General features: G+C 71.0%; 51 protein-coding genes and 2 tRNA genes (1 of these 53 only partly in view). 29 read left to right on the forward strand and 24 right to left on the reverse strand.

Annotated features, from left to right (window positions below; all coding sequences use genetic code 11):
• The first annotated feature begins 342 nt into the window (after nt 1-342).
• Complete coding sequence (locus ACWD3C_RS23480; protein WP_451146910.1) at nt 343-1,173, forward strand: class I SAM-dependent methyltransferase; 831 nt, start codon at nt 343-345, stop codon at nt 1,171-1,173.
• Here ACWD3C_RS23480 and ACWD3C_RS23485 read toward each other — a convergent pair.
• On the reverse strand, nt 1,084-1,506 hold the full coding sequence (locus ACWD3C_RS23485; protein WP_451146912.1) for an ATP-binding protein: 423 nt from the start codon (nt 1,504-1,506) through the stop codon (nt 1,084-1,086). The two genes, ACWD3C_RS23480 and ACWD3C_RS23485, sit on opposite strands and share 90 nt — an antisense overlap.
• A 267-nt stretch (nt 1,507-1,773) precedes the next feature.
• Here ACWD3C_RS23485 and ACWD3C_RS23490 point away from each other — a divergent pair, with 267 nt between their 5' ends.
• The 3 genes from ACWD3C_RS23490 (at nt 1,774) to ACWD3C_RS23500 (ending at nt 4,759) form a co-directional block, all read left to right on the forward strand.
• Nucleotides 1,774-1,977 carry a DUF397 domain-containing protein gene (locus ACWD3C_RS23490; protein ID WP_451146914.1) on the forward strand — a complete coding sequence of 68 codons (204 nt, stop codon included), beginning with the start codon at nt 1,774-1,776 and terminating at the stop codon, nt 1,975-1,977.
• Nucleotides 1,978-2,183: 206 nt separating this feature from the next.
• A complete protein-coding gene (locus ACWD3C_RS23495) occupies nt 2,184-3,509 on the forward strand; it encodes a S1 family peptidase (protein ID WP_451146916.1) in 1,326 nt (441 codons plus the stop codon).
• 281 nt (nt 3,510-3,790) lie between these two features.
• Nucleotides 3,791-4,759: an SGNH/GDSL hydrolase family protein gene (locus tag ACWD3C_RS23500; protein ID WP_451146918.1), complete on the forward strand. Its 969-nt coding sequence runs from the start codon at nt 3,791-3,793 to the stop codon at nt 4,757-4,759.
• Nucleotides 4,760-4,870: 111 nt separating this feature from the next.
• Here ACWD3C_RS23500 and ACWD3C_RS23505 read toward each other — a convergent pair whose 3' ends face one another.
• The 3 genes from ACWD3C_RS23505 to ACWD3C_RS23515 form a co-directional block, all read right to left on the reverse strand.
• A complete protein-coding gene (locus ACWD3C_RS23505; RefSeq protein WP_451146920.1) occupies nt 4,871-5,914 on the reverse strand; it encodes an ABC transporter ATP-binding protein in 1,044 nt (347 codons plus the stop codon).
• Nucleotides 5,911-7,443 (reverse strand): ABC transporter permease, encoded by a 1,533-nt coding sequence (locus ACWD3C_RS23510; protein ID WP_451147082.1) that lies wholly within the window; start codon nt 7,441-7,443, stop codon nt 5,911-5,913. Before ACWD3C_RS23510 ends, ACWD3C_RS23505 begins: the two co-directional genes overlap by 4 nt.
• Before the next feature lie 234 nt (nt 7,444-7,677).
• Nucleotides 7,678-8,736: an iron ABC transporter substrate-binding protein gene (locus tag ACWD3C_RS23515; protein ID WP_451146922.1), complete on the reverse strand. Its 1,059-nt coding sequence runs from the start codon at nt 8,734-8,736 to the stop codon at nt 7,678-7,680.
• A 181-nt stretch (nt 8,737-8,917) separates the two neighbouring features.
• Between ACWD3C_RS23515 and ACWD3C_RS23520 the strand changes: the two genes are divergently transcribed.
• Entirely contained in the window at nt 8,918-11,698 is a 2,781-nt protein-coding gene (locus ACWD3C_RS23520; RefSeq protein ID WP_451146924.1) for an AMP-binding protein, read from the forward strand.
• Nucleotides 11,699-11,710: 12 nt separating this feature from the next.
• Here ACWD3C_RS23520 and ACWD3C_RS23525 read toward each other — a convergent pair whose 3' ends face one another.
• Nucleotides 11,711-13,123 carry an ATP-binding protein gene (locus ACWD3C_RS23525; protein ID WP_451146926.1) on the reverse strand — a complete coding sequence of 471 codons (1,413 nt, stop codon included), beginning with the start codon at nt 13,121-13,123 and terminating at the stop codon, nt 11,711-11,713.
• On the reverse strand, nt 13,120-13,824 hold the full coding sequence (locus tag ACWD3C_RS23530) for a response regulator transcription factor (protein WP_451146928.1): 705 nt from the start codon (nt 13,822-13,824) through the stop codon (nt 13,120-13,122). Before ACWD3C_RS23530 ends, ACWD3C_RS23525 begins: the two co-directional genes overlap by 4 nt.
• 109 nt (nt 13,825-13,933) lie before the next feature.
• On the opposite strand from ACWD3C_RS23530, the gene ACWD3C_RS23535 reads away from it, so the two are divergent.
• Nucleotides 13,934-14,473, forward strand: coding sequence for a hypothetical protein (locus tag ACWD3C_RS23535; protein ID WP_451146930.1), 540 nt, complete (start codon nt 13,934-13,936; stop codon nt 14,471-14,473).
• Nucleotides 14,474-14,537: 64 nt separating this feature from the next.
• Here the strand turns inward: ACWD3C_RS23535 and ACWD3C_RS23540 are convergent, their stop codons facing one another.
• Nucleotides 14,538-15,407 (reverse strand): spermidine synthase, encoded by an 870-nt coding sequence (locus tag ACWD3C_RS23540; protein ID WP_451146932.1) that lies wholly within the window; start codon nt 15,405-15,407, stop codon nt 14,538-14,540.
• A gap of 123 nt (nt 15,408-15,530) precedes the next feature.
• The gene (locus ACWD3C_RS23545) at nt 15,531-15,971 is read right to left on the reverse strand and encodes a hypothetical protein (RefSeq protein WP_451146934.1); all 441 of its coding nucleotides are present in this window, start codon (nt 15,969-15,971) and stop codon (nt 15,531-15,533) included.
• A 303-nt stretch (nt 15,972-16,274) separates the two neighbouring features.
• On the opposite strand from ACWD3C_RS23545, the gene ACWD3C_RS23550 reads away from it, so the two are divergent.
• Nucleotides 16,275-17,732 carry a hypothetical protein gene (locus ACWD3C_RS23550; RefSeq protein ID WP_451146936.1) on the forward strand — a complete coding sequence of 486 codons (1,458 nt, stop codon included), beginning with the start codon at nt 16,275-16,277 and terminating at the stop codon, nt 17,730-17,732.
• Nucleotides 17,733-17,746: 14 nt separating this feature from the next.
• On the opposite strand, the gene ACWD3C_RS23555 is transcribed toward ACWD3C_RS23550, so the two are convergent.
• The gene (locus ACWD3C_RS23555) at nt 17,747-18,352 is read right to left on the reverse strand and encodes a histidine phosphatase family protein (protein WP_451146938.1); all 606 of its coding nucleotides are present in this window, start codon (nt 18,350-18,352) and stop codon (nt 17,747-17,749) included.
• Nucleotides 18,353-18,585: 233 nt separating this feature from the next.
• Here ACWD3C_RS23555 and ACWD3C_RS23560 point away from each other — a divergent pair, with 233 nt between their 5' ends.
• From ACWD3C_RS23560 to ACWD3C_RS23590, 7 genes are all read left to right on the forward strand, one after another.
• On the forward strand, nt 18,586-19,551 hold the full coding sequence (locus ACWD3C_RS23560; RefSeq protein ID WP_451146940.1) for a phosphatase PAP2 family protein: 966 nt from the start codon (nt 18,586-18,588) through the stop codon (nt 19,549-19,551).
• Entirely contained in the window at nt 19,502-20,806 is a 1,305-nt protein-coding gene (locus ACWD3C_RS23565) for a hypothetical protein (protein ID WP_451147084.1), read from the forward strand. Before ACWD3C_RS23560 ends, ACWD3C_RS23565 begins: the two co-directional genes overlap by 50 nt.
• Nucleotides 20,797-22,407: a hypothetical protein gene (locus ACWD3C_RS23570; RefSeq protein ID WP_451146942.1), complete on the forward strand. Its 1,611-nt coding sequence runs from the start codon at nt 20,797-20,799 to the stop codon at nt 22,405-22,407. Before ACWD3C_RS23565 ends, ACWD3C_RS23570 begins: the two co-directional genes overlap by 10 nt.
• A complete protein-coding gene (locus ACWD3C_RS23575) occupies nt 22,404-23,750 on the forward strand; it encodes an AAA domain-containing protein (RefSeq protein WP_451146944.1) in 1,347 nt (448 codons plus the stop codon). The genes ACWD3C_RS23570 and ACWD3C_RS23575 overlap by 4 nt, the downstream gene beginning before the upstream one ends.
• A 118-nt stretch (nt 23,751-23,868) precedes the next feature.
• Nucleotides 23,869-24,231, forward strand: coding sequence for a hypothetical protein (locus ACWD3C_RS23580; RefSeq protein ID WP_451146946.1), 363 nt, complete (start codon nt 23,869-23,871; stop codon nt 24,229-24,231).
• A 181-nt stretch (nt 24,232-24,412) separates the two neighbouring features.
• Complete coding sequence (locus ACWD3C_RS23585; protein WP_451146948.1) at nt 24,413-25,063, forward strand: bifunctional DNA primase/polymerase; 651 nt, start codon at nt 24,413-24,415, stop codon at nt 25,061-25,063.
• Nucleotides 25,054-25,127, forward strand: a tRNA-Lys gene (locus ACWD3C_RS23590). The genes ACWD3C_RS23585 and ACWD3C_RS23590 overlap by 10 nt, the downstream gene beginning before the upstream one ends.
• A 98-nt stretch (nt 25,128-25,225) precedes the next feature.
• Here the strand turns inward: ACWD3C_RS23590 and ACWD3C_RS23595 are convergent.
• Nucleotides 25,226-26,644: a M6 family metalloprotease domain-containing protein gene (locus ACWD3C_RS23595; protein ID WP_451146950.1), complete on the reverse strand. Its 1,419-nt coding sequence runs from the start codon at nt 26,642-26,644 to the stop codon at nt 25,226-25,228.
• Between the two features lie 509 nt (nt 26,645-27,153).
• On the opposite strand from ACWD3C_RS23595, the gene ACWD3C_RS23600 reads away from it, so the two are divergent.
• Nucleotides 27,154-28,962: a putative bifunctional diguanylate cyclase/phosphodiesterase gene (locus ACWD3C_RS23600; RefSeq protein WP_451146952.1), complete on the forward strand. Its 1,809-nt coding sequence runs from the start codon at nt 27,154-27,156 to the stop codon at nt 28,960-28,962.
• On the opposite strand, the gene ACWD3C_RS23605 is transcribed toward ACWD3C_RS23600, so the two are convergent.
• Entirely contained in the window at nt 28,941-30,029 is a 1,089-nt protein-coding gene (locus ACWD3C_RS23605; RefSeq protein ID WP_451146954.1) for an LLM class flavin-dependent oxidoreductase, read from the reverse strand. The genes ACWD3C_RS23600 and ACWD3C_RS23605 overlap by 22 nt on opposite strands.
• Nucleotides 30,030-30,790: 761 nt before the next feature.
• Here ACWD3C_RS23605 and ACWD3C_RS23610 point away from each other — a divergent pair.
• From ACWD3C_RS23610 to rfbD, 6 genes are all read left to right on the forward strand, one after another.
• The gene (locus ACWD3C_RS23610; protein WP_451146956.1) at nt 30,791-32,152 is read left to right on the forward strand and encodes a DUF2079 domain-containing protein; all 1,362 of its coding nucleotides are present in this window, start codon (nt 30,791-30,793) and stop codon (nt 32,150-32,152) included.
• Nucleotides 32,153-32,448: 296 nt separating this feature from the next.
• Nucleotides 32,449-33,069, forward strand: a complete 621-nt coding sequence (locus ACWD3C_RS23615; RefSeq protein WP_451146958.1) for a tetratricopeptide repeat protein — start codon at nt 32,449-32,451, stop codon at nt 33,067-33,069.
• On the forward strand, nt 33,066-34,340 hold the full coding sequence (locus ACWD3C_RS23620) for a glycosyltransferase (RefSeq protein ID WP_451146960.1): 1,275 nt from the start codon (nt 33,066-33,068) through the stop codon (nt 34,338-34,340). Before ACWD3C_RS23615 ends, ACWD3C_RS23620 begins: the two co-directional genes overlap by 4 nt.
• 56 nt (nt 34,341-34,396) lie before the next feature.
• Nucleotides 34,397-35,464, forward strand: coding sequence for a glucose-1-phosphate thymidylyltransferase (locus ACWD3C_RS23625; protein WP_451147086.1), 1,068 nt, complete (start codon nt 34,397-34,399; stop codon nt 35,462-35,464).
• Nucleotides 35,461-36,453 (forward strand): dTDP-glucose 4,6-dehydratase, encoded by a 993-nt coding sequence (rfbB, locus tag ACWD3C_RS23630; protein WP_451146962.1) that lies wholly within the window; start codon nt 35,461-35,463, stop codon nt 36,451-36,453. Before ACWD3C_RS23625 ends, rfbB begins: the two co-directional genes overlap by 4 nt.
• An 8-nt stretch (nt 36,454-36,461) precedes the next feature.
• Nucleotides 36,462-37,352 (forward strand): dTDP-4-dehydrorhamnose reductase, encoded by an 891-nt coding sequence (rfbD, locus tag ACWD3C_RS23635; protein WP_451146964.1) that lies wholly within the window; start codon nt 36,462-36,464, stop codon nt 37,350-37,352.
• Here rfbD and rfbC read toward each other — a convergent pair.
• From rfbC to ACWD3C_RS23655, 4 genes are all read right to left on the reverse strand, one after another.
• Entirely contained in the window at nt 37,316-37,945 is a 630-nt protein-coding gene (gene rfbC, locus ACWD3C_RS23640) for a dTDP-4-dehydrorhamnose 3,5-epimerase (protein ID WP_451146966.1), read from the reverse strand. The genes rfbD and rfbC overlap by 37 nt on opposite strands.
• A 158-nt stretch (nt 37,946-38,103) precedes the next feature.
• Nucleotides 38,104-38,700, reverse strand: coding sequence for a hypothetical protein (locus tag ACWD3C_RS23645; RefSeq protein WP_451146968.1), 597 nt, complete (start codon nt 38,698-38,700; stop codon nt 38,104-38,106).
• 199 nt (nt 38,701-38,899) lie between these two features.
• Entirely contained in the window at nt 38,900-40,300 is a 1,401-nt protein-coding gene (locus ACWD3C_RS23650; protein WP_451146970.1) for an amidase, read from the reverse strand.
• A gap of 30 nt (nt 40,301-40,330) precedes the next feature.
• Nucleotides 40,331-41,278, reverse strand: a complete 948-nt coding sequence (locus ACWD3C_RS23655) for a D-2-hydroxyacid dehydrogenase (RefSeq protein ID WP_451146972.1) — start codon at nt 41,276-41,278, stop codon at nt 40,331-40,333.
• A 188-nt stretch (nt 41,279-41,466) separates the two neighbouring features.
• Between ACWD3C_RS23655 and ACWD3C_RS23660 the strand changes: the two genes are divergently transcribed.
• The gene (locus ACWD3C_RS23660) at nt 41,467-42,369 is read left to right on the forward strand and encodes a maleate cis-trans isomerase family protein (RefSeq protein ID WP_451146974.1); all 903 of its coding nucleotides are present in this window, start codon (nt 41,467-41,469) and stop codon (nt 42,367-42,369) included.
• Nucleotides 42,366-43,097 (forward strand): maleate cis-trans isomerase family protein, encoded by a 732-nt coding sequence (locus ACWD3C_RS23665; RefSeq protein ID WP_451146976.1) that lies wholly within the window; start codon nt 42,366-42,368, stop codon nt 43,095-43,097. Before ACWD3C_RS23660 ends, ACWD3C_RS23665 begins: the two co-directional genes overlap by 4 nt.
• Nucleotides 43,098-43,363: 266 nt before the next feature.
• Here ACWD3C_RS23665 and ACWD3C_RS23670 read toward each other — a convergent pair whose 3' ends face one another.
• On the reverse strand, nt 43,364-43,864 hold the full coding sequence (locus tag ACWD3C_RS23670; protein WP_451146978.1) for a DUF3830 family protein: 501 nt from the start codon (nt 43,862-43,864) through the stop codon (nt 43,364-43,366).
• 183 nt (nt 43,865-44,047) lie between these two features.
• Between ACWD3C_RS23670 and ehuB the strand changes: the two genes are divergently transcribed.
• The 6 genes from ehuB (at nt 44,048) to ACWD3C_RS23700 (ending at nt 48,311) form a co-directional block, all read left to right on the forward strand.
• The gene (ehuB, locus tag ACWD3C_RS23675) at nt 44,048-44,953 is read left to right on the forward strand and encodes an ectoine/hydroxyectoine ABC transporter substrate-binding protein EhuB (RefSeq protein WP_451146980.1); all 906 of its coding nucleotides are present in this window, start codon (nt 44,048-44,050) and stop codon (nt 44,951-44,953) included.
• Between the two features lie 15 nt (nt 44,954-44,968).
• Nucleotides 44,969-45,721 carry an ectoine/hydroxyectoine ABC transporter permease subunit EhuC gene (gene ehuC / locus ACWD3C_RS23680; RefSeq protein WP_451146982.1) on the forward strand — a complete coding sequence of 251 codons (753 nt, stop codon included), beginning with the start codon at nt 44,969-44,971 and terminating at the stop codon, nt 45,719-45,721.
• On the forward strand, nt 45,718-46,362 hold the full coding sequence (ehuD, locus tag ACWD3C_RS23685) for an ectoine/hydroxyectoine ABC transporter permease subunit EhuD (protein WP_451146984.1): 645 nt from the start codon (nt 45,718-45,720) through the stop codon (nt 46,360-46,362). Before ehuC ends, ehuD begins: the two co-directional genes overlap by 4 nt.
• Nucleotides 46,352-47,179 (forward strand): ectoine/hydroxyectoine ABC transporter ATP-binding protein EhuA, encoded by an 828-nt coding sequence (ehuA, locus tag ACWD3C_RS23690; RefSeq protein WP_451146986.1) that lies wholly within the window; start codon nt 46,352-46,354, stop codon nt 47,177-47,179. Before ehuD ends, ehuA begins: the two co-directional genes overlap by 11 nt.
• A gap of 213 nt (nt 47,180-47,392) precedes the next feature.
• Nucleotides 47,393-48,151 carry an IclR family transcriptional regulator gene (locus tag ACWD3C_RS23695; protein WP_451146988.1) on the forward strand — a complete coding sequence of 253 codons (759 nt, stop codon included), beginning with the start codon at nt 47,393-47,395 and terminating at the stop codon, nt 48,149-48,151.
• Nucleotides 48,152-48,237: 86 nt separating this feature from the next.
• Nucleotides 48,238-48,311, forward strand: a tRNA-Lys gene (locus tag ACWD3C_RS23700).
• Between the two features lie 45 nt (nt 48,312-48,356).
• Here the strand turns inward: ACWD3C_RS23700 and ACWD3C_RS23705 are convergent.
• The 8 genes from ACWD3C_RS23705 to ACWD3C_RS23740 all read right to left on the reverse strand — a co-directional run.
• Nucleotides 48,357-49,673, reverse strand: coding sequence for a M18 family aminopeptidase (locus ACWD3C_RS23705; protein WP_451146990.1), 1,317 nt, complete (start codon nt 49,671-49,673; stop codon nt 48,357-48,359).
• A gap of 145 nt (nt 49,674-49,818) precedes the next feature.
• Nucleotides 49,819-50,472 carry a LuxR C-terminal-related transcriptional regulator gene (locus ACWD3C_RS23710; protein WP_451146992.1) on the reverse strand — a complete coding sequence of 218 codons (654 nt, stop codon included), beginning with the start codon at nt 50,470-50,472 and terminating at the stop codon, nt 49,819-49,821.
• The gene (locus ACWD3C_RS23715) at nt 50,457-51,689 is read right to left on the reverse strand and encodes a sensor histidine kinase (protein ID WP_451146994.1); all 1,233 of its coding nucleotides are present in this window, start codon (nt 51,687-51,689) and stop codon (nt 50,457-50,459) included. The genes ACWD3C_RS23710 and ACWD3C_RS23715 overlap by 16 nt, the downstream gene beginning before the upstream one ends.
• Before the next feature lie 71 nt (nt 51,690-51,760).
• The gene (locus ACWD3C_RS23720; RefSeq protein ID WP_451146996.1) at nt 51,761-53,410 is read right to left on the reverse strand and encodes a long-chain-fatty-acid--CoA ligase; all 1,650 of its coding nucleotides are present in this window, start codon (nt 53,408-53,410) and stop codon (nt 51,761-51,763) included.
• A gap of 56 nt (nt 53,411-53,466) precedes the next feature.
• Nucleotides 53,467-53,925 (reverse strand): hypothetical protein, encoded by a 459-nt coding sequence (locus ACWD3C_RS23725; protein WP_451146998.1) that lies wholly within the window; start codon nt 53,923-53,925, stop codon nt 53,467-53,469.
• Between the two features lie 95 nt (nt 53,926-54,020).
• A complete protein-coding gene (locus ACWD3C_RS23730) occupies nt 54,021-54,626 on the reverse strand; it encodes a lytic polysaccharide monooxygenase auxiliary activity family 9 protein (RefSeq protein ID WP_451147000.1) in 606 nt (201 codons plus the stop codon).
• Between the two features lie 113 nt (nt 54,627-54,739).
• A complete protein-coding gene (locus ACWD3C_RS23735; protein WP_451147002.1) occupies nt 54,740-55,867 on the reverse strand; it encodes an SPFH domain-containing protein in 1,128 nt (375 codons plus the stop codon).
• A 143-nt stretch (nt 55,868-56,010) separates the two neighbouring features.
• Nucleotides 56,011-56,418, reverse strand: the 3' portion of a protein-coding gene (locus ACWD3C_RS23740) for a peptidoglycan-binding protein (protein WP_451147004.1). The gene runs 1,002 nt beyond the window's last position; 408 of the gene's 1,410 nt are visible here — the last part of the coding sequence; its start codon lies off the right edge, out of view — the gene reads right to left on this strand; it ends in the stop codon at nt 56,011-56,013.

A 56,418-nucleotide genomic window follows, 5' to 3' on the forward strand; every position in this document is an offset into this window, starting at 1 on the left:
CACATCACCCTCAGCCCGAGCCGAATCGGCGACATCGCCCGCGCCGCCCTCGCCCTCAACGGAATCTGGAAATGATCACCGCTGAGAAAACGTCAGTGGCTGCGAGCACTTGCCAGGTCAGAAAACGACCTGGGCGCTGCCGTGAGCGCCCTCAAGGCGCCTTCTCCCGGGCGCGTGGGCGGCGGTACACAACTGCCGCGCGTGGAGGGATCCGCACCCACACCCACGCCTCTTCACGAACCGCTCCACCGGTTCCGGAACCCAGGCTGACCTGGCGTTTCCCCCCGTCCGGCCGTAGCGTTCCGCCCATCGCGCCACCGCACCTTCACGAACGGGGACCAGATGGACATGGACGAGGCGGGCCGGGACATTCGCACGGTCGACGACGTGCTGGAGCTCATGGACAGGTTGTTCGCCCCGGAGGCCGACCGGTGGACGGAGGACGGAGCGGACTGGTGGGACGGCTTCTACGCCGACCGTTCCAAACTGGTGCCGTTCTTCGTGGCGAAGCCGGACGAGAACCTGGTGTCGTACGTCGAGCGCGGCCTGATCCCACCGAGCGGCCGGGCTCTGGACCTTGGCTGCGGTCCGGGGCGCAACGCGCTGTATCTGGCCTCGCTGGGCTTCGAGGTGGACGCGGTGGATCTCTCTCCGACGGCGATCGCATGGGCGGAGGAGCGGGCTCGCGAGGCCGGGGCCGGGGCCGGGGCCGGGGTGAACGTCCGGTTCGAGTGCGCGGACGCCTTCAAGGCAACCGGTTTGGACGGCCCGTACGACCTGATCCACGACTCGGGCTGCTTCCACCACCTGCCGCCCCACCGCCGTATCAGCTACCTGTCCCTCCTGGACCAACGCCTCGCCCCCGGCGGCCACTTCGCCCTCACCTGCTTCGCCGTCGGCGCCATGGGTTCCGAGCTCCCCGACGAGGCCTTCTACCGCGACTCCGCCCTCCACGGCGGCCTCGCCTACACCCCCGACTCCCTCCGCCGGATCTTCTCCGACCTGACGGAGATCGAGCTGCGCCGCATGCACGACGAGCCGCCCGAGTCGCCGTACTTCGGCGAACCCTTCCTCTGGACAGCGCTATTCCGCCGCGAGGCCCAGCTCGAACCAGGTGGCCTTGCCCGGACCGGGGCCGTGGGTGCAGATGCCCCAGGCCTCGGCACCGAATGAGATGAGCTGTATGCCGCGGCCGCTCTCGTCGTCGTAGCCGGTCGAGGTGCGGACCGTGGGCAGGCCCGGGGCCTCGTCGTGAATGAGAACCCGTAGGCGTGCCGGGTCGGCCCAGCCCGCGTGGAGGGTGACCGGGGTGGCGCAACCCTTCTCGACGCAGGCGTTGATGGCGTTGGTGACCGCCTCCGAGGTCAACAGAACGGCGGTGTCGGTGAGTTCGGGGCGCTGGGAGGCGGTGAGGAGGGTGCGGACGGTTTCGCGGGCGGCACGGACCCAGACGGGTTGGGGTGGGAAGACGAGGGAGACGTCGGTGGGGGTTGGGGGATCTTCCATAGGGGGCTCCTTCGGGTGGCTGGGCGCCTGCGCGCTGACCAGGTCCGGGCCTCGCCAACTGGGATGAGGGCGGGGGTACCTCCCCTGGGTCAACTCGCTCTTCCTCCACGATGGAGACCAGCTCGACGAGTACGCCAAAATGTTCGAGCGACTGTCAGACCTGGCGCTGTCGCCAGTCGACCCGGAATCGGCGCCCGAGTCGCACGAGTCACGCGACTCACTGACCCTGATCCAGCACGTCATGTACACCCTGTGAAAGGAACCGGCATGCCCCAACTCACATGGCAGAAGTCCTCGTTCAGCGGCGGCGGCGAAGGCAGCTGCGTCGAGCTGGCGGCATCCTCCCCGCACCACATCCACCTCCGCGAGAGCGACCACCCGCACGAGACCGCCGCCACGACACCCCACACACCGGCGAACCTGCTCCACGCGATCAAGACCGGAAGCCTGCGGGAAACAACTCACCAGTAGGCTGCCACGGGCCCCTCCCTCTCCGTTCTTATTTACCTCTGTTTTACATCGCCAATGAACGGCTCGAAAAGCAACGAAACCCCCTCTGGCCGCTCGGAAAAAGCCCATCTACACGTTTCACCAAGGATATTTGACTCTACTGGCGGACCGCCCTGAACGCCGACGCTCTCCTGGAACGCACCTTCTCGGAAGACAAGGACGTGACCATGAGCGCAAGACACAACCGGCCCGGACGTACAGGGCGGCGCACCAAGGTCGGGCTGATCGCCGGCGGCGCGGCGGTCGTGCTGGCGGCCGGGGTGGGCATCGCCGCACCGGGTGGGAGTCCCCCCGACGAGACGCCCACTCAGTCCCTGGAGGAACCCGGGCAGATCGACGCCGAGCGCACCTACCAAGCGGCGGTCGACTATCTGGTCGGCTCGGGGATGGACCGCGAGGCCGCGGAGACTCGGATGCGGAACCAGCAGCGGTACCTGGAGACGGCCGAGGAACTGCGGGCCGAGGCGCCGGACGACATCCAGTCGGCGTACATCAACAGCAATGGTGAGCTGGTGGTGAACGTCCTGACCGACAAGGGCGGCACGCTGGCGCGCGACGCCGGGGCGACGCCGCGTCAGGTCTCTGCCAGCTGGGACGAACTGACGGAGATCCGGCAGCAGTTGCTCGCTTCCGCAGAGGACGAGGCCGGCATGACCGTCGGCATCAATCCGAAGAGCGGCAAGGTCGAGGTCTCGTACTCCTCCCCCAAGAATGCCGTTGCACCGCTCCTGGCCAAGGCCGAGCAGTACGGCGACGCGGTGAAGGTCACCAAGAAGACGGGCACGCCCCAGAGGGCCGTCGATGTCCCTCCCGGACAACAGATCACGATCGGCAATCAGGGATGTACGGCCGGCTGGGGGGTTGATATCGAGGACATCCCGGGTGACCCTCGCACAACCACTACGGACGGCCTCATCACCGCCGGCCACTGTCTCGACGCGGCCACTCCGGTGCAGTTCAAGGGCCAGAACGCCGGTACCGCGTTCGACATCCACGACGGAGCGGACGGCGACTACGGTTTCGTGGAGCTGAACCAGGATCACTCCAGTGTGCCGAACCTCGCGTTCGTGGACGAGCCGGTCATCAACATCCAGAGGACGATGATCGTGGGCACCGTCGTCTGCAAGCTCGGCGTCACCACCGACGAGACGTGCGGCGAGATCGAGGCGGTCAATGAATCCGTCGAGATACCGAACCCGGACGGCAGCACCACCACGTACAACGGCATGGTGCGGGCGAGCATGTGCGTCAAGGGGGGTGACAGCGGCGCCCCCGTCTACACCTTCGCGGGCGATGTCACCCAGCCAGGGGCGGTTGTCGCCCTGGGGACCGTCGCCTCGGGCAACAACATCAACGGTCAGTGCGGGGAGGAGGTCAACCCGCCCGTGGAGAACGAGTCCCACTTCCAGCCGATCGACCCTGTCATTCCGCCGGGTGGGCCGTACGAGTTGAAGCTGGCCGGATCAGGCGGCGGAGGCAGCGGCTCCTCCTGACTCAGAGCGACCCCCAGCGACCCCCAGCGATCCAGAACGATCCGGAACGGTCCAGAGGTATCCGCGACTCCGAAGCGATCCGGAACGGGCGCCTTCCGGCACGAACCCACCCCCGCGTGAGCCATCCCTGTGTGAGCACCCCTGAGCTGATGCGGCAGGCCGCCATCCGTCCTCCAGTGCGGCCTGCCCGCCCCTCCCCTCAAGCGTGCCTCCCCGTGCCGCATGCCGCCCTTCCGGCTGCCAAGCCTCCTCCCCCCCCAGCCGCGAAAGGACGTACCCCCGTGTCAACTCGCAGTGCCAACAGTGTCGGCAGCGGCCATCGAGCCCGCCGCACTCCCCGCAGAAAGACCCTGGCCTGGCTCTCCGGCCTGGCCGTCGTGGCCGCCGCGGCCGTCATACCGTTCACCGCCAACGGCGCCGAAGGCGGAGGCGCCTACGTCGCCCTCGGCGACTCCTACTCGGCCGGCACCGGCGCCGACCCGTACATGTCCAACGACACCACGATTCCCCCGGTGGACACCCTCACGGTGAACGCCCCGCCGGCCTCGGTCAACCACAACAACAACTGCCAGCGCAGTGAGAAGGCGTACTCCGCGCTGCTCGCCAAGGAGGACGGCGGGCCCAACGGCTTTCTCGGCAGCTACACCTTCGCCGCGTGCGCCGGGGCGGTCACCCAGGACGTCCGGGACCGACAGCTGGCGGCGTTGAACGACCAGACGGACCTGGTGACGCTCACCATCGGCGGCAACGACGTCAAGTTCGCCCGGGCGATGGAACTCTGCGTCGTCCTGCCCGACATCACAGGGGGCTGCGCCGTCGCCCTCAACGACTCTCTGTCGATCATGGAGAACGAGCTGCAGCCACGACTGGAGGCGACCTACAACGAGATCCTGGACGCCGCCCCGAACCTGCGCAACCTGGTCGTCATCGGCTACCCCGAGCTGTTCGACCTGGATGGAACGTGCACAGTCCTTGAGGACGTCTTCAACCCCAGTCGGCTCGTGCGCTCCGAGATGAACCGAGCCGCCGCGCAGCTCAACCAGGTGATCAGAGATGCGGTGTCGGCCGTCGGCGGTACGAAGATGAGGTTCCTGAACCCGCAGCCCGCCTACGCGGACCATGAGATCTGCAGTGCGGAGTCCTTCCTGACCGAGCCCGTCGACACCCCCGCGCTCGGCGACTCCTACCACCCCAACGCCAAGGGGCACGCCGAGCTCAAGAAGCTGGTCCTCCGAGTGCTCCGCAGCTGACCCACGGTCAACGGCCTCCGAGTGCACCGAGAGTCTCAGCGACACGCCGCATCCACGGCGTGTCGCTGAGCCGTTCAGCTCAGCCGTCAGCCGCGCCGTTCCGCTGTGCGGCTACGGATGCAGCGACCCCTCCCCCAGTACCCGGACCCCCGTCTCCTCCCCCGGGCCGACCGACAGCTGCCCCGCGACCCGTATGTCGACCGGGCTGTCGTGGCCCGCGACCGTCACGGTGACCATGGCGTCGTGACCGTAGTAGCAGACGTCGGTCACCGTGCCCCGCACCGCGTCCTCTGCGTCCGGGTGGGTGAGTCGGAGCTGTTCCGGACGGAGCAGAACCGTGCCGGTGCGCAGGCCGGAGAGTGGGGCGGAGAGGGCGACCGTGCCCAGTGCCGTACGCGCCGTGCCGTTGCCGTCGGTCTTCCCCGGCAGCAGGACCGCGTCACCGACGAAACTCGCGACCCAGGGGTCGGCGGGGCGACGGTAGAGAGCCTGCGGGGAGTCGCACTGCGCGACCCGGCCGTCCCGTACGACGGCGACCAGGTCCGCGGTGGACAGGGCTTCCTGCTGGTCGTGGGTGACCAGCACCGCCGTGGCCCCGGTGGCGCGCAGCGCGGACCGTACGTCCGCCCGTACTCCCGCGCGCAGTGCGCTGTCGAGGGCGTTGAACGGTTCGTCCAGCAGGACCAGTTGGGGGCGGGGAGCCAGCGCCCGGGCCAGGGCGATACGTTGCTGCTGGCCTCCCGACAGCTCGTGCGGCATACGGTCGCCGTAGCCCGCCAGGCCGACCAGTTCCAGCATCTCCTCCGTACGGCGGCTGCGCTCGGCCCGGTCCACGCCCGTCAGGCCGAAGGTCACGTTGCGGGCCACGCTCAAGTGCGGGAACAGCGCGCCCTCCTGCGGCACGATGCCGACGCGGCGCCGCTCGGGAGGGACATGGGCGCCCGCGCCGGTGAGCACCCGGTCGCCCACACGGACCGTGCCCGCGTCGGCGTGCAGGAAGCCGGCGACGATCCGCAGCAGGGTCGTCTTGCCGCAGCCGGAGGGGCCGAGGACGGCGGCCAGGGAGCCGGACGGCACGGTGAAGTCCAGGCCGCGCAGGACCGGAGCCCCGGGACCGTATGCCTTGGTCAGGCCTTCGACGTGCAGTTCGTTCATGTGCGGTGCCTGCCTAGGAGGTACGAAGGGACGGCGGCCAGCAGGATCAGTGCGGCGGCGTAGGGGGCGGCCGCCGCGAAGGAACCCGCGCCCGTTTCGGTCCAGAGGCGGGTGGCCAGGGTGTCCATGCCGGTGGGGCGCAGGAGGAGGGTGGCGGGGAGTTCCTTCATGCAGACCACGAAGGTGAGGGCTGCCCCGGCCGCCACTCCGGGCGCGGCCAGTGGCACGGTCACCTCGCGCAGGACCTGCCACGGCCGCCGTCCCAGCGAGCGGGCCACGTCCTCCAGGACGGGCGGTGCCTGCAGCACGGCGGCCCGGGTGGCGGCCACCGCGACCGGCAGGAAGAGGACCGCGTACGCGCCTACCAGCAGCGGGAGTTGCTGGTAGAGGGGGTAGGCGTAGCGGACCGCGAAGAAGACCAGGGAGAGGGCGACGGTGATGCCGGGGAGGGCGTGGCCCGCGTATGCCGCCTGTTCCAGGAGCTTCGCGCCGCGGCCGCGGTGCCGGGCCGCGATCACCCCGACCGGGAGGGCCAGGACGGTGGTGAGGGCCGCGCCCGCCGCCGCGACGCCGAGCGTCGCCCAGGCGGTGTCCGCGAGCGCGCCCAGGTCCCAGGTGGCCGAGCTGCCGGCCGTGAGCCAGTAGGCGAGGGTGCCCAGGGGGAAGGCCACGGCCACGGCCACCACCGCCCCGCACCACAGCAGGGCGAGCGGTCGCCACCGGCCCAGTGGGAGCGGGGTGGCGGGGCGGGCGGTGCCCGTTCCGGTGCGGGCGTGTCCGGCGCGGCCGCGCGTACGGGCCTCGGCGGCGACCAGCGTGACCGTCATCACCACCAGGACGACGCTGAGCGCGGCGGCCGGGGTGCGGTCGAAGGAGGCGCGGTACGAGGTGTGGATGGCGCGGGTGAAGGTGTCGTACCGCAGGAGCGAGACCGCGCCGAAGTCGGAGAGCACGTACAGCGCGACGAGGAGGCCGCCGCCCGCGGCCGCCGGACGCAGCTGCGGGAGGGTGACGCGTACGAACGTACGGAGTGGGCCGTGCCCCAGGGAGCGCGCGGTCTCCTCCTGCGCCGGGTCGATGCCCCTGAGCGCCGCCGCGACCGGCAACAGTACGTACGGGAAGCTGACCAGGGTCAGCGCGAGCGCGGCGCCGCCGAAGCCCGCGAGGCCGGGCTCGGCGGACAGCCACGCGAAGGCCGCCACATAACTGGGCACCGCCAGCGGCAGCGTGGCCAGCACCGACCAGGCGCGCGCCCCGGGCAGGGCGGTGCGCACGGTCAGCCAGGCCAGCGAGACCCCGAGCAGCAGACAGGCCCCCACGACGACGACGGTGAGGCCGAGGCTGCGGCCGAGGAGTTGCAGGGTGCGTTCGTCGGCGACGATGTCCCAGGCGTAGGCGGGGCCGCGTTCCAGGGCCCGGACCGCGAGATAGCCGAGCGGGAGCAGGGCGAAGAGGGCGGCCACGCAGGCGGGGACGAGGAGGATGAGGGGTGGTCTACGGCTGCCGGCCGTCGTACCGGCCCTGACCAGCCCGCGCCCGGCCGGGGCAGGTGCTCCGGCCGGGACAGGTGCGTCGGTCGGGACCGGTGCGCCGGCCGGGGCAGATGCGTCGGTCGGGACCGGTGCGCCGGTCGGGACCGGTGCGCCGGTCGGGACCGGTGCGCCGGTCGGGACAGGTGCGCCGGTCGGGACAGGTGCGCCAACCGGGGCAGGCGACGCTCCGGCCCGGCGGGCGGCGGGCTCCGAGGTGTTGTGCACGGCCCGTCAGACCAGCCCGGCGTCCTGCAGCATGGCGAGGGTCTCCTGAAGGGACTCCAGCTTGCCGAGGTCGATGTCGGGGGCTTCGAGGGAGTCCAGCGGCGGCAGGTCCTCGACCTCGCTGGTGACGCCCGCGGCCAGCGGGTACTCCTTGGTCTCGTCCGCGAAGTAGGTCTGCGCCTCCTCGGAGAGGAGGTAGTCCACGGCCTTCTGGGCCGCCGCGCTCTGCCCGCCGTCCTTGAGGATGCCCGCCCCGGCGACGTTGATCAGGGCGCCGGGGTCCCCGCCGGGCAGGTAGTGCAGTGCGGCGTTGACCCCGTCCTCGCCCTTCTCGGCGACCCGCTCGTACCAGTAGTAGTGGTTGACCAGGCCGAGGGAGACCTCGCCGGCCTCGACGGCGTCGAGCGTGGCGAGGTTGTTGGTGTAGATCTGGGCGCCGTTGGCCTTCAGGGCCTGAAGCCACTCGCGGGTGGCGTCGTCGCCCTCCAGGACGCGCATGCCGGTGACAAAGGCCTGGAAGGAGGCGTTGGTGGGCGCGAAGCCGACCTTGTCCTTCCACTCGGGCTTCACCACGTCGTGGACGCTGTCCGGGACCTCGTCCGCGCTGACCTGGTCCGGGTTGTACGCGATGACGCGGACGCGCCCGGACAGGCCGATCCAGTCGCCGTCGGAGCCGCGGTAGGCCTCGTCGACCTTGTCGAGGGTGGCCTGCGGCAGCGCCTGGAGCATGCCCTCCTGGGAGAGGGCGCCGAGCGCGCCGGCGTCCTGGGAGAAGAACAGCCCGGCCTTGGTCCGCTCGCCCTCCTCCAGGATCTGCGCGGCCAGTTCGGCGCTGTCGCCGTAGCGCACCTCGACCTCGGTGCCGATGGCCTCCTCCAGCTTGTCGAGGATCGGGTCGACCAGCTTCTCGTTGCGGCCGGAGTAGATGACGAGGGCGTCGCCGTCGGCTCCCTGGCTGCCGCCGTCGTTGTCGTTGTCGCCACCGCAGGCGGCGAGGGCGGGAAGCAGCAGACCGGCCGCGGCGAGCGCGGTGATCCGCCGGGCCAGGGCCATGGGGCGTCGCATTGTGTTGTGCCTTCCTGCGTGGCTCGCCGGTACGCCGCTGGTCGCGTCGTGGAGCGAGCGGCGGAGCGGTGCCGCGAGGAACCGTTGGAATGTATGAATAGGCTATGAATAAGGTAAAGCTCACCTAACAGTCAAGAGATCAGTGCTAGCAGCGGACGCTGCCACGGAAAGGGCGCGCCCTGTGATAGTTCCTCCCGAGCCGATCACGGCTCCGTCCGCCCTCCCCACCCCGCGGCCCTTCACTCCCGCCCCGCCCACCCAGCTGCCCGCCCAGTCGCCTGTGCCCTCCGAGCCGTCCGTACGGCCGGCCGGCGTGCCCTTCGCCCGCGCCCTCGCCGCGTACGGCGACCGCACCGCGCTGATCACCCCCGACGGTGAGCTCACCTACCGCCGCCTGGCCGAGCGGGTGGCCGACACCGCCGAACGCCTCGGACCCGGGCGCCGGTTGCTGCTGCTGGCCGGGGCCAACCGGACCGACGCCCTCGTCGTCCACCTCGCCGCCCTCTCCGCCGGCCACCCGGTCCTGCTCGTCCCCGGCGACAGCGACAGCACGATCGACGCGCTGGCCGGCGCGTACGACCCGGACGTCGTGGCCCGCCCGGACGCCGACGGGAGCTGGAACCTGGCCGAACGGCGCCCCGGCTCCGCCCACACCCTCCACCCCGACCTCGCCCTGCTGCTGAGCACCTCCGGCTCCACCGGCTCCCCCAAACTGGTCCGTCTCTCCCACGAGAACCTGCAGGCCAACGCCGAGTCGATCGCCACGTACCTCGGCATCTCCGACACCGACCGGGCGGCCACCACCCTCCCCATGCACTACTGCTACGGCCTGTCCGTCCTGCACAGCCATCTGCTGCGCGGCGCCGGGCTGGTCCTCACCGAACGGTCGGTCTCCGAGGCCGCGTTCTGGGAGGAGTTCCGCGCCGCCCACGGCACCTCGATCGCCGGAGTGCCGTACACCTTCGACCTGCTCGACCGGGTCGGCTTCGAGCGGATGAAACTGCCGCACCTGCGCCGCGTCACCCAGGCCGGCGGACGGCTCGCGCCGGAACGCGTCGCGCGGTACGCCGAGTTGGGGCGCCGCTCCGGCTGGGAACTGTTCGTGATGTACGGCCAGACCGAGGCCACCGCCCGCATGGCCTACCTCCCGCCCCACCTCGCCGCCGAGCGCCCGGGGGCCGTCGGGGTGCCGATCCCGGGCGGCTCCTTCCGCCTCCAACCGGTCGACGGACAGAGGCCGGAGGGCGGACGCGAACCGGAGACCGGCGGGCACGGTCAAGACGCCGATGGACAGGGCTCACCGGCCGCCGACGGACGCGGCTCAGCCGACAGACACGGCTCGCCGGCCGACGACGGACACGGCCCGGAGGTCGGCGAGTTGGTCTACTCGGGCCCGAACGTGATGCTCGGTTACGCCGAGGGACCGGCCGACCTGGGCCTCGGCCGGACCGTTGCGGAACTGCACACCGGCGACCTCGCTCGGCGCGCGCCCGACGGGCTGTACGAGATCGTCGGCCGCCGCAGCCGCTTCGCCAAGATCCTCGGGCTGCGGATCGACCCGCAGCGCGTGGAGGAGCTGATGGGTCTGCACGGGGTCAGCGCCTACTGCGCCGGAGACGGGGACCACTTGGCCGTGGTCGCGCTCGGTGACGCCGGTGAGGAACCCCGGCTCCGGCGACTGGTCGCCGAGGAGTGCGGGCTCCCGGCGCGCGCCGTTCGGGTCCGGGTCCTCGCCGAAGCCGGGGCCGAGCTCCCGCGCCTCGCCACGGGCAAGCCCGACTACGAGGCCGTACGCCGACTGACCCGCCCGGCGCCGGAGGAGGCGCCCGGTCCCTCCGACGACCTGTGCCGTCTCTACGCCGAGATCCTCGACCGCACCGACGTCACCGAGGACAGCACCTTCGTGAGCCTGGGCGGCGACTCGCTCCTCTACGTCGAGATGTCGCTGCGCCTGGAGGAGACGCTCGGCGAACTGCCTTCCGACTGGCATACGACGCCGATCCGCGAACTCCGGCTATCCGCAACCAGGTCGGCAAAGGCGAAGGCGGAGGAAGCCTCGGGGCAACCTCCGCGACGGTTCCGGCGGCCCCGGCGCACCGCCCTGGAGACCGGCATAGCCCTGCGAGCCATCGGCATCGTCCTCATCGCCGGCTCGCACATCCCCGTCTTCTCGCTCCAGGGCGCCGCCCACGTCCTCATCGGCGTCGCGGGCTACAACTTCGCCCGCTTCCACCTCACCGACGCCGAACACCATGAGCGCATACGGCACCTGTGGCGCAGCATCGCCCGGATCGCCGTACCGAGCGTGGCGTGGATCGCCTGCGCGGTGGCGCTGAGCGACCATTACGACCCGGCCAACGCCCTGCTGGTCAACAGCCTGCTCGACCAGGGGACCGAACGGTACGAGTGGCACTACTGGTTCGTCGAGGCCCTGGTCTACATCCTGGTCGTCGTCGGCGCGTTGATGACCGTGCCGCTGCTGGACCGGCTGGAGCGGCGGTACGCGTTCGGGGTGCCGCTGGCGCTCATGGCGGTCGGGCTGGTCGGCCGCCACGACCTCCTGGACCTGGCACCCGCCCGCTTCCACCTGGGCCCCACGGTCGTCTTCTGGCTGTTCGCGCTGGGCTGGGCGGCCGCACGGGCGACCACCGTACGGCAACGGCTGCTGCTGACCGCCGTACTCCTGCTCACCCTGCCCGGTCTCTTCCAGGACCAGCCCCAGCGCACGGTTCTCTCCATGTCGGGCCTGGCGCTGCTGATCTGGGTGACGACCCTGCCCAGCCTCGGCCCGCTCAACCGGGTCGCGGGGGTGCTGGCGAGCAGTTCGCTCTACATCTACCTGACGCACTTCCAGGTCTACCCCTACCTCCGGGACACCTCCCCCCTCCTGGCCCTCTTCGCCTCCCTGGCGGTCGGCATCGCGTACGCGTCCGTGGCGAACCGGGTGGTCCGGCGGCTGTGAGCGGCGGGACCTTCAGCCGACGCCCGCAGCGCGCCTGCGCCGTCGCACCGCCCCCCGATGTCCCCGCCGAACCGGCGCCCTCCCGCCCAACTGAATCCATATCCGCACCTCGGTCCCGCCCAGCACCGACGACCCGATCCGCACATCCCCGCCCGTCGACTCCGCGAGCCGCCGCACGATGTCCAGCCCGAGCCCGGTCGAGCCGTCGCTGCCCGACCCGAGCCCTCGCGCCATCGCCGCCTCGGGGTCGGTGATGCCGGGCCCGGCGTCGGACACGAGCACGATCACCGCGTCCTCCCCGTTGTGCACGTCGACCGCGAAGGCCGTGCCCTGAGGGGTGTGCCGGAACACGTTGCCGAGGAGGGCGTCGAGGGCGGCGGCGAGGTCGGCGCGGGCCACGGGTATGCGGACCGGCCGCTCCACGCCCGCGACCCGGACCTTGCGGCCCTCGTCCTCCGCGAGCGCCGACCAGAACGCCATCCGCTCCCGGACGACCTCCGCCGCGTCGCACCCGGCGCCGAGGCCGGCCGCGACGGTCTTCGGCTTGGCCTCCCTGGCCGTACGGATGATCGTGTCGACCTCGCGCTCCAGTTGCTCGACCGCGGCCCGCGTCTGCTCGGCTGCGGGCCCGTCACCGAGCGAGGCGGTGTTCAGCCGCAGTACCGTCAGCGGGGTACGCAGCCGGTGGGACAGATCGGCCGCCAGCTCCCGTTCGTTCGCGAGCAGTTGGACCACCTGGTCGGCCATCGAGTTGAACGCGACCGCCGCAAGGCGCAGTTCCTTGGGCCCTTCCTCGGGCACCCGCGCCCCGAGTCTCCCCTCCCCCAGTTCGCGCGCGCCCTCGACCAGGCGCTGGGCGGGCTGGACCATGCGGACGCCGAGCCGGTCGGCGACCGCGACCGAGCCGACGATCAGGGCGACGCCCACTCCGGCGAGGACCGCCCAGGCCATGGGGACACCGTGGCTGACCTCGGCCTCGGGGACGTAGACCTCGACGACCGCGATCTCGCCCGAGCTCAGCGCGGTGGGCTGGAGGAGTGTGGAGCCGCCGGGCACCTCGGTGGTGGAGGCGCGGCCCAGTTCGCGGACCGCGGCGATGTCCTCGTCGGCGGCGCGCTGCCGCCCGAAGTCGATCGCCCCGACCGCCTCAGCCCCCGTGTCCCCGGCCACCTCGGCGCCCGCGTCCCCGGCCGGTATGTGCACGGCGACCCCGTCGTCCGAACCGGCCGAGGCGACGACCCGCTCCAACTGCTCCCGGTCGGTGGTGATGGAGAGCGCGGGGGCGATGGCGGCGGCCTCGCGCTCGGCGTTCGAGAAGGCCCGGTCGCGGGCCATCTCCTTGATGACGAGGCCGAGCGGGACCGCGAAGGCGACCACGACCATCGCGGTGACCGCCACGCACACCTTGACCAGCGCCCACCTCATGGCAACGGCTCCGCTCCCGGCGGCTCCAGCTTCACGCCGACGCCCCGCAAGGTGTGCAGATAGCGCGGCTTCGCGGCCGTCTCCCCCAACTTCCGCCGCAGCCACGACAGATGCACGTCAATGGTCTGGTCGTCGCCGTACGACTGCTGCCACACCTCGGCGAGCAGCTCCCGGCGCGGTACGACGACACCGGGCCGCCCGGCGAGGAAGGCGAGCAGGTCGAACTCGCGGCGGGTCAGATCCAGTCGTACGCCGTCGAGCTCGGCCTGGCGGCGCAGGGGGTCGATGGACAGGCCCCCGACCCGGATCACCATCGACGGCGGTACGTCACCGGCACTCGCCCGGGACCGCCGTAGCACCGCGGCCATGCGCGCGGAGAGGTGCTCGACCGAGAAAGGCTTGGTCAGATAGTCGTCCGCGCCCGCGTTCAGCAGCCGGACGATCTCCGTCTCGTCGTCCCGCGCCGTGGCGACGATCACGGGCACGTCGGTGATCCCGCGCAGCATCTTCAGGGCCTCGGACCCGTCCAGATCGGGCAGTCCGAGGTCCAGGATCACCACGTCGAAGCGGAAGTGGGCGACCTCGCGCAGCGCCTCCAGCGCGGTGCCGACGCTGCGCACGGTGTGCGAGGCGTCGGTCAGATGCCGGATCAGCGCCGAGCGTACGAACTGGTCGTCCTCGACCACGAGCACACTTGCCATGCGCGGCACCGTACGCCATGCGGCGGGGGCCGGTCGGTGCCTGTGGACAACTCCCGCACACGGGACGACAGGGGACACTGATGGGGCTCGTGGGGCAGTATGGCCCGCGATGCGCAGAGGACTCGTACACGTACTGGCCTGGCTGCTCGCCACGAGCGCGGCGGCCACGCTGTCCTGGTGGGGCGTCCACACGGTGATGGCCGGAACCGCGTACGACCCGCCCCGCGCCCTGCCCATCACGACCGGCGACCCGGCCTTGCGCGGGGCTCAGGCCCTGGCGACGTCCACGGTCCGGCCGGAGCCGTCGGGGAACACGACGAGTCCGGGCGGCAGAGACGAAAGCCGCGAATCCTCACCCACCTCCACTGCCTCCACCCCCGCCGGGCGCAGCCCCACGCCCACCCCGACCCCACCCCCGACCGCCTCCGGCCAGGTCAAGAGCTACGACACCGACGGCGGCCGGGTCGTCTTCTCCCTCGGCGAGGCCTCGGCCACCCTTGTCTCCGCGACGCCGGGCTCGGGCTGGTCGATGCAGGTCTGGAAGACGGAGACGTGGATCCGGGTGGAGTTCAGCTCGGGCGCCGACCGGGTGACCGTCTTCTGCACCTGGCACGACAGCGCGCCGCGCGTCGACATCGGCACCTACTGAAAATCCCTTGAAGATCTCTGAAGACGTCCGAAGACCTCCGAAGCCCCCTGAAGCTGAAGACCTCTTACCGGAACGCCGACGGCGGCGGAGGTGGTGAAGCCACCGCCGACGCGTCCGTCACCGCCACCGCCCCGCCCGTGAAGTCGGCGAGCGCCTTGCCGTGTTCGACCCGGCCGGGGTGCGGGTCGGAGGCGGCGCGGCGGGTCAGTTCGGCGATGGGCAGGGGCCGGTCGGAGCCGACGAGGACCGCGTTGCCGAAGCGTCTGCCCCGCAGCACGGCCGGGTCGGCGACCAGGGCGAGTTCGGGGAAGACGGCCGCCGCGGTGGCGATCTGGCCGCGCAGGTGGGCCAGCGGCGGGCCGTCGGCGAGGTTGGCGGTGTAGAGACCGCCGGGCTTCACCACTCTGCGGACGTCGGTGAGGAACTCCGTGGAGGTCAAGTGCGCCGGAGTGCGCGCCCCGCTGAACACATCCGCGATGACCAGGTCCGCCCAGCCGTCCGGCACCTTGGCGAGTCCTTCGCGGGCGTCGGCCGAGCGCACACGTATTCGGGCGCCGGGGTCCAACGGCAGCTCGCGGCGGACGAGTTGGACGAGGGCCGCGTCCCGTTCGACGACCTGCTGGGTGGAGCGGGGCCGGGTGGCGGCGGTGTACCGGGCGAGGGTGAAGGCGCCACCGCCGAGGTGGACGACGCGCACGGGCTTGCCCGGCGGGGCGACGAGGTCGATGACGTGGCCGAGGCGGCGCTGGTACTCGAAGGAGAGGTACGCCGGGTCGTCGAGGTCGACGTGCGACTGCGGGGCGCCGTCGATCAACAGGGTCCAGGCGCGCGGCCGGTCCCGGTCGGGCAGCAGCTGGGCGAGCCCTCCGTCGACCGTCTCGACAACGGCTTCGAGGGCCGCCTGCCCCCGCCGAACCTTCTTCGACCTGCCCATCCCGCCATTATCGGGGTACGGCGACCAATCGGCTCAGCGGTGCGATACGGCTCCACGACCGGCACCCGGCTTCACCGGCAACCCTGCTCCATTGGCATGCGGCGCTACCGGCAACTGCCCGCCCTACCGGCAGTTGTCCACCACCTCGATCAACCGCGCCGCCTCCCCCAACGCCACCCGCAGCACCGCCGGGTCGGTGGCGAGGTCGGCCTCGCCGGGCGGGAGGAGCCAGTCGGAGCCGTCGGCGGGGGCGAGGCTCAGGCCGCGGCCGTCGGACTGGGTGCAGGTGCTGCCGGGGACGTCCCAGGCGTCGGCGGTGCCGGGCGGGACGAGGAAGCCGAGGGTGTCGTGGCTGTCGTCGTGCAGGACGGGCCCCACGGCGAGCTCGGGTCCGGCGGTGTCGACGGCGCCGCGGCGGAGGATGTCGACCGCCTCCAGGCCCTGCCGGGCGGGGACGGTCACGAGGTCGCAGTCGGACGCCTGCTGCGAAGGCGGGGAGATCAACTCGGGGGTCGGCCAGTGCTTTGCGGTCGTCGTCGGCGTACACGGATCGATGCTCTTCATCCCGGCCTCCACCACGAGAACCCCTCCTCCAGCGAGCGGTGATCGGGAGTTCGGGCGGCTCCCGGTCCGAGTTGTACAACGCGCCGGGGCGTCAACGGCTACGGCGGAACTCCGCCGCAAAGGATGGCAGTTCATGGCAGATCCCGGATGAGATATCCGGTTTGTAGCCAAACCTCGCGTGCCACCCTCGATCGGGCGGGTACGTTCGTGCACCGCCGGACGCGGGGCAGCGAGCCATGCGCCATACGGACAACTCACCCCGAATCCGGCACGGTTCGACGGTTCGCGAGAGAGGGCCCGGCCATGGCGTCGTCAACGGTGACCTCGTCCCAGTCCCCCCGGCCACCCCGGCCGAACCTCGCCTTCCGGCAGTTGCGCGGGCAGCGCTCGCCGGGCGAGTTCGCCGCGGCGGTACGGCGGGCGGCGCGCGAGATCGGCGAGCGGGTCAGCTGTGACGCGCGGTACGTGGGGCGGGTGGAGTCAGGGGAGATCCGCTGCCCCAACTACGCGTACGAGCGGGTGTTCCTGCACATGTTCCCCGGCCGGACGCTGACCGACCTGGGGTTCGCACCTCGCTCGGCGGTACGCGGCCGGGGGGCGCGCGCCGCCGAGGACGCGCCCCAGCCGCGCTTCATGAGCCCGTCGTCCGCCCCGCATGGGACAGAGGGTGAGACGACGGGGGCGCACGAGCCGTATGACACGCCAGATACGCAAGACACGTACCAGGACCACCACGAGGAGAGCGACGTGCAGCGTCGCGCATTCATGACCGGCGGTACCGCCACAGTGGCGACCGTCTCGCTGGGCCCTTTCGCCCTCGGCGGAGCCGCCGCCGCGGCCGGGCGGCCCGTCCACCGGGCGGGGACGTCCGAAGCGGGGGCGCTCGAAGAGGCCGTACGCAAGATCCGGGTGCTGGACGACCGGCACGGGGCCGACGGGCTGTACCGGAGAGCCGCGGCGCCGCTGCGGACCGCGTACGCGCTGCTCGACGCGGGGACGACCCGGCAGACGGCGACGGACCGGCTGTACGCGGGGGCGGGGGAGCTCGCGATCTCCGTGGGCTGGCTGGCACACGACTCGGGGCGGTATGACGACGCTCGCTCGCACTACGCGGAGGCGCTGGCGACGGCAAGGATGTCCGGGGACCCGGCTCTGGAGGCGCATGCCTTCTGCAATACGGCCTTCCTCGCGCGCGACGCGGGGCGGCCCCGTGAGGCGGTGCGGGCGGCGCAGGCCGCGCAGCGGGTCGCCCGGCCGCTGGGCTCGGCGCGGCTGATGTCGCTGCTGGCGCTCAGGGAGGCGGGCGGCTGGGCGGGGCTCGCCGACCGCACGGGGTGCGGACAGGCGCTGGCCCGGGCGCAGGCGCTGTACGGGCGGGGCACTTCCGATGCCGACCCGGAGTGGATGACGTTCTACGGGGAGGCCGAGCTGGAGGGTCTGGAGGCGCAGTGCTGGTCCACGCTGGGCGACTGGCCGCGTGCGGCCCGGCACGCGCGGCGCGCCGCCCGTCTCCAGGACCCGCACTTCACCCGCAACATCGCCCTCTACACCGCCGAGCTCGCCGACGACCTCGCGCGCGGGGGGCGTCCCGACGAGGCCGCCGGGGCCGGCATGGAGGTGCTCGATCTGCTCGACGAGGTCCAGTCGTCCCGGATCCAGACGATGCTGGCGGGCACGGCGAGGGTGCTGCTGCCGCACCGGCGGGCTTCGGGGGTGTCGGCGTTCCTGGACCGGCACGCCGCGCTGCCGCGTACGGCATAAACAACAAAAGACGCCTACGGGGCGAGGTGTCCCGTGTCGTTCCAGGATTCAATGGCCGGTTCCCCGTAGGCCCAGCCCAGCACCGACAGGGACGTCGGGTTGAGGCGGACACGGGCGGCGAAGTCGAGGGGGAGGCCGAGCCAGCGGGCGGCTATGGAGCGCAGGATGTGGCCGTGGGCGAATATGAGGACGTCACGGCCGTCTCGGTCGGCGGAGCGGGCCCAGGTGACGACCTCGTCCGCGCGCGCGGAGAGCTGCTGGAGAGTCTCCCCTTCGGGGACGCCGTCGCGCCACATGAGCCACCCGGGGCGGCAGGCCCGGATCTCGTCGGGGGTCAGGCCCTCGTAGGCTCCGTAGTCGACCTCCATGAGCGTGTCCCACGGGGTGGCCCGGTCGCCGAAGCCGGCGAGTTCGCAGGTCTCACGCGCGCGGGAGAGGGGGCTCGTACGGACCTCGGCTCCGGGGAGGCCGTTCAGGGGCGTGCGGAACAGGCGCTCGCCGAGCAGTTTGGCGCCGCGTCGGCCCTCCTCCAGGAGCGGCACATCGGTCCTGCCGGTGTGCTTTCCGGCAAGGGACCATTGCGTCTGTCCGTGCCGGGCCAGCAGGATGCGCGGTGCCATGAGGGGCCTTTCCGGTGAGAAGGGAGAAATGAGAGGCGGATTCGCCCCATCATCGCGCACGCTGACACGGGGCAACCCGCGGGGCGATCTCTGCGTCTTGGAGAGCGTCTTCTGGAACGGGGACGACCAGGGTGGCTCCGAGCGGGTGCCGCATACGCCGTAGATTTGGGACGTGCCACCGTCAAGCAGTGGCCACGGGCCGCGGAGACTGCAGATGGGGGAGTGACGATCGGATGCCGCCGACCGACGCGCAGGACAGCGAGGTGGCACCACGTGCCCGGCTCCGCTGGTGGACCGAACTACCACTGATCCTGCTCGTGTACGGGGCGTACTCGGCCGGCCGCCTGCTGGTCCGGGGCAACGAGTCCGCCGCCGTCGACCACGGCCTGGCGATCCTCCGCTTCGAGAAGGCGCTGTGGCTCAACGCCGAGCACCCGCTGAACCGGCTCTTCACCCGTGAGCCCTGGCTCGGCATCCCCGCCGACTTCCTGTACGCGTCCCTGCATTACCTGGTCACACCGCTGATCCTGGTCTGGCTGTTCCGTTCCCGTACGGTGCGCTACCGCGCGGCCCGCACCTGGCTGATGACGTCCACGTTCATCGGCCTGATCGGCTTCACCCTCCTGCCGACCTGCCCACCCCGGCTGCTGGCGCCCGAGCACGGCTTCGTGGACACCATGGCGTACTACAGCTCGTACGGCTGGTGGGGCGGCGAGGCGAGCGCGCCTCGGGGGCTGGGCGGCATGACGAACCAGTTCGCGGCGATGCCGAGCCTGCATGTCGGCTGGGCGCTGTGGTGCGGGGTGATCCTCTGGCGGTACAGCGACTCGCGCCCGGCCAAGGTCGCGGGCGTCGCGTATCCGCTGGTCACCACGATCGTCGTGATGGGCACCGCGAACCACTACTTCCTCGACGCGGTCGCGGGCGCCGCCGTGATGGGCGTCGGGCTGCTGCTGACGCCACTGGTGATGCGGGCCTCGACCCGGCTCTGGGCGTGGCCGACGGCGCAGGCCGAGAAGTGGTCCGGGGGACGTTTCGCTCCCGTCGCGGATGTCTCTCGGGGCGCTGAGTCCCCCATTGTCAGTGGTGGGTGCCAGACTTCCGCGGGTGAGCGAATTCCACGCCAGCGCGCGTCCCGACCCGAGCCGGGTGCCGCCCCCGCGGAAGCGGAGGACGGCGCTCCGGCAGCGGCTCGCTGACCTGCGCGGACCCGACGTCCCGCCCAAGGCCCTGGACGCGCGCGCCCTCGCGGCGCTCGCCGCCAACCCCGGCTGCAGACGGCGTGCGCTCCTCGACGGCGCGGGCGTGAACAAGACGGCGCTGGCGAGCGCGCTCGGCTCACCGTCCGCTTTCGGCCAGTCGCAGTTCGCCTTCATGCGGGGCAACGCCTTCGAGGCGCGGGTGAAGGCCGACGGCGGCGCGGAGCTGCTGCGGCTGGTGCACACGATGCTCGACCCGGGCGCCGAGCCGCCGGCCGCCGCCGCGCTGCCCGACCTGTCGGCCGTCGGTCCCGAGGGCCGCGCGGCCCGTACGGCACTGGCGCTGCGCGAGGCCACGGACGCCCGCGCCTGGGCGCTGCTCGACCACCCCATGCTCGCGCTCGACGTCGCCGGTTCACCCGCCTTCCTGGAGCCGGACGCGGTGGTCGTCCACCCGGACGGCACATGGACGGTCGTCGAGATCAAGTCCTTTCCCATGCTGGACGGTGCGGCGGACCCGGCGAAGGTCGGGGCCGCCGCACGGCAGTCCGCGGTGTACGTGCTCGCGCTGGAGGAGGTCGCCGCCCGCCTCGGCGCGGAGCCGGAGGGGCGCGCCGGTGTCGAGGGGGCATGGGGGTCCCCCCGCTTGAGCGAAGCCGAGAGTGGGGGAGCGCGCAGGCCCGAAGGGTCGAGCACGGTCGCCCCCTCGACACCGGCTGAGGCGCCCCGGAGGCGGAGCGCCCAAAGCAGCGGCTCCGCGCCCGAGGTTCGGCACCGGGTGCTGCTGGTGTGCCCCAAGGACTTCACCAACCTCCCGACGGCGTCCGCGGTGGACGTCCGCAAGCAGCGCGCGGTCACCCGCCGCCAGCTGGCCCGCCTCACCCGTATCGAGGAGATCGCGGACACCCTCCCCGAGGACACCTGCTTCGCCCCGGACCTCCCCCCGGACCAGCTCACGGCCGCCGTGGAGCACCTCCCCGCGACCTACGCCCCCGAGTGCCTCGCCGCCTGCGAGCTGGCCTTCCACTGCCGCTCCCACTCCCGCGAAGAGGGCGCGGTCACCTCCCTGGGCCGCTCGGTACGGGCCGAGCTGGGCGGCCTGACCACCGTCGACGACGTCCTGGCCGCAGCCCACGGCAAGGCCGGAGACCCCGACGACCCGGCGGTGGCCGCGCTGCGGAGGGCGGCGGAGCTGCGGTCGGAGGCATTGGGTACGGCGACCGCCGAGCGTCGGGAGGAGGCCGCATGCCGCTGATCTCGACCCTCGCTCGGCTCGAAGCCGTGCGCACCGGGCGGGCCCAGCCCGCTGCCACCGTGCTGCACCGGCATCTCGTCGAACGGCCGCTTGTGTTCGTGCCGCTGGTTACCGCGGGTGAGGCCGGGGCGCCGCTCGGGGCGCTGGTGGGGACGGAGCGGGAGGCGCCCCGGTTGCTCGTGGTGCCGCAGCCGCGGGACCGGGATCTGCGGTTCGCGTTCCTGGCGGAGCTGGCGGACGTCGTACTGCCGTACGTGGACGCGTACGCGGAGGTCGTGGAGGCGGCCGAGCGCAACGAGAACGATCCGGAGACCGGAAAGCGGGTCAAGGTCGAGGTCGAGCTGTGCGCGGACGCCCCGCAGCTGATCGTGCCGAGCCGGACCGGCATCGACTTCGTACGGCTGCTGGGGCGGTCGATGCGGTTCCGGCGTACCGCCGAGCAGGACCCCGAGGCGCCCTATCCGGCGCCGCCCCGGGTGCCCTTGCTCGGGCGGTGGCTGACGCACTTCGGGGAGCGGGCCAGGGTGCCGGGGTCCTCGCTGCTGCCGGCCCTGACCGACCTGCTGGGGCGGCACTGGGCGACCGGGCAGTCCGGCGTGGAGGACCAGCACCTCGGAGCGCTGCTGGCCTGGATCGACCCGCCGGAGGGCGAGTCGGGCGAGGCGGCGGCACGAAGGGCCGAGCTCGCGCGGGACGCTGACGGCCAGTTGCTGTGCCCGCCCGCCGGTCCCGCCACCGACCCGGCGTTCGACAACAAGCTGCTGGCCCCGGCGATCGAGCGGTACGACCGCGCGCGGACCGCGTTCGCCGCGGCCGAGGACGGCATCGAGGCGGACGACCGGCTCGGTGAGCTCACCGCCGCCGAGCGGGAGATCCGCGCCCTCGTCGAAAGCCGCACCCGGCCCACCTGGGACGCGGTCTGGCACGGCCTCGACCTGCTGCGTGCCCTGCCCGAGGGCGCCCACGCGGCCGACCGGTGGACCCGTGACCGCTGGTCGTTCACCGGCCACCGGGACCGGATCACCGCCGGTGAACCCCCGCAGCCGCGCCTCGACGACGCGGTCACCGCCGCGAACAAGCTCGCCGCACGCGAACGCGAACAGGCCCGCCTCGACGCCCAGGAGGCCCTCGACGACCCGCTCGTCATGGCCGGCCGGCGCCTCGCCGGGGAGGCGTTCGCGGGCGAGGTCACCGATGTGGCCATGGCGTACAGCGAGGGCAAGCGGCCCAGCCCACGCCCGCTGGTCACCGTACGCACACGGGACCGGCCGCATCTCGGGGAGCGCGCGAAGGTGTACCGGTCACTGGGCGGGAAGCCGCAGGCCGCCGAGTTCGTGGGATACGAGGACGACGGCGGCGAAAGGGATGACGCTTTCGTCGTGCTGCGGATCGTCGACAAGATGGGGCGCGGCAAGGAACCGGAGCCCGGGTCGGTCCCCGAGAAGGGCGACCTCCTCTGCTTCACCCTCTTCGAGCACGACCAGCGGGGCGGCGCCAAGCTCCCCGACCCGGAGGACACCCCGTGGACCCACGGCGGACCACCGGGCGAGCCCGACGCCGTACCCCTGCCGGACCCGGTGACCGAGGAGGACATGCTGTGACCGCGCCCGCCGTTTCCGTTTTCGACCCCGGCGCCGAGGCGACCCGCGCGACGGACGCGATCCTCCGGGACACGCTCCACGGCACGGACCGCGGAGTGGTCGTCGACTCACCGCCCGGCGCCGGCAAGTCGACCCTCGTCGTCCGCGCCGCGCTCGAACTCGCGTCCGCCGGGCGCCCGTTGATGATCATCGCGCAGACGAACGCGCAGGTCGACGACCTGGTGCTGCGGCTGGCGGAGAAGGACGCCGAGCTGCCGGTCGGGCGGCTCCACAGCAGCGACAGCGATCCGTACGACAAGGCCCTCGACGACCTGCCGAACGTACGGAAGTCCACGAAGGCGGCCGATCTGGCCGGGCTCGACGTGGTCATCTCGACCGCCGCCAAGTGGGCCCACGTCAAGGGCGTCGAGCCGTGGCGGCACGCGATCGTCGACGAGGCGTACCAGATGCGGTCGGACGCGCTGCTGGCGGTGGCGGGGCTGTTCGAGCGGGCGCTGTTCGTGGGCGACCCGGGCCAGCTGGACCCGTTCGCGATCGTGGGCAGCGAGCAGTGGGCGGGGCTGTCGTACGACCCCTCGGCCTCGGCGGTCACGACGCTGCTGGCCCACAACCCCGAGCTGCCGCAGCACCGCCTGCCCGTCTCCTGGCGGCTCCCGGCATCGGCGGCGCCCCTCGTCTCCGACGCCTTCTACCCGTTCACACCGTTCCGCAGCGGCACGGACCACGGCGACCGGCGACTGGGCTTCGCGGTGGCCTCGGACGGTTCGGGTCCCGACCGGGTCATCGACGAGGCGGCGGAGTCCGGCTGGGGGCTGCTGGAGCTGCCGGCCCGGCACACACCGCGCACCGACCCGGAGGCGGTACGGGCGGTCGCGCAGGTCGTACGGCGGCTGCTGGACCGGGGCGGTGCGGCGGTCTCGGAGCGGTCCGACGAGCCGGTGCCGCTGACCGCCGACCGGATCGCCGTCGGCACGGCGCACCGGGACCAGGCAGCCGCGGTGCGCTCCGCGCTGGCCGGGCTCGGAGTCACCGACGTGGTCGTGGACACGGCCAACCGGTTGCAGGGACGGGAGTACGACGTCACGGTCGTCCTGCACCCGCTGTCCGGACGGCCCGACGCGACCGCGTTCCACCTGGAGACCGGGCGCCTGTGCGTACTCGCGTCCCGGCACCGGCACGCGTGCGTCGTGGTGTGCCGGGCGGGGGTGACCGAGCTGCTGGACGACCATCCGTCGACGGAGCCGGTGCAGCTGGGGGTGACGGTGAAGTTCCCGGACGGGTGGGAGGCGAATCACGCGGTGCTGTCGCAGCTGGCGGAGCACCGGGTGGTGTGGCGGCCGTAGGAGCCGGGCGCGGGGGCGAAGGCCCTCTTGCGCGGTCACGAGACAATGGACGGTGGCCCTCCCCGGGAACGCCCGGGGTCGGGCGACGCACCGAACCGTCGTACGAGGAGGAGAAGACATGGCGGAGCACGCGCCGCGTCGGAACGAACCGCGGCTACGCCCCGCGCCCCTGCTCTTCGAGCCCACGGAGGCGGCCGCCGATCCGGAGCACTTCTTCGATCTGGAGTCGATCGACGATCCACGGGCGTTGCTGGCCCGTGCGACGGAGCTGACCCACGCGTTCCGCGCCGCGGCGGACCGTGCCGTCGAGTTCCAGGCCATCGCCGCGGCGCAGCTCGCCGATCCTCGGCGGTTCGACCGGCTGACGGCCGCCGATATCGCCGAGCGGGCCGAGTGGACCGAGGACTACGCGAAGAAGATGATCGAGTTCGGGCGGGACCTGCTGCGGGGGCGGGACGCGAGCGGACCTGACGCCCTCTGAGCCACGGGTGAACCGGCGCCGGGGCTGAGCTGAGGGGTGAGTTCCGCTCACCGGCGCCGGCCGGGTGGTCACGCGTTGCGGCATATGCCAGCGGCGCAAGATACCCCAGGCCTGCCCCTTCTGTCCCCGGTTCGCGCAACCCTCGGAGACAAGGTGCTCACGGCCGGTAGTTCTGGGCGGCATGAGGAATCAAAGCCATCGAGTTCGCCCGTACCCCCGCCAGGACCGGTTCGACGTCTCCGGGGTCACCCCGGAGGGGGCGGCCTGGCTCGCCGGGGCGGGAACATATCCGCGGAGCATGCTGGCGCTGTGGGAGGAGCGGCCGGCCGCGCCGTTGGTGCTGCCGTGCGGGACGGCGTTCGACGTCGTCAACGTGCCCGCGGTGTTCGGGCGGCGGATGCTGGACCGACTGTGGGACGAGGGCCCGGGCTCGGGGCCGGTGGCCACGTACCGGGGGCGGATGCTGCTGTTCGCCTCCCCCGGCACGGCTCAGCGGCTGCCCTCGCTGCTGGGCTGGGAGGAGTGGGGTTCCCCGGGCCGGACCAGCGCCATTCCGCCGCTCCTCTGCCACGGCACCGGTGACGCGGTGACCGTCCCGGCCCTGAGCCCACCGGCGAGCGCCGCGTCGCCCGGCGGTGCGCCCTCCGACCGGCTCGGCTCCCGCTGGCTCGTCGCCCCCGACACCAGTGAGCCGTGGCTCCCCGGGCCCGAGATCCTGCTCTGGGCGGCCGTGCGCGCGGCCCGCGCCGCGGCCTCCGCCGCCGTGCGGATATCGATTTTTCCTCCTCGGGATCAGGATGCTAAGGTCTACGACGTCAGCAGGCGCCGCTAGCTCAGTTGGTTAGAGCAGCTGACTCTTAATCAGCGGGTCCGGGGTTCGAGTCCCTGGCGGCGCACCGACCGAAGAGGCCCCTCGCAGCAGCGAGGGGCCTCTTCGACGTCCACGACCCTGTCCATGACACCTGTCCGCGCCATCTATCCGCGTCCATGACATCTATCCGCCCGTCGTGATCCTCACCGTCCACGCCCCCGACCCCGTACGCCCGTCCACCTGCACCCGTACGTTCTCGCCGGGCACCGTGAAGCTCTCCCCCACGCCGACCGGCGCGTCCGCGAGCGGCGGGTAGACGGAGTCGCTCCAGCAGGCCTCGGTGCGGGGGTGGGCGTCGAGGACCTCGATGGGGCCGGCGCCGGACTCGGTGGCGCTGCGGACGCGGTAGACGAGGACGCCCCGCGCGCAGAGGGAGCCGTCGTTGCCGACCGCGTCCCGTGCCTCGAAGACGAGGGCACTGTCCGGGCCGGTGCGGACGACCGCCAGTTTCGTACCGCGGCCGGAGCCGAAGGAAGCCGGGTCCGGGACCTCGGTGGCATGGCTCCCGGGCGCCCCCGCGGCCCCGGCGGTCGGCCCCACCCCCAGCCCCTCCAGCGTCAGCCGGGTCGTCCCCGGCCCCCGCACACACGCCACCTGCCGCTGCTCCAGCCACCCCAGCTTCCACTTGTGCCAGCCGAACAGGTCCGGGGCCAGGCCGAACTGGCTGCCCATGAGGTCCCAGTCGCCGACGTACGTGTCCCAGTCGCCCTTGCCGTCGACCGGGCGGTGGTAGAGGTCGGGCAGGTCGAAGACGTGGCCGGTCTCGTGGGCGAGGACGAGGCGGTCCGGCGGGTGGTTCTCGAAGACGGTGACGACCCGGCGGATGCCCGTGCCGTCGGCCTTCAGCGGGGTGTCGAGGTTCACCACCTTCGTCGCGTCGGAGTCGACACCGGGCGCGTCCGGGTCGGCGATGAAGTACACGATGTCGTAGCGCGAGAAGTCGACGTGCGGGTCCGCCGTCGCGAGCGCGTCCCTGAGGTAGGCGGCCCGGTGCGCCGGGTTCCAGTCGCGCCTTATGGCGTACGCCGTCGACGACTGGGGCATTTCGAGCCACTGCCGACCGGGGTGGGGGCGTAGCGCGAACTTGCCGTACGAGGCATGTTCGAAGAAGCGGCTGGTGGCCGGGAAGTGATCGGCCGTCAACTCGTCCGGTGTGGTCAGCGGGGTGGAGTCCGGGAAGGAGAGGAAGACCAGGACCGCGTCGAGGGAGCGGTCGGGGCGCGGATAGGCGGTGTTCCAGGTGTCGAGGCCCTCCGAGTGGTGGGCGTCGGTGCGTTGCAGCGTGCATGCCGCCGAGAGGGGGACGGCGGTGGAGGGGGCCGCGATGAGGGAGGTGGCGGCGAGGGCGGTCAGCGAGGTGAGCAGGGCCGCTGTGCTGCGCAGTCGGGGGGCGCTGTCAGGGGTATGCCCTTCCCAGGGACCTTTCCGGGGCGCCTTCCAGGACCCCCTCCGGGACCCCTTCGAAGGCCCTGTGCAGGGGCTCTTCCAGGCGAGCGGGCGCGGCACATCGACCTCCGGATGCGAGCTTCGGGGACACCGCATCCAGACTGTGTTGGTTTGTAGTGCTTCGCCTCGTTTGCCTCCGCCGGAAGAGTGAGAGTGCCCAGGAAGTGCCCAGGACCCGACACCCCGAGCACTCACGGAACGTCACAACTGGTCGGGGCCCGGAAGCAAGCCGTCCAGGGAGGGGCAGAAACGATCTGTCAGAAACGTTGGACATTCGGGGACACTGGAGAGTAGCTGGAAGGCCCTGAGGCCAGCCTCTATGATCGGCACACTTTCCTGCACGGACACGGCTTGAGCGGCCGTCCGCACCCGGATGCCGCTCCGACGAGACATCACGAGATCCGTACGAAGTAACGAGTGCACTGCGGGAGCGAACGGTGAACGGAACGTCCGAAGGGCCGCCGCCCGCGACAGACTTCATCGGGCCGATTATCACGGAGAGTGACGTTGACACATCACCTCGTGCCCTCACACCCCTCTCCACGACCTCTGCGCCCTCCACACCACCCGGGTCTGTCGCACCCCCTCTGCCCCCTCTACCCCTGATGACCCTGGCGTCCGATACGCCCCACACGTTCCCCGCCGCCTTCGCCGCGGCGCCGCTCGCGATGGCCGTCGTCGACCGCGACGGGCTGGTCGTGGCCGCCAACTCGGCGATGGGGTCGCTGATCGGGGCAAATTCAGGCAGTTTGAGTAGTCCGGATGATTCGGGTGATTCGAGCGGGCTGGTCGGGCGGGCGGCCGCCGATCTGGTCGAGCTCGGGTCGGACTCCCGTACCTGGCACGCGTATCGCGAGGTGCTGCGCGGCCGGCAGGCCAAGCTGCGCTGCACGCGCCGCCTCAGGCGCCCCGACGGGCGCTCGCTCTGGGTCCAGGTGATCGTGACCCCGCTGGTGGACGAGCCCGGCGTACTGCTCTCCGTCACCGACATCAGCGCCCGACGCGAACTCCAGGCCCGGCTGCGGCACTTGCAGATGCACGATCCGGTGACCCGGCTGCCCAACCGCACGCTGTTCTTCGAGCGCCTCGCGGCCGCGCTGGAGGCGGAGGCGTACGAGGAGAGCGGGACGGGCCGTATCGGCGTCTGCTATCTGGACCTCGACGGGTTCAAGGCGGTCAACGACACGCTCGGGCACCGGACCGGGGACCGGCTGCTCGCGGCCGTCGCCGAGCGGCTGGGCCGGTGTGCCGAGGAGGCGGGTTACGCCAGAACGAGCGTGCCGCTGGTGGCCAGACTGGGCGGGGACGAGTTCGCGCTCCTCGTGGAGAACTCCACCGGCACCGAGCAACTCGCCGACCTCGCCGACTCCGTGCTCACCTCCCTCCAGGAACCCTTCGACCTCGCCGGTCAACGGCTGTCCGTCTCCGCCTCGATCGGCGTCGTCGAGCGGCACGCGGCGAGCACCACCGCGACCGGGCTGATGCAGGCCGCCGACACGACGCTGTACTGGGCCAAGGCCGACGGAAAGGCACGCTGGACGTTCTTCGATCCCGAGCGCAACGCCCACCGGATGACCCGGCAGGCGCTGTCCTCCACGCTGCGGCCGGCCGTCGAGCAGGGTGAATTCGTCCTGGAGTACCAGCCGTTGGTGGGGATGGACGACGGGGAGCTGCGCGGGGTCGAGGCGCTGGTGCGCTGGAACCATCCGCAGTTCGGCACACTGGCGCCGAATCGGTTCATCGGATTGGCCGAGGAGGACGGATCGATCGTCCAGCTCGGCCGGTGGATTCTCGCCACCGCCTGCCGGCAGGCCCGGCGCTGGCAGACCGACCACCCCGACCGGGCACCGATCTTCGTCAGCGTGAACGTGGCCGTCCGCCAGGTGTGGGACTCCGACCTCGTCGCGGACGTGGCGGAGATCCTCGCGGAGACCGGACTCGCCCCGCATCTGCTGCAGTTGGAGCTCACCGAGTCCGCGGTGATGGGCTCGGCGGGGCGCCCCCTCCAAGCCCTCCAGGCCCTGCGCGACATGGGCGTCCGGATCGCCATCGACGACTTCGGCACCGGGTACTCGAACCTCGCCTACCTCAGCCGGCTGCCGGTGTCGGTGCTCAAGCTGGACGGCGCCTTCGTCCGCGGCTTCGAGTACGAGAACCGCGGCGACGTCCCCGCCTCCCCCAACCCCGCCGACGAGGTCATCGTCGAGGCCCTCATCCAACTCGCCCACCGGCTCGGCCTCACGGTCACCGCCGAGTGCGTGGAGACGACGGCCCAGGCGTCCCGGCTGCGGCGCATCGGGTGCGACACGGGGCAGGGGTGGCTGTACTCGCGTCCGGTGCCGCCGGATCGTATCTCCGACCTGCTGGAGGCGGAGGAGGACTCGGGGTTCGCTCAGATCGTCGGCAAACCGTAGGCGTCCGCGATCAGTTCGTACGAGCGGACGCGCAGCTCCGGGCGGTGGGCGTGGGTCGTGAGCATCAACTCGTCGGCCCCCGTCCGCTTGTGGAGGTCGTCGAGGCCGGCGCGGACCTCGTCCGCCGTGCCGTGGACGATGTTCGCGCCCCAGGAGTCGATGAACTCCCGCTCCATCGAGCTGAACGCGTACGCCTCCGCCTCCTCCGGGGTGGGGAACAGGCCGGGCCGGCCCGTGCGCAGACGGACCATGTTGAGGCCGGTGGCCAGCACCTGCCGGCGGGCCTCCTTCTCGTCGTCCGTCGCGAGGGCGGAGACGCCGATGAGGGCGTACGGGGCGTCGAGGACCTCCGAGGGCCGGAACGACTCCCGGTAGAGGTCGAGCGCCGGGATCGTGTTCTGCGCCGAGAAGTGGTGGGCGAAGGCGAAGGGCAGGCCGAGGGCGCCGGCCAGACGGGCGCTGAAGCCGGAGGAGCCGAGCAGCCAGACCGGGGGGCGGTGCGTCGACTGGACGCCGCCCGGTGAGGTGGCCTGAACGGGGCCCGGGACCGCGTGGACACGGCGGTAGGGGTGGCCGTCGGGGAAGTCGTCGTCCAGGAAGCGGGTCAGCTCCGCGAGTTGCTCGGGGAAGTCGTCGGCGCCCTCGTGGAGCCGCTCGGTACGGCGCAGGGCGGCGGCGGTGGCTCCGTCCGTGCCCGGGGCCCGGCCCAGCCCCAGGTCGATGCGGCCGGGAGCCATGGCTTCGAGGGTGCCGAACTGCTCCGCGATGACCAGGGGTGCGTGGTTGGGGAGCATGACTCCGCCCGAGCCGAGGCGGATGCGGGTGGTGTGGGCGGCGAGGTGGGCCAGGATCACAGCTGGGGAGGACGAGGCCACACCGGGCATGGAGTGGTGTTCGGCCACCCAGTGGCGGTGGAAGCCGCGGGACTCGGCGAGGCGGGACAGCTCGACGCTGGTGCGCAGGGCGTCGGTGGCGGTGCTGCCGGTACCGACCGTGACGAGGTCGAGTACGGACAGAGGGACGGGTGCGGTACCGGGTGCTGTACCTCGGATCTCGTCTGCTGCCACGGTGGGTGCCTCCTGTGTACTGCGACGCGTCGTCCCTTCCGGGACGAACAGGAGACGGTCTCCGGTTATTCCTTCGCTGCTGCGCCACGGGCAGGTGCGGTGGACAACACTCGGCGGCCGGCGACAGTGCACGGCCGTCACCTCACGGGTCGGTGTTCAGTAGGTTGATCGCATGTTCTGCTGCTGACGAGGTGACAGGTGCGGGGCGGGTGCGGCAGGACCCGCGGTTGTGCCGTCGGGGCTGGAGTATGCGTCGCGTGAGGATCTTCTCGCGTTGATCGGCTGGTCCAGCGGCGGAATGAGGAGCCGGCGGCGGCCAACGAGCGTCTGACGGCGCAGCGGCGGAAGCTGGAGAGGCGTCTTGGCCGCAACTCGGCTAGCTCCTCGATGCCGCCGTCCGCCTTCACCGGCAACCTCTGGCTGCCCCGATCGAACAGGCAACCCGGGCAGCCGATCTCACAGCCCGTCACCGGTCAGCCGCATACCTTCTGAATGCTTACCCTCACGGACACGTAGGTGATCAGTCCGCGGGCATGCGGCCATTCGGTGGATTCTGGCCACACGGGAGTTCGGCCGAGGTCGGATACCACGTACCGCTGGCATCTTGATGCCCGCCAGCTCGGATTCCTGAAGGGCTCTCGATGCAAGCACCGCGCACAAAAGACGCAACGGTCCCGACGCAACATACGATTGTCACGAAAGAGGCGGTGGCCGAAGCACCACACAAGGGTCGCTTCGGCGGCACATGGTGGGTCTGGGCCATGGCGGGAGCGCTGTTCGTGATCTACGCGGCGGTTTCGCTGCGTCTCCACCAACGGATGCTCACGAGCAGTTATGACCTGGGCATCTTCGAACAGGTCGTCCGCTCGTACGCGGAAGGACGATTGCCGGTCTCCGAAGTGAAGGGGCAAGACTTTCCCGTCCTGGGGGATCATTTCTCTCCCGTCCTGGCGCTCGTGGCGCCGTTCTACTGGGTGTGGCGGGGCGCGGAAACGCTCCTCGTCGCGCAGGCCGCACTTCTCGCCGTGAGCGTCGTTCCTCTGACACTCTGGGCGCGCCGGACCCTGGGTGACCCGGCCGGCGCGGTAATTGGGGCTTGTTACGGAATTTCCTGGGGAATCGCGAGCGGGGTCGGCTACGACTTCCACGAAGTGGCATTCGCCGTTCCGTTCCTGGCATTCTCGCTCACCGCCCTCGGGAATGACCGGATGACCGCAGCAGCGTGCTGGGCTCTGCCCCTGTTGCTCGTGAAGGAAGACCTCGGGCTCACGGTTCTCGTCATCGGTCTCGTCATCGCCCGGCGAGGCGGCCGCAGGCTCGGGTTGTTCACGGCCGCAGCCGGTCTCGCCGGGACGACGCTGGCGCTGTTCGTGATCCTGCCGGCCTTCAACCCCAGCGGCGCCTTCGCCTATTGGTTCCTGGTCGAGAACCCTTCCGGAGACAGTGCGGGCAGTATGCTGGATCTGCTGCATCGGGGCACGATCGGTCTCATCACCCCCCAGACCAAGGTGTCGACCCTTGTACTCGTGCTGGCTCCCACCTTGTTCCTGGCGATGCGGTCTCCCCTGCTGTGGGTCGCCCTGCCAACTCTGGTGTGGCGCTTCGTGTCGAGCAACAGCCTGCACTGGGGGACCAGCTTCCACTACTCGCTCGTCCTGATGCCGATCGTCTTCGCAGCCTTCATCGACGCCCTGGTACGACGCGGGACGAGCAAGCGCAGCCTCCGCCGCCACCTCGCGGGCTCTGCCGCGATCACTGCCGTGATCCTTCCGAGCTTTGCCTTGTTCCAGCTGGTCCAGCCGGACACCTGGCGGACCGACCCTCGCGTCGCGGTCGCCCATCGCCTGATGGACAAGATCCCCGATGATGCCACGGTCCAGGCGTCCGACCACTTGGTACCCCAGCTCACCAACCGAGCGAGTGTCAGCCTCTACGGCTCGTACGACAGCCGCCCCAACCCGCAGTGGATCATGGTGGACACCTGGGTGCCGGACAGCGCGCGAGGGTGGTCGGGCCAGCCGCTGAGCGCTGAAGCGGAACAGCGGTACTTGGCGCAGGACCGCCGTAATGGGTACGACCTGGTGGCGAAGCACGACGGCTTCGTGCTGCTGCGCCGTGGGTGATCCTGCACCACCGAGGCCGGCCGGACAGCAGATGCACACTTGGCCTCGATTCGTCAGCAGCGATGACCGCCTGACCGGGCTGCCAGTTCACCACCCGGCGATGCGTACATTCGGGTGATCTTTGCGCCCGAAGTGCCTGCCGAATGGCGGCGCCACGAGAGCGGCCTCATAACGTCAGCCGACGTAACGGTGGTTCGCACTCCAGCATCGTGGGCACTGCCTCGATGTCTTCCGGGTCAGCCGCCCGAGATCAGCCACGTCCATCCGTCCCTCACTATTCCACGAGATGTGACAAAGTGAAACGTAGGAGATTGTGGGCAGGGCTCGCCGGAATGGCGGCGGTTGCCATCGCGGTGACCGTCTGGGCATTTCAGTCCGAGACGCATGCGCCCCCGGAATCCAAGGCCGCGTCGGTGCACCAGAAGGCCCAGGAGACGAACGCGCTTCTGCGGACCGCCCTTCAACAGCAACAGCAACAGGACTCCCGTGGCGCTGCCCATACTTACCGGCGCGTGCTGGAACTGGACCCGCACAACAAGTTCGCCTGGTACAACCTGGGGGTCATCGCGCAACAGGACGGCAACACGGCCGATGCCCGTGCAGCCTACGACAGAGCTCTGAAGATCGATCCGTCATTCGTCTCGGCTCTTTACAGCGAGGCGATGCTACTGGAGTCGAGCAAACCCGACCGGGCCGTGGAACTCCTGAGACGTGCCGTTGCCGCCGACCCCGAGGCGACCGCGATCCATATGCAACTCGGGCTCTTCCTCGCGAAGCAGGAACGCGACGACGAGGCCGAGGACGCATTCCGTCGAGCCGTCGCGGCAGAACCCGCGCTCCTTTCGCACGTGCCACAACCGTTCCGGGATTCCGTGAGCCCCCCACCGACATCGAGCCGAACAGGAGACACCAGATGACGTCGACCGCGACACCGAGGTTCTCCGTCTTCACCCCCAGCCACCAGCCCCGTTTTCTCGATGAGTGCCTGACGGCCCTGCAGGCGCAGACCTGTCCGGACTGGGAGTGGATCGTCCTGCTCAACAGCGGCGCCCGGTGGGAGCCGCAACGACCCGACGAGCGGGTCCGTGTGGAGATCGCGGACGACGTGCACGGCGTCGGAGCAGCGAAGCGCAGGGCCTGTGAACTCGCGCGCGGCGAGATCCTCGTGGAACTCGACCACGACGATCTGCTGGCGAAGGCGTGCCTGGCGGAACTCGGCAAGGCGTTCGACCAACGCCCTGAGGCCGTTCTCGTCTACAGCAACACCGCGCAGATCACCGAAGACGGGAAGCGGGACGACAGCCGTTTCAACGAGACGCACGGCTGGCAGTACGAAGAGGTGCGCGTCGACGGACGCAAGCTGCTGCAAGTCATGTCCATGGCTCCGACACCGCACAACGTCTCCTACATCTGGTACGCGCCCAACCACGTGCGGGCGTTCCGCAAGGAGAGCTACGTGAAGGCCGGCGGATACGACGCCGCCCGTACGGTCCTGGACGACCAGGACCTGATGTGCCGCCTGTTCCATGTCGGCGATTTCCACCACATCCCCCGGTGCCTGTACCTGCAGCGGATGCACACCGGGAACACCCAGCGCGACCCGGAGATCAACAAGCGCATCCAGCGTGAGACGGTCGCCCTGTACGACAAGTACATCGAGGCCAACGCCCTCGCCTGGACCATGCGGCGCGGACTGCTCGCGCTGGACTTCGGTGCGGCCAACCGGAAGCTGCCCGGCTACCTGGGCGTGGACCAGCATGCGGGGAAGGGCGTCGACATGGTCGCGCCCCTGCCCGGGAAGCTCGACCTGCCCGACAGCTCCGTCGGCCTGATCCGGGCCGTGGAATTCCTCGGCCAGGTGCCGGCGAAGGTGCCGCTGATCAACGAGCTGTACCGGCTGCTCGCGCCCGGCGGCATACTCCTCACCCTGACGCCCAGCTCCGACGGCCGCGGCGCGTACCAGAACCCGACTCAGGTCGCCTACTACAACGAGAACTCGTTCTGGTACTACACGGACAACCAGTACCGCGCGTTCGTGCCCGACCTCGATGCCCGCTTCCAGTCGTCGCGGCTGGTCACCTACTTCCCGACCGAGTGGCACTCCAAGAAAAACATCTCCTACGTGGTAGCCAATCTCATCGCGATGAAGGACGGCGCCGAGCGGTGCGGCGGACCGCTGCTGGTCTAGGGCCTGTAGGCATCTTGTCCGCCACGCCTGATGATGGATGCGGAGTCAACCCCGTGTTGAAAGCTCTCGTACTCGCCGGAGGTTTCGGGACCCGGCTGCGGCCCATCACCCACACCTCCGCCAAGCAGCTCGTCCCGGTGGCCAACAAGCCGGTGCTCTTCTATGGCCTTGAGTCCATCGCCGCGGCAGGGATCAGGGAGGTGGGCATCGTCGTCGGGGCCTCGGCCGAGGAAATCCAGTCGGCCGTCGGGGACGGCGACGCGTTCGGCCTCGACGTCACCTACATCCGCCAGGAAGCTCCCCTCGGGCTCGCGCATGCGGTTCTCGTCTCCCGGGATTTTCTCCAGGACGAGGACTTCGTGATGTACCTCGGGGACAATTTCATCCTGGGCGGTATCACCAGCCTGGTCGACGGCTTCCGGCGGACCCGGCCGGACGCCGGGATCCTGCTCACCCGGGTCACCGATCCGAGCGCCTTCGGTGTCGCCGAACTCGATACGACCGGCCGGGTCTGCCGCCTTGAGGAGAAGCCGGAACAGCCGCGATCCGATCTGGCGCTGGTCGGCGTCTATCTCTTCACTCCGGCGGTCCACAGGGCCGTACGGGCCATCAAGCCCTCCCCGCGCGGTGAGTTGGAGATCACTCATGCCCTGCAGTGGCTGATCGATGAGCGTTACGAGGTCCGCTCCACCGTCATCGACGGCTACTGGAAGGACACGGGCAACGTCCCGGACATGCTGGAGGTGAACCGCTCCGTGCTCGAAGATCTCGAGCCGGCCGTCCTGGGCAGTGTGGACGAGGCCTCGGAGATCATCGGACGGGTCCGCATCGAGGAAGGGGCCCGGGTGACCGACTCCCGGATCATGGGTCCCGCGATCATCGGCGCGGACACCGTGGTGACCCGTTCCTATGTCGGGCCGTACACCTCCATCGCCGCCGGCTGCCGGCTGCTGGACAGTGAGATCGAGTACTCGATCGTGCTCAGCGGCTCGGCCATTCAGGGCGTACGCCGTGTGGAGGCCTCACTGATCGGCCGCAACGTCGACGTCGTCCCCGCCCCGGCGGTTCCCGCAGCCCACCGATTCGTACTCGGCGACCACAGCAAGGTGCAGATCTCCGCGTGACCCACACTTCCACCCGCATCCTCGTCACCGGCGGCGCCGGTTTCATCGGCTCGCACTACGTCCGCACACTGCTCGGCCCGCACGGCCCCGGCGGTGCGGCGGTCACTGTCCTGGACCAGCTCACCTACGCCGGAAATCCGGCCAACCTCGACCCGGTGCGCGGCCATCCCGGTTTCTTCTTCGTCCGGGGTGACATCTGCGACCCGGAACTCGTCGGCAAACTCGTCTCCGAGCACGACCAGGTGGTGCACTTCGCCGCAGAATCCCATGTCGACCGCTCCATCCAGAGCGCCGACACGTTTGTGCGCACCAACGTCCTGGGCACCCAGACACTGCTCGACGCAGCCGTGCGCCATCAACTGCGCACCTTCGTCCACATCTCCACCGACGAGGTGTACGGCTCGCTCGACGAAGGCTCCTGGCCGGAGACCGATCCCCTGTGCCCCAACTCCCCCTATGCGGCGTCCAAGGCGGGAGCCGACCTGCTCGCTCTGGCCTGTCACCGCACGCACGGCCTGGACGTGCGGGTCACCCGTTGCTCGAACAACTACGGGCCCTACCAGTTCCCGGAGAAGGTCATCCCGCTGTTCATCACCCATCTCCTGGACGGTCTGCCGGTCCCCCTGTACGGCGACGGTCTGAACGTCCGCGACTGGCTGCACATCGACGACCACGTCCGGGGAATCGAACTCGTACGCACCGGCGGTCGCCCAGGAGAGGTCTACAACATCGGCGGTGGCACCGAACTCACCAACCACCACCTCACCGGGCTGCTCCTGGACGCCTTCGGTGCAGGCTGGGACCGGGTGACGTACGTCGAGGACCGCAAGGGCCACGACCGCCGCTACTCCGTGGACTGGACCAAGATCCGGACCGACCTGGGCTACGCACCGCGCGTGGACTTCACGGCAGGTCTGGTCGAGACCATCGACTGGTACCGTGACCACCGCTCCTGGTGGGAGCCGCTCGGGCGCCGGGCGGCGCGATGACCCGCTGGATGGTGACCGGAGCCGGCGGGATGCTGGGACAGGCGGTCGTGGCCCGGCTGCGCGGGCTGGATGCCGTCGCCCTCGACCGAGGCGGTCTCGACATCACCGACCCCGGATCCGTACGAAACGCCATGGCCGCCCATCGCCCGGATGTCGTCATCAACTGCGCGGCCTGGACAGCCGTCGACGAGGCGGAAACATATGAGGCCGAGGCCTTCCGGATCAACGCTCTGGGCCCGGCCCACCTTGCGGACTCCTGCGCCGTCACAGGCGCCCGGCTCATCCATGTCTCCACCGACTACGTGTTCGCCGGAGACGCCGACCACCCCTACCCGGAGAACCACCCCACGGGACCACGCACGGCCTACGGCCGCACCAAGCTGGCGGGCGAGCAGGCCGTGCTGAGGTCCCTTCCGCACAGCGGCTTCGTCGTGCGGACAGCCTGGCTGTACGGGACGGGCGGGGCCAATTTCGTCAGCACCATCGTCCAGCTGGCCGATGCACGTGACGTCCTGGACGTGGTCGACGACCAACGGGGACAGCCCACATGGACCGGCGACCTGGCAGATCTGCTCGTTCGGCTCGGTGACGCCGCGCTCGCCGGAGAGGCAGCCCCCGGTGTGTATCACGGCACCAGCACGGGCAGTACCACCTGGTACGAACTGGCCCGGGAGATCTTTCGGCTGCTGGGCACCGACCCGGCCCGGGTCCGGCCCGTCACCAGCTCCGCCTTCCCGCGGCCCGCACGTCGCCCCGGCTACAGCGTGCTCGGGCACCAGCGCTGGTGCGAAGCCGGTCTGGCTCCGATCCGTGACTGGCGTGAGGCGCTGGCCGAGGCGTTCCCGACGCTGCTCAGCACTGCTCAGCGTCGAGCGGAGATGGCCGATTCGGCCGACTGAACACCACTCAGCCTGCCGTACCAGTTCCGGCATTCCGCGTAGTCGGGCAGCGATCCGCTCTCCGCGGCTTCACGGAGTGTGGGCGCCTGCGCGTCCTTCTCGGACAACAGCGGCTCGATGTCCTTCGGCCAGTCGATGCCCAGCTCCGGGTCGAGTGGATGGACGCCGCGCTCGCGAGCCGGGGTGTACGGCGTACTGCACAGGTACATCACGGTGGCGTCGTCGGTCAGTGCCATGAAGGCGTGGCCGAGTCCCTCACCGAGATACACGGCTCTGGGATGACGTTCGCCGAGCTCCACGGCGTCCCACTGCCCGAAGGTGGGCGCCCCCAGCCGAACGTCCACGATCACGTCGAGAACCGCACCGCGCACACAGGTGACGAACTTCGCCTGTCCCGGGGGCACATCAGCGAAGTGCACTCCGCGGAGCGCGCCACGCACGGACACGGAACAGTTCGCCTGCGCCACGCCGAAAGGATGACGTACAGCTGCGGCGAATGCACCACCGTTGAACCATTCGTGGAAGGTTCCCCTGCGGTCCGAGAAAACCCTCGGTTCCGCTACCCAGGCCCCCTCAATACTCAATGCACGCATGTCATAAACTCCTCAGCCGGTCCATTCGGCGTGAATTCCCTGAGGCCGTGGGTGCGGGCGGAATGCGGACGGTGCCCGCGAGGCCGCAGCCTCGGGGCACCGTCGCTCATTCCCAGTTGAAGCGGACGGCCGGTACGGCACCGCCGCTCGCGCGGGAGTTACGGGGTCACATCGGCGCACACCACGTAGGCGGTGAACTCGGGAGTGGGCGGGAGGGTAACTCCGTCGGGGGCGAGGGCGACCTCCCACCCAATGGGTGTGGCGCCATCAGTGCCGGGGACGGGCCTGCTGGTCTCGACGATGGGGGCGAACGCGTCGAACCCGCCGCCGGTGGCGACATCGCCGGCGTCGCAGAAGGCGGTCACATCAAAGTCGGGCAGAGACTCGGTCGCGAACCTGACGTACGTGCTGCTACCCGGGGCACCCTGCGCGCCCGGGTCACCCTGCGGGCCCTGCTCGCCGATCGGGCCCTGCTCGCCGATCGGGCCCTGCTCGCCGATGGGGCCCTGGGGGCCTCGGAGGCCCGGGTCGCCCTGGGGACCCTGCGGCCCGCGCTCGCCCTTGTCCTTGTCCTTGTCGGCACTCACGGCGCCGTTCGGGCCGGGCAGCGCCACAGCGCTGTCGGAGCCGGACCTGTGGATCGCGTCGGCGACGGCCGTGCTACACGGGACGACATTGAGCGCTACGGCAAGCGCGCCCACCGACACCGCCGTGGCGGTTTTCACGCGTGAACTACGGATCGTTCTACGGCTCACCAGAGAACCTTCCTTCACGAAATTCGAGGGATCAGACCGCAAGCGCGTGCACTCGGAGCACTTCATTCGCGTGCGTGTCACGTCGCCTTGGCTACGGACAAGCCCATCCTTCGCTCTGGATGGCTGAAATATTACGAGCCGGTGCGTGTCACAGGCGAAGATCACCCGAGCGGCCTCAAGGGTCCCGTGTGCGGGGCCCTCATCTCCGGGGCGGCTCGACCCCGGCCACCCCCGCCTCGTACAGCGCATGCGCCGTCCGCAGCACGAGGTCGTCCCGGTGCCGGGCGGCCACGATCTGCAGCCCCACCGGCAGCCCGTCCCCGTCCGTGCCGACGGGAACGGTCGCCGCCGGCTGCTGGGTCATGTTGAAGGGGTACGTGAACGGCGTCCACCCCGTCCAGCGCCGGTGGCCCGAGTCCTTCGGGACCTCGGCGCCCGCCTCGAAGGCGGTGAGCGGGAGGGTCGGGGTGACGAGCAGGTCGTAGGTGTCGTGGAAGCTGCCCATACGGCGGCCCAGCTCCATGCGGACGTCGACCGCGGCCAGGTAGTCGAGGGCGGAGTAGCGGGCGCCCAGATCACAGATCTCCCGCAGCCCGGGGTCCATCATCTCCCGCTGGTGCGGCCCGAAGTGCTCGGTCACCCGGGCCGCCCCGCTGAACCACAGGGTGTGGAAGGCGTCCACCGGCTCGGTGAAGTCGGGGTCGGTCTCCTCGACGTACGCGCCCAGCCCCGCCAGCCGCTCCACCGCCCGCCGTACCGCCGCCGCGACCGCCGGGCGCACCGCCACCTGGCCGCCGAGGGACGGTGAGTAGGCGACACGCAGGCCGTGCACACCGCCGGTCAGGGTGGCCGCGTAGGAGCCGGGGGCGGCGGGGAGTGCCGACCAGTCGCGGGAGTCGCCACCGCCGATCACGTCGAGGAGCAGGGCCGCGTCCGCCGCGTCCCGGGTCATCGGGCCGACGTGGGCGAGGGTGCCGAAGGCGCTGGCCGGATAGAGGGGGACACGGCCGTACGTCGGTTTCAGCGCGAAGATGCCGCAGAACGCCGCCGGGATACGGACGCTGCCGCCGCCGTCGGTGCCGAGAGCGAGCGGTCCGGCGCCGAGGGCCACGGCCGCGGCGGCGCCGCCGCTGGAGCCGCCGGCGGTACGGGCCGGGTCGTGGGGGTTGCGGGTCACGCCGGTGAGGGGGCAGTCGGTGACGCCCTTCCAGCCGAACTCGGGCGTCGTGGTCTTGCCGAGGAAGACCGCGCCGTGCTCGCGCAGACGGGCCACGGAGGGCGCGTCCTCGTCCCAGGGGCTCTGCGCGGAAACGGCCTTGGAGCCGCGCAGAGTCGGGGCGCCGCGCAGCAGCAGGATGTCCTTCACGGTGACCGGCACGCCGTCGAGGAGACCGGACGGCTCGCCGCGCCGCCAGCGCCCGGCCGACTCGCGGGCCTGCGCCAGGGCCTCGTCCGCCAGCAGCCGCACGAACGCGTTCACCTCCGGCTGGATCCGCTCGGCCCGCTCCAGGGCCGCACGGGTGGCGTCGACGGGAGTGAACTCGCCCGTGCGATAGCCGTCGAGGAGTTGTACGGCGGTCAGGTCCGTGAGATCCGTCATGCGCCCTCCAGGCGTACGTCCGTGAGGAGTTCAGCGCCCGGGTACGTACCCACGCTGCTTGTCGACCACGTTCAGCAATGGCCTGCCCGCCTCCCACCGCTCGAACAGATCCACGAACTGCGCCCCGAGATCCTCCCGCCAGCCGACCGTGTCGCCGCTCATGTGCGGGGACACGATCAGGCCCGGAAGCTGCCACAACGGGCTCTCGGGGGTGAGGGGCTCGTGCTCGAAGACGTCGAGCGCCGCCCCCGCGATCCAACGCTTCGACAGCGCCTCGGCCAGCGCGTCCTCCACGACGAGCTGCCCGCGCCCGACATTGATGAAGCGGGCCGAGGGCTGCATGACGCCGAAGCGGCGGGCGTCGAACATGCCGTACGTCTGCTCCGTCAGCGGCGCGGCCGCTACCACCCAGTCGGCGCGGGCGAGCAGCCGGTCCAGGTCGTCGGGGCCGTGGATGCCGGTGTGCGGGACCCGTCCGACCAGGGCGGTGGTGATGTCGAGGGCCTTGAGGGTTCGGGCGATCGCCCGGCCGATGGGGCCGGATCCGACGACGCACGCGCGCGTGCCGCCGACGCGCTGCGACTCGCGGTGCCGCCAGGTCCGCTCCTGCTGGAGCTCCCAGGTCCGCGGCAGGTCCTTCGCCATCGCGAGGACGAGGGCGGCGACGTACTCGGCGATCGGCTGGTCGAAGATCCCGCGCGCGTTGGTGACCACGGTGTCGGACGCGGCGAGCTCCGGGCACATCAGATGGTCCACGCCGGCGCTCGCCGTGTGCACCCAGCGCGGACGCGGGCCCTCGCCGGGCCAGGCGTGCCGTACGGCGTGCGAGGTGAAGTCCCAGACGAGGAGCACATCGGCGTGCGGGAGGCGCTCGGCGAGGGTGGACTCGTCGGCGTGCGCGATCCGCACGCGCCCGGTGAGCCGGCCCAGTCGCGGGGGCGGTTCGGCATCCAGGACAAGCAGGGTGGTGTCGGACATGGCAGGGAAACCGTCTTGCAATCTGCGTCCGCTTCTCTGGAGGGGGTCTTACGGGGCGATCGTAGGGCGCTGGCCGTCTGAGATGCGCGGATTGACCACGCTCGCACCGGAACCTACCGTCGTCAACAGACACCCGCATACGGTTCGTCGTCATCCCGTCCCTCGCTCGTCATGAGGCCGGTGCCACCATGGATGTCACTTTTCTCGGCGGACCCCGCCCGCAACGCGGAGTCGGCGTCGTCGCCCCTTTCGACTTCGCGCTCGACCGTGAGCTGTGGCGGTGGGTGCCGGACGAGGTGTCCCTGCATCTCACGCGGACGCCGTACGTCCCGGTCGAGGTGAGCCTCGACCTGGCCCGCCTGGTCAGCGAGCACGAGACCCTGACCGACGGCGTCCGCACCCTGAACGCCATCGCGCCCGAGGTCGTCGCCTACGCCTGCACCTCGGGCAGCTTCGTCGGCGGCATCGCGGGCGAACGGGCGATGTGCGCGGCGATGACCCGGGCGGGCGCGATACCGGCGCTGACGACGTCCGGGGCACTGCTGGAGGCGCTGACCGAGCTGGGCGTACGGCGGGTGGCACTGGTGACGCCGTACACCGTGTCGGTGACACGGGCGCTGGAGGAGTACATGGCGGGCGCGGGCATCACGGTGACGGGGTGCGCGTTCATGGGGCTGACGCGGCGCATCTGGCAGGTGCCGTACCGCGATGTGGTCGAGATGGCGCGCCAGGCCGTGGAAGGCGACGGGTCGGGCACTCCGGGGCTCGTCGCCGACGCCCTCTTCATCAGCTGCACCAACCTCCCGACGTACGACGTGATCCCTCAGCTGGAGGCGGAGCTGCGCGTCCCCGTGCTCTCGGCCAACCAGGTGACGATGTGGGCCGCGCTGCGCCGGCTGGGTACGCGGGCGGTGGGGCCGTATCAGGCGCTGATCAATCCGGCGGCACGCCCCGGTCGCGCAATGCCCGATGTACTGGACGTGCCGGATGTACCGGACATATCGACTGTGTCGAATGTGTCGGACGCATCGGACGGATCGAACATGCCGGATGCCCCGGAGCCAGAGCAGCAGCAGGAAGGTTGGACATGACCGCACTCGGATTCCTCTACCCGGGCCACTCCGCCGAGGACGACTACCCCCGCATCGAGCAACTGCTCGCCAGCGACATCCGGGTGGACCTGGTGCACACCGACATCGGCGAGGACGCGCACCGGGAGGACGCCCTGCGGCGGATGGGGTCCGCGGAGCGGCTCGCGGCGGGCGTCGAGGCGCTGCGGCTGTCGGGCGCGGAGGCGGTGGTGTGGGCCTGCACGAGCGGCAGCTTCGTCTACGGCTGGGAGGGCGCCCACGAGCAGGTGCGCTCCCTCGCCCGCGCCGCGGGCATGCCGGCGTCGTCGACGTCGTTCGCCTTCGTGCACGCGGTGCGGGAGATCGGGGTACGGCGGGTGGCGGTCGGCGCGACCTACCCGGACGACGTTGCGGCGCTGTTCGTGGACTTCCTGGGGGCGGCGGGGCTGGAGGTGGTCGCCGTCCGTGGCTCGGGGATCATCACGGCGGCGGAGGTCGGCACGTGGGGCGAGGAGGAGGTGTTCACCCTGGCGAGGGCGGCGGACACGGAGGACGCGGAGGCGGTACTGCTCCCGGACACGGCGCTGCACACGGCCGCCCATATCCCCGCCCTGGAGAAGGACCTGCGCAAACCGGTCCTGACCGCCAACCAGGTCACCGTCTGGGAGGCCCTCCGCCTGGTGGACCGCCGGGTGAACGCACCGGAACTCGGCATGCTGTTCGCAAAGGAGCCAATTGTGCAGGTGTGAGGGCCCCCACCGTGTGGACGCTGTCAGCGAATTCGGGCCGCAGGCGCCAATGGGCAGCTTTGTCTCAGCTTGAGATTTAACCCAGCGGATTCGAACACCTCTGACCGGCGCTTTCAGGCGCGATCAACGCGCCTGGCGGGTCGAATCGGGCGAAAACGCCCAGTCGACGCAGCAGAGGGTCGTGTTCGAACGGCGAGGTTAAATCTCAAGCTCAGCGAGCATGCCGCAAACGCGGCGCGCGGCGGCACGCATACACACGCCCCGGTCTACGCCCTCCGGAACTCCAGCCGCTCCCCCAGCGCCCCTGCCCGCCACAGGTCGTTGCACGCCTCCGCCATCGCGTCCAGGCCCTCGACCACCTGCCCCCACACGATCCCGGGCACCCAGCCCACGTCGCCGTTGAGGAGGAGGTTGTTGCGTTCGTAGAAGAGGGCGAGGTCGACCACGGGGGTCCCGGCCCGGACCCCGGAGGTCTCGGAGTAGCCGTAGGACTTCGCGCCCAACTGTGTACCGGAGAAGGAGAAATAGCAGAGGTCTCCGGGGATGGGGGTGATGGTGGGGTTCTCCAGGGGCGGCTCGGTCTCCGCGAAGGCGGGAAAGAGCGAGTAGACCTCGTTTCGGGCGTACTTGGCGTGGTAGACGTCCCCGCCGAGCGGGAGCGCCTGCCACACCGCCTCACAGGTGAGGGGGGCCCGGTCGTCGAGCAGTTTCGCGGTGCAGCGCACGTCCCGCTTGGCGAAGGAGAGTTCCAGATAGCGATCGGCCATGCCACCACACTCCCCGGCGACGAGGCCTCCCATACCTCCGCCGCCAGAGAACAGGATGATCTCGTTCCGGACACTGTTGGGTCACATACCCCGGCCAGTCGGCATAGGCCCTGGGGATCGGGCAGGCGAGTCCACTGGTCTGTATGACGACCAGACTGCACGTCCCTTTGGAGGTTGCGCGTCATGTCCGAGTTCCCGACCCTGTCCCGCAGGGGTTTTCTCACCAGAACCACGGCCCTCGGCGGCCTGATCGCCGTGCCCGGTCTCCTCACCGCCTGCAGCAAGACGGACGACGGCGGCGGTGACAGCGCGGGCTCGGCGCTGGACCAGCTCGCGGAGCAGGGCTACGTGCGCGTCGCCTACGCGAACGAGGCCCCCTACGGCTACGAGGAGGACGGCGAACTCAAGGGCGAGGCCCCGACCCTGCACCGGGAGATCTTCCAGGCACTGGGCATCGACGAACTGCGCCCGACCTTCTCCGAGTGGGACGGACTGATCCCCGGGCTGCAGGCCGGCAAGTACGACGTGATCAGCGCCGGCATGGCCATCATCCCGGAACGCTGCGAGAAGGCGCTGTTCTCGGAGCCGGAGTTCATCTCGCCCACCGCAATGATGGTGAAGGAGGGCAACCCGCAGAACCTGACCGACCTGGCGTCGGTGAAGGAGGCCGGGATCACCATCGGAGTGATGTCGGGCGCGGTCGAGAAGAGCTACGCCACCGGCGCCGGGATCTCCGAGGACGACATCAGGACGCTGCAGAAGCCGCAGGACGGCGCGGACGCGGTGAAGGGCGGCCGGATCGACGCCTTCCTGCTCACCGGCATCTCGCTCAACTGGCTCGCCAAGAACAACAGCGGCGTGGAGGTCACCGAGTCCTTCGTCCCCGAGCTCGACGGTGTGAAGCAGTACAGCCCGGGCGGCGCGGTCTTCCGCAAGGGCAGCGAGGACCTGCGGGACGCCTTCAACCGGGAGCTGAAGAAGATCACCGCGGACCCGGACCGCTATGTGCAGCTCATCGGGGAGTACGGCTTCGGCGAGGACACGATCCCGCCGGCGGACCTGAAGACCGCCGATCTGTGCCAGGCCTGACGGGGACCCTGGCGCATGGGTGATTTCTACTCGTACTTCTTCGACCATATGCCGGACGTGTGGTCGGGGCTGTGGGTGACGGTCGAGGCGACGGTGCTCGGCGCTGCCGTCGCCCTCGCTCTGGCGTTCGTGTTCGGCTTCATGGCGAACAGCCGGCCCGTGCTCGTGCGGGGGGTGTCACGGGTCTTCGTCGAGTTCTTCCGCGGTACGTCGCTGTATGTGCAGCTGTTCTGGCTGTACTACGCCTTCCCGCTGCTGACCGGGTACGAGCTGTCCCCGCTGTTCTGCGGGGTCGTGGCGTTCGGCATGAACTACGGCGCGTACGGCTCGGAGGTGGTGCGCGGTGCGCTGAACGCCGTGCCCAAGGCGCAGTGGGAGGCCGCCGTCGCGCTCAACCTGACCCCGGTGCAGCGCATGCGCCGGGTGATCCTTCCGCAGGCCTGGGTGCAGATGATCCCGCCGTTCACCAACCTGTTGATCCAGTTGCTGAAGTGCACCCCGCTGCTGTGGCTGATCTCGGCCGCCGACCTGACGACGGTGGTCCAGCAGATGCGTGACCGCACGGGCGAGTCGACGGCCGCGTATCTGACCCTGCTGGTCATCTACTTCGTCCTCGCCTACACGCTGACCCTGCTGATGAACGCCCTGGAGCGGCACGCCAAGACCCGGCTCGGCCAGCGCACGAGCACCCGCGGCCTGCTGCGCCCGCGCAGCGGCGCGGCCGCGGAGAAGTCCGGTGTGGCGGCGGGCGGAGGGGGTGCCGCGTGAACTACGAATGGGACTGGGACGCCCTGCGCGAGTCGCTGCCGCTGCTGCTGGAGGGGTTCAGGACAACGCTGCTGGCGACGGTTCTGGGGACGCTGGTGGCCGCCGTGCTCGGCCTGGTCGTCGCCATGGCCGGACGGGCGCCGACCCGACTGGTGACCGTGCCGGTGCGGGCGGTCACCGAGTTCGTCAGGTCGACCCCGCTGCTGGTGCAACTGGTGGGCGCCTACGCCGTGTTCAACACGGTCGAGCCGCTGACCATCGGCATCGTGGTGCTGGGCATCCATTACGCCTCGTACCTGTCCGAGGTGTACCGGGCGGGCATCGACGCCGTACCGAAGGGTCAGTGGGAGGCATGCCGGGCGTTGTCCATGTCTCCGCGGCGCACCTGGCGGGCCGTGATCCTGCCGCAGGCGGTACGCAATGTGCTGCCCGCGCTCGGCAACTACGCGATCGCCATGTTCAAGGAGACCCCGTTCCTGGCCGTCATCACGGTCACGGAGATGGTCGCCGAGGCACGGGAGTACGGGGCGTTCAACTTCGCGTACGTCGAGACCTTCACCCTCGCCGGACTGATCTTCCTGCTGGCGAGCTACCCGACCTCGCTTCTGATGAGAAAGCTGGAGAAGCGCTTTGGCCACTGATCCCCTGCAGAAGACGAATCCCGAGGACAGCGTGGAGGAAGGTACCGCCTCGGGCCACCTGGTGGTGTTCGACCAGGTGGTCAAGCGGTACGGCGACCATGTGGTGCTGAACCATCTGGACTTCACGGTGGAGCGCGGCCAGCACGTCACCCTGATCGGGCCCAGCGGCTCCGGCAAGACCACCATTCTGCGGCTGCTGATGACGCTGGAGCCGGTCAGCGAGGGCCTCATCATGGTGGGCGGGAGGCCGCTCTCCCACATGCCCGCGCCGGGCGGCGGCCTCAAGCCGGCCAGTGAGAAGTACCAGCGGGACATCCGCAAGAAGATCGGGATGGTCTTCCAGCAGTTCAACCTGTTCCCGAACATGAACGTGCTGCAGAACATCACCGAAGCACCCGTCAACGTCCTCGGCATGGACCGCGCCGAGGCGGAGGAGCGCGCCAGGGAACTGCTCGACCTGGTCGGACTGCGGGAGAAGGTCAACGCCCATCCGACCCAGCTGTCCGGCGGTCAGCAGCAGCGCGTGGCGATCGCCCGCGCGCTGGCCATGCGTCCGGAGATCCTGCTGCTGGACGAGGTGACGTCGGCGCTGGACCCGGAGCTGGTGGCCGGGGTCCTCGACGTCCTCAGGGACATCGCGCACTCCACGGACATCACCATGCTCTGTGTGACCCACGAGATGAACTTCGCCCGCGACATCTCGGACCGGGTCATGATGTTCGACTCGGGCCACGTGATCGAATCCGGCACCCCGGAGAAGATCTTCGGCGAGCCGGAACACCAGCGGACGCGGGAGTTCCTCGGCGCGGTGCTCTGATTACGCGATGTGAGCACCGCCGGAGGCGGGAACACCCGAGGTCCGCTCACCGGGGCATGACTTTGGCATATGCCAGAGTGCTATCACTCCAGTTGAGCGGACTGAGGGTGCGCTCATTTTCTCGTCAACAACCCCTCCCCGCGCACTCTTTGAGCCGTATCGTGGGTAACGGCACGCTGTCCGAAAAACAGCCTGAGACGCGCAGGGGGAACCGTGGCGCTCAAGCACGAGCCGACCGCGCCGTACCACTCGGCCCAGGACGCCCTGCGCGTCCTGGAGACCGTGTCGCGGCACACCACCGGCGTCACCGACGCCGAACTCCTCCGTCGGACCGGCCTCGGCAGGGAGCGACTGACCACGCTCCTGCGGATGCTGCGCCGCGAGGGGTACCTCGAACAGACCGCCGACGGCGCGTACGTCGCCGGTGACGCCCTGACCCGACTGAGTTCCGCGCACGGCCGTGACCAGGCCCTGCGCGAGAAGCTCCAGCACACCCTGGACCGGCTGCGCGACTCGGTGGGCGCGGCCGTCTACATCAGCCGGTACGTCGACGGCGAGATCCGCGTCACCGGATGGGCCGACGGCCCGACCATGCCCGCGGTCAACGAATGGGTCGACTTCCGCTCGGCCGCCCATGCCACCGCGATCGGCAAGAGCCTGCTGGGTCAGCTCGACTTCAACGCCCGCCGCGACCATCTGGCCCGCCACCGGCCGGCCCGCCTCACCTCGCGCACCATCACCAGCGAGAAGGTGCTGCTCCGCAAGCTCGACGCCCAGCCGGCCACGGTTCCCGTCCTCGACCTCCAGGAGTACGCGCCGGGCACGGTCTGCGCGGCCGTCCCGATCACGGCGGGCTCCGCCGTCGGCTGCCTCGCCCTGTCCCTGCCGGTCGAGCACGCCCACCGGCTCCGCCAGGCCGCGGAGCGGCTGAACAAGGGGGCGGCGCCGGTGCTGCTGTCCCTGGCGATCTAGCCGGTCGGCGCCCGGTCGGGAGCACCCTTCCGGACCAGGTAGTATTTCTCTTGTCGCCGCCCGCGAGAGCGGGCAGCGGGAGTCATGCGCCGCTAGCTCAGTTGGTTAGAGCAGCTGACTCTTAATCAGCGGGTCCGGGGTTCGAGTCCCTGGCGGCGCACATATACGAAGGCCCTCCACCTGAGGTGGAGGGCCTTCGTGTTGATCACTCCGCTGTCATGAACTCCACCAGAACCCGCGCCAGCAGCCCCGGATCCTCCGCCCCGCACAGCTCCCGCGCCGAGTGCATCGACAGCCCCGGCACGCCCACGTCCACGGTCGGCACCCCGAGCCGGGCCGCCGTGATCGGGCCGATCGACGTACCGCAGGGCATCGCGTTGTTCGAGACGAACGGCTGCCACGACACCCCGGCCCGCTCGCAGGCGGCGGCGAACACGGCGACCCCGGCGCCGTCGGTGGCGTACCGCTGGTTGGCGTTGACCTTGACGACCGGGCCGGCGTTGGGGAGGGGCCAGTGGTCCGGGTCGTGGCGTTCGGCGTAGTTGGGGTGGACGGCGTGGGTCATGTCGGAGGAGACGCAGAAGGCGCCCGCGAGCGCCCGGTTCCAGTCCTCCGGGCCGCCGCCGCGCGCGGCCACCGAACGGCTCAGCACCCGCTCCAGCAGCGGCCCCTGGGCCCCGCTCTCCGAGCCGCTGCCGACCTCCTCGTGGTCGAAGGCGGCCAGCACGGGCACATACGCCGACGGCCGGGCCGTCGCCGCCTCGACCAGGGCGGTCACGCCGGCGTGCACCGAGATCAGGTTGTCCAGCCGGGACGCCACGAGGAACTCCTCGTCCGCGCCCAGGTACCCGGGCGGCTGGATGTCGTGCAGCATCAGATCCCAGCCCAGGACCTCCCGGACATCGACACCGGCCTCCTCGGCGACCCGGCCGAGGAGCGCGCCCGGGGCCGTGCCGCCGAGTCCCCACAGCGGGGTCATGTGCCGCTGCCGGTCCAGCGCGAGCCCGTCGTTGACCTTGTGGTCGAGGTGGATGGCGAGCTGTGGCACCCGCAGCAGCGGCCGGTCGAGGCAGACCAGACTGCTCGACCCGTCCCGCAGCGCGAGCCGCCCGGAGACGCCGAGGTCCCGGTCGAGCCAGGTGTTCAGCGGGACGCCGCCGTAGATCTCCACGGCGATCTGCCGCCACCCCGCCGAACCGGTGTCCGGGGCGGGCTTCACGCGCAGGTTCGGCGAGTCGGTGTGGGCGCCGACGATCCGGAACGGCGTGTGCGGAGCGGCGCCCTCCGGGACGTACCAGGCGAGGATCGCGCCGCCGCGGACGACATAGCGGCCGCCCTCCGCGCCGGTCCAGTCGTCCGTCCCGCGCAGCTCCTTGAAACCGGCCCGCTCCAGGCGCCGCGCGGCGTTCGCCACCACGTGGTACGGCGACGGGCCGGACCGGATGAAGGAGAGCAGGTCGTCGCTGTGGGCACGGTCGTGGCCGTACAGGGGGAGCTGGGCGCGGTCATGCGTGGGGGACATGGCTGCCTTTCCGGGCTGACTCCACGGTCGAAGGGTGCACTCACCCTCCTCTCATGGGCATTGGGCATCTGTAATCTGCGCAGTTCGGGCTTCTCCCACTCCTGCGAGGAGGGAGAGTCTCACGCAGCCTCGCACTCCGGCGCCCTCAGCGTCGCAGATACGCCAGCACAGCCAGTACCCGGCGATGTGTCTCCTCGGCGGGAGGCAGGTCCAGCTTCTGCAGGATGTTCCCTATGTGCTTGCCCACGGCGGCCTCGGTGACGACCAGTTCCCGGGCGATCGCTCCGTTGGACTTCCCCTCGGCCACCAGCCCCAGCACCTCCCGCTCACGGGGAGTCAGCGCCCGCAAGGGGTCCCTCCGCCGCCGCAGCAACTGCCGTACGACCTCGGGGTCCACGACCGTGCCCCCGGCGGCGACCCGCTCCACCGCCTCCGCGAACTGCTCCACCTGCCCGATCCGGTCCTTGAGCAGATAGCCGACCCCGGTACCGTCCCCGGTGTCCAACAGCTCGGCGGCATAGGCGCGTTGGACGTACTGACTGAGGACGAGCACGGGCAGCGTGGGGTCGGCGGCACGCAGCTCCAGCGCGGCCCGCAGGCCCTCGTCCTGGAAGCCCGGCGGCATCCGTACGTCGGTGACGACCAGATCGGGGCCGTACGACATCACGGCCGCGCGCAGCGAATCCGCTTCCCCGACCGCGGCTACCACCTCGTGCCCGAACCGGCCGAGCACCCCGACGAGCCCTTCCCTCAACAGCACGCTGTCCTCGGCGAGTACGACCCTCAACGCGGCTGACACGGGATCTCCAGGGACAGTACGGTCGGCCCGCGGGCCGGGCTGTGGACGGACAGTGTCCCATCGAGGACGGCGAGCCGGTCCGCGAGCCCGGTGAGCCCCGACCCGCGCGCCGGATCGGCGCCGCCGACCCCGTCGTCCCGCACCGACACCCGCAGCAGCCCGCCCTCGTACCGCCCCCTGATCCACACCCGCTCCGCCTCGCTGTGCCTGCCGACGTTGGCGAGCGCCTCCCGTACGGCGAAGTAGGCGGCGGATTCCACGGATTCGGCGAACCGCGGCAGATCCGCATCCACATCCACGAGTACGGCGGACCGGTCGGCCGCGTCGGCGACGGCGTCCGGGAGGCCGTAGTCGGCGAGGACCTGGGGATGGATGCCGTGGATCAACTCCCGTAGCTCGCCGAGCACTTGGTCCGCCTCCTTGTGCGCGGCGGTGAGCCGGTCGGCCAGTTCCGGCGGGGCGTCCAGGCGGGCCAGACCCAGCGACATGCTGAGCGCCACCAGCCGTTGCTGTGCCCCGTCGTGCAGATCCCGCTCGATCCTCCGCCGCTCGGCCTCGAAGGCGGCCACCAGCCGGGCCCGCGACCGGGTGACCTCGGTGAGCCGCCGCTCGGTCTCGTCCTCGCGCGGGGCGAGCAGGTACCGGACGAGGGCGGCGCGGGCCCGGCCGTACTGCGCGAGGGGCCACATGAGTACGAGGAGGAGTACGGCACCGGCGGCCGCGCACAGCAGGGCCTGACCGTAGGTGTCGATCAGCCACAGCTTGGCGACGCGGGTGTCGTCGCCGAGGACCGCGAGCTGCACCGGTGCCGCGAGCATGGCGCCGGGCACGCCGACCGCCCCGGCGAGCACGAGCAGGTCGAGCGGCCAGAGCAGGACGGTGAGCAGCGCCGTGTACGCGTACTCCCGCCAGGTCGCCCGCTCGGTCAGCCGCAGCCGGGCCCAGGCGGCGAGGCCGGGCTCGGCCGGGGTGCGGTGCGGGCTCGGCGCCACCGGGGCACGGTCGGCCAGCCACAGCCGCCGGCGCTCCAGGGCGCCGACGGCCACCCCGGACAGGGCGCTCAGGGCGAGGATCGGCAGCCCCACCAGGATCGGCGTGAGCGCCAGCCCGACCGTCTTGAGCACCAGCAGGACGACGAGCAGCGGGGCGCCCACCAGGACACCGGTCACGAGGTAGGCGACCGCCCGGGGCGCGTCCCGTGCGACGGTTCGGATCATGCGTTCACCGTAGGCCGGGCGCTCCGGAGCAGGCCATACGCGCAGGGGGCGTCCTCTGGGTATGCCTGGCCCTACCTGGTGAGCAGTTCCTCCCGCCCCCGCGCGCGGTACTCCGCCACCAGCCCCGCCGCATCCGCCTCGTCCAGCCTCCGGTACGCCCGCTCCCCCGGCGGCCGCCACCACACCGGGTCCGCGCACCGGAAGCCCTCCCGGCGCAGCCGTACCCGGTGGATCTTGTTGGTGGCGGTGACCGGCATCCGCTCCACGACCCGTACGAACCGGGGCGCCATCTTGGTCCCCAGGTCGGGCTGGGCGTGCAGGAATTCAGCGAAGCGGTGCGGGTCGAAGGCGGTACCGGCGATCGTCGCCATCACCTGGTCCCCGGCCACCGGGTCGGGCACGGCGTAGACCGCCACGGCGTCGGCGCCGTCGTACCGGGCGAGGATGTTCTCGATCACCGCGGCGGCGAGGTTCTCGCTGTCGACGCGGAGCCGGTCGTCGGTGCGTCCGGCGAAGTACAGGAAGCCGTCGGCGTCGCGGTAGAAGAGGTCGCCCGTCCAGTACCAGCCGTCCCGCCGCCGGGCCGCGTCCGCCTCCGGGTTGCGCCAGTAGCCCTCGAAGGGGTTGGGCCCGCGATTGACCAACTCCCCTATCGCCTCGTCACCGTTGAGCAGCCGCCCGTCCTCGGCGAACCGGGCCGGCGGGCACTCCGCCCGCGTCTGAGCGTCGACCACCGCCAGGTCGTCACCCCGCATCGCCCGCCCGATCGCGCCCGCCGGGGTGCCGGGTGTGCGCTGGATCGCCGCCCCGCCCTCGGAGGAGCCGTATCCCTCCACGAGCCGCACCCCGAACCGCTCCTCGAAGGCCGCCGCGTCCACGGCCCCCGCCTCCGTGCCGAAGCCGAGCCGCAGCGGGTTGTCGCGGTCGTCGGGGCGGGGTTCGGTGGCGAGGATGTACTGCACGGCGCGGCCGACGTAGGTGAAGTACGTGGCCCGGTACGCCCGTACGTCGTCCAGGAACCGTGACGCCGAGAACCGCCGCCGCAGCGCGACCCCGGCACCCGCCGCGAGCGCGGGCGCCCAGTCTGCGATCACCGCGTTGCCGTGGAACATCGGCATGCAGACGTAGTGCACGTCGTCCGGCCGCACCCCGAAGTGGTCGACCAGCGATCGCCCGGCCGCCGCGAGCCGCCCCTGCGAGCAGATCGCGGCCTTGGGGGCGCCGGTCGAGCCGGAGGTGAAGTAGAGGAGGAGCCGGTCGGAGGGGGTCGCGCGGGTGGGGTCGGGCTCGGCGTCGGCGTACGACGTGAGCAGCTCCGCGTAAAGCTGAGTGTCCGTCACCAGTACGCGTACGCCTGGGAGTTGGAGTCCGTCGAGCAGCGGCAGATGGGTCCGTTCGGTGACCAGGACCCGGCATTCGGTGTGCAAGATGTCGTGGGCCAGTTCCGGGCCCCGCCGGGTCGGGTTGATCCCGGCGACGGCGGCACCCGCGAGGGCCGCCGCGCTCAGCCAGAGCGGGTACTCGGGGGTGTTGTCGAGCAGCACCCCCACGTGGGGCGCGGCGCCCGGCGGAAGCAGGTTGGCCAGCAGCGCCGCGCGGGCCGCCGCCCCGGCCGCCACCTGGTGATGGCTGAGCACGCGCTCCTCGAACCACAGACCGGGCCGGTGGTCGCCCCACCGTTCGGTCACGAGTTGCGCGACGGTTCGCCTCGTGGACTTCATGGGGGCGCACGGTAATTGACGCTCCATCAGATGTGGAGCCCCATGACCTGTGACGGTCACATGCCCGTGAAGGAATCCGACCTCGTCGCGAAGGTGACCATGAAGCCGACGCAGAACGCGACGACCACACCGAGGAACACCAGGATGCCCGCCGTCGCCGCCAGGTTCCTGCCGTGGCCGGGCGCCTGGGCCGTGGCGGCCGCCTCGCGGCCCTCGGCGTAGTACACGGTGACGATGTCGCCCTCGACCGTCGTCCCCGGGCCGTCCTCCTCCTCGAACCGGACCGGGCGCCCGTCGCGCGCGGTGAACTCGTAGACGTGATGCAGCGTCGTGCGCACCCTCGTGTCGCCGCTGCCGCCACGGGTCGTCGTGTACACCCGCAGACAGCGCCCCTCGGCGGTCAGCCCGCTGTTCCAGGCGCTCCCGAGCTGCAGCGAGCGGCGGATCACCCTGGCCGCCATGAAGAGGGCGACGGCCATGATCAGCCCGGGCACAAGGTAGAAGAACAGGTCCATCGCGTCCCCCGGTGGTCGGTACGCCGCCTTGATCGGCGGCGTACCGGAGAACGTATCCGTGCCGGCGTCCCCTGCGGCTCAAGGGATGCTCAGAATCAGAACATGACATCCGAACAGGCGTAGAACGCGTTGCCCGTGTCCGCGATCGTCCACACCGCGAGGATGACGTGGTGGCCGCTCAGCCCGGACGGCAGCCGTCCGGTGCGGGAGAGCGTGGACGGTGGGCGCTGGCCGTTGTACGGCACCGTGAAGAACGGCGTGAGGTTGAGGTCCAACCGGGCCAGGGCGTGGTTCTGGTTCCAGCCGGGCCTGGTGACGTAGTACTGGAAGTCGGTCGTGGCGTGCATGGCGGTGAACTGCCAGCGGAACGTGTAGTTCTGGCCGCCCGTCACCCTGGTGGTGGGCCAGGCGCCGCCGCCCGGCCTGGTGGGCGAGTTGAGCTGGTTGAACCGGCTGTTGCCGCCCGAGCAGAGCTGTCCGTCGGCCGGTCCTGACGCCGGGAAGCCCTTCGGGCCCTCGACGCTCTGCGGCTCCCACTGGATGTCGCCGCAGTTGGTCACGGTGCCGTTCTGGCAGAGCTTCTGCCGGCTGACGGGGAGGTCGGTGTAGCCGTGGCCACTGGCACCGCCGCTGGGGAGCACGAGGGCTCCGGTGGTGGCAAGGCCGACCGCGGCCACGGACCACTTGGTCTTCTTACGCATGCTGCCGCTCCTGGAGAACGTGGGGGAAGTTCCGTGAGCCGTACAGTTAGGTCTAGACCAAGTGTGAGATTATTGGCGCTCGATGAACATGTCCATACCAATCCCGGGTCCTGTCACGCCCCCTGCTCGCCCCGCCCCGCGCAGAACGCCACCGTCAAGTCCTTGACCAGCGCCTTGCGTTCGTAGTCGTCGAGTTCCACGAGCCCCCGCATGGTCAACCGCGTCACCGTGTCCTCCACCGAGTCGACGACCGAGGTCAGGACGCTCGACCGGTGCCGGGCGTCCAGCGCGGCGATCCGGCGCCGGTGCATCGCGGCGGCGACCTCCGGGGCGTACTCCACCCGGACCGGCTGCACCGAGAACACCTCCAGGCCGACCGGTACCGCGTCCGTCACCACCAGCCGGGTCAGCACCTCGCCGACCGCCTCCACGGGCCCTTTCGTTCCGCCCGGCATCTCCACCGGCACCCGGGAGAGGGCCGCCTCCACGCACTCGCGCAGATACGTCTCGTGGTCCTCGGTCCCGAGCACCGCCCGCGCGGTGTCCCTGACCCGCCAGGCGACGAGCACGACGACCCGGAGCGCGATGCCGCCCGCGTCGACGGCCGGCATCGGCTCGCTGCGCCAGTGCCGCAGCCGTACGTCGACCCGGCGCCGCTGCACCAGCGGGTTCACCCACATCAGCCCCGTGCGCCGCACGGTCCCCCGGTACCGCCCGAACAGGCCCAGCACCCAGGCCCGCCCGGTCCGCCCCCGCGCCAGCCCGCCGAACCCGAACAGGCCGAGCGCCCCGGCCCCGGCGTACGCGGCCCACTGCACGGGCCCGAGCCCGGCGCCCGCGGCCACCGGCAGCCCCGCCGCGCGGACCGCCAGCTCGGGCAGCACCCCCGCCCACCAGGAGGTGAGCACACATCCGGCCACCCCACCGGCCCCGCCCAGCACTCCGACCGCCCCGGACAGCACCCGCGCCTGCCGCTCCACCAGCCCGGGGTCCACCTCGGGCGCCGGGCGCATACGCACCGGGCCGGGCACGCCCCGCCGTACCCGGGGCTGCTCCCCCGTCCCGCGCCGCCGGCCCACGACGGCGGGCGCCAGTGGTACGGAGACCGGGTCGGGGTCGTCCCGGAACAGCAGGTGGACGGGGATCTCGGTGGTCGCCTCGTTCTGGATCAGCCGGGCCGGGCGAGCGGGCCCCTCCGGCTCGGGTGTCGGTGAAGTCGTCGTACCAGTGGTCGTACTCATCCGTGCCTCCATGCCTCCGCGCAGGAAGAACCGCAACGCAAACAACGGTGAAGAGCCGTGAAGATCCGTCAGGGGACCGTCGGCGGACGGTCGCCAGGACGTCAGGGGACCGTCGGCAGCGTCAGCAGACGGTCGTCAGGACGTCAGAAAAAGAGCCGCCGCCAGGTCTCCGGCCCCGGGTAGCCGTCCGCCGCACCGCCCCGCCATCCCTGGGCGCGCTGGAAGGCCTCGACGTTCCGGCGGTCCGCCTCGCTCCAGCGCGGCCCCGGTCCGGTCGTGTAGTGCTTGCCGAACCCCTTCTTCACCAGCTGCTCGCCGAGCAGGGTGACGTGCTCGTTGTGAGCGCCGGGCCGGAACATCGCCCGCCCCGGGAACACAGGGACCTGAACCCCCTGCGCGGCGGGCTTCCCCGATGCCCCGGACGCCCCCGGAGCCCCCGCACCCCCGCCCGACGCCCCCTCGGGCGGAATGTCCCGCCCCTTCTTCCCCACCAGATACGCCCAGGTCGTCGGCCCCGGCAGCCCGTCCGCGTCCGCCCCGCGCCACCCCTG

The organism is Streptomyces sp. NPDC002845 (genome assembly GCF_053591955.1).

Coding starts and splice junctions, on each gene's coding strand:
- ACWD3C_RS23540 (WP_451146932.1), bottom strand. CDS start 15,407: ATGGGCAGGTCGAAGAAGGTTCGGCGGGGGCAGGCGGCCCTCGAAGCC.
- ACWD3C_RS23715 (WP_451146994.1), bottom strand. CDS start 51,689: ATGATCCGAACCGTCGCACGGGACGCGCCCCGGGCGGTCGCCTACCTC.
- ACWD3C_RS23720 (WP_451146996.1), bottom strand. CDS start 53,410: ATGAAGTCCACGAGGCGAACCGTCGCGCAACTCGTGACCGAACGGTGG.
- rfbC (WP_451146966.1), bottom strand. CDS start 37,945: ATGCGTGCATTGAGTATTGAGGGGGCCTGGGTAGCGGAACCGAGGGTT.
- ACWD3C_RS23550 (WP_451146936.1), top strand. CDS start 16,275: ATGGCGTCGTCAACGGTGACCTCGTCCCAGTCCCCCCGGCCACCCCGG.
- ACWD3C_RS23525 (WP_451146926.1), bottom strand. CDS start 13,123: ATGAGGTGGGCGCTGGTCAAGGTGTGCGTGGCGGTCACCGCGATGGTC.
- ACWD3C_RS23570 (WP_451146942.1), top strand. CDS start 20,797: ATGCCGCTGATCTCGACCCTCGCTCGGCTCGAAGCCGTGCGCACCGGG.
- ACWD3C_RS23585 (WP_451146948.1), top strand. CDS start 24,413: ATGAGGAATCAAAGCCATCGAGTTCGCCCGTACCCCCGCCAGGACCGG.
- ACWD3C_RS23705 (WP_451146990.1), bottom strand. CDS start 49,673: ATGTCCCCCACGCATGACCGCGCCCAGCTCCCCCTGTACGGCCACGAC.
- ACWD3C_RS23515 (WP_451146922.1), bottom strand. CDS start 8,736: ATGCGACGCCCCATGGCCCTGGCCCGGCGGATCACCGCGCTCGCCGCG.
- ACWD3C_RS23490 (WP_451146914.1), top strand. CDS start 1,774: ATGCCCCAACTCACATGGCAGAAGTCCTCGTTCAGCGGCGGCGGCGAA.
- ACWD3C_RS23530 (WP_451146928.1), bottom strand. CDS start 13,824: ATGGCAAGTGTGCTCGTGGTCGAGGACGACCAGTTCGTACGCTCGGCG.
- ACWD3C_RS23735 (WP_451147002.1), bottom strand. CDS start 55,867: ATGAGTACGACCACTGGTACGACGACTTCACCGACACCCGAGCCGGAG.
- ACWD3C_RS23560 (WP_451146940.1), top strand. CDS start 18,586: ATGCCGCCGACCGACGCGCAGGACAGCGAGGTGGCACCACGTGCCCGG.
- ACWD3C_RS23660 (WP_451146974.1), top strand. CDS start 41,467: ATGGATGTCACTTTTCTCGGCGGACCCCGCCCGCAACGCGGAGTCGGC.
- ACWD3C_RS23595 (WP_451146950.1), bottom strand. CDS start 26,644: ATGCGGTGTCCCCGAAGCTCGCATCCGGAGGTCGATGTGCCGCGCCCG.
- ACWD3C_RS23545 (WP_451146934.1), bottom strand. CDS start 15,971: ATGAAGAGCATCGATCCGTGTACGCCGACGACGACCGCAAAGCACTGG.
- ACWD3C_RS23665 (WP_451146976.1), top strand. CDS start 42,366: ATGACCGCACTCGGATTCCTCTACCCGGGCCACTCCGCCGAGGACGAC.
- ACWD3C_RS23620 (WP_451146960.1), top strand. CDS start 33,066: ATGACGTCGACCGCGACACCGAGGTTCTCCGTCTTCACCCCCAGCCAC.
- ACWD3C_RS23650 (WP_451146970.1), bottom strand. CDS start 40,300: ATGACGGATCTCACGGACCTGACCGCCGTACAACTCCTCGACGGCTAT.
- ACWD3C_RS23725 (WP_451146998.1), bottom strand. CDS start 53,925: ATGGACCTGTTCTTCTACCTTGTGCCCGGGCTGATCATGGCCGTCGCC.
- ACWD3C_RS23670 (WP_451146978.1), bottom strand. CDS start 43,864: ATGGCCGATCGCTATCTGGAACTCTCCTTCGCCAAGCGGGACGTGCGC.
- ACWD3C_RS23580 (WP_451146946.1), top strand. CDS start 23,869: ATGGCGGAGCACGCGCCGCGTCGGAACGAACCGCGGCTACGCCCCGCG.
- rfbD (WP_451146964.1), top strand. CDS start 36,462: ATGGTGACCGGAGCCGGCGGGATGCTGGGACAGGCGGTCGTGGCCCGG.
- ACWD3C_RS23655 (WP_451146972.1), bottom strand. CDS start 41,278: ATGTCCGACACCACCCTGCTTGTCCTGGATGCCGAACCGCCCCCGCGA.
- ACWD3C_RS23480 (WP_451146910.1), top strand. CDS start 343: ATGGACATGGACGAGGCGGGCCGGGACATTCGCACGGTCGACGACGTG.
- ACWD3C_RS23495 (WP_451146916.1), top strand. CDS start 2,184: ATGAGCGCAAGACACAACCGGCCCGGACGTACAGGGCGGCGCACCAAG.
- ACWD3C_RS23485 (WP_451146912.1), bottom strand. CDS start 1,506: ATGGAAGATCCCCCAACCCCCACCGACGTCTCCCTCGTCTTCCCACCC.
- ACWD3C_RS23555 (WP_451146938.1), bottom strand. CDS start 18,352: ATGGCACCGCGCATCCTGCTGGCCCGGCACGGACAGACGCAATGGTCC.
- ACWD3C_RS23600 (WP_451146952.1), top strand. CDS start 27,154: ATGACCCTGGCGTCCGATACGCCCCACACGTTCCCCGCCGCCTTCGCC.
- ehuC (WP_451146982.1), top strand. CDS start 44,969: ATGGGTGATTTCTACTCGTACTTCTTCGACCATATGCCGGACGTGTGG.
- ACWD3C_RS23730 (WP_451147000.1), bottom strand. CDS start 54,626: ATGCGTAAGAAGACCAAGTGGTCCGTGGCCGCGGTCGGCCTTGCCACC.
- ACWD3C_RS23610 (WP_451146956.1), top strand. CDS start 30,791: ATGGCGGGAGCGCTGTTCGTGATCTACGCGGCGGTTTCGCTGCGTCTC.
- ehuB (WP_451146980.1), top strand. CDS start 44,048: ATGTCCGAGTTCCCGACCCTGTCCCGCAGGGGTTTTCTCACCAGAACC.
- ACWD3C_RS23535 (WP_451146930.1), top strand. CDS start 13,934: ATGCGCAGAGGACTCGTACACGTACTGGCCTGGCTGCTCGCCACGAGC.
- ACWD3C_RS23505 (WP_451146920.1), bottom strand. CDS start 5,914: ATGAACGAACTGCACGTCGAAGGCCTGACCAAGGCATACGGTCCCGGG.